General features: G+C 51.0%; 42 protein-coding genes and 1 tRNA gene (2 of these 43 cut by a window edge). 28 read left to right on the top strand and 15 right to left on the bottom strand.

Annotated elements, in window-relative coordinates; genetic code table 11:
- The 6 genes from ACXYMU_RS03725 to ACXYMU_RS03750 all read left to right on the top strand — a co-directional run.
- Window positions 1–34 carry the end of a LacI family DNA-binding transcriptional regulator gene (locus tag ACXYMU_RS03725; protein ID WP_458985008.1) on the top strand. Its footprint begins 998 nt before the window's first position, so the window shows 34 of its 1,032 coding nt (coding positions 999–1,032); its start codon lies off the left edge, out of view; it ends in the stop codon at window positions 32–34.
- A gap of 430 nt (window positions 35–464) precedes the next feature.
- The gene (locus ACXYMU_RS03730; protein ID WP_458985009.1) at window positions 465–3,572 is read left to right on the top strand and encodes a SusC/RagA family TonB-linked outer membrane protein; all 3,108 of its coding nucleotides are present in this window, start codon (window positions 465–467) and stop codon (window positions 3,570–3,572) included.
- 32 nt (window positions 3,573–3,604) lie between these two features.
- Window positions 3,605–5,089, top strand: coding sequence for a RagB/SusD family nutrient uptake outer membrane protein (locus tag ACXYMU_RS03735; RefSeq protein ID WP_458985010.1), 1,485 nt, complete (start codon window positions 3,605–3,607; stop codon window positions 5,087–5,089).
- Between the two features lie 273 nt (window positions 5,090–5,362).
- Complete coding sequence (locus tag ACXYMU_RS03740; RefSeq protein WP_458985011.1) at window positions 5,363–6,526, top strand: glycoside hydrolase family 130 protein; 1,164 nt, start codon at window positions 5,363–5,365, stop codon at window positions 6,524–6,526.
- A 94-nt stretch (window positions 6,527–6,620) separates the two neighbouring features.
- A complete protein-coding gene (locus tag ACXYMU_RS03745) occupies window positions 6,621–7,514 on the top strand; it encodes an ROK family protein (RefSeq protein ID WP_458985012.1) in 894 nt (297 codons plus the stop codon).
- A gap of 81 nt (window positions 7,515–7,595) precedes the next feature.
- Complete coding sequence (locus tag ACXYMU_RS03750; RefSeq protein ID WP_458985013.1) at window positions 7,596–8,957, top strand: sugar porter family MFS transporter; 1,362 nt, start codon at window positions 7,596–7,598, stop codon at window positions 8,955–8,957.
- Between the two features lie 380 nt (window positions 8,958–9,337).
- On the opposite strand, the gene ACXYMU_RS03755 is transcribed toward ACXYMU_RS03750, so the two are convergent.
- The 4 genes from ACXYMU_RS03755 to ACXYMU_RS03770 form a co-directional block, all read right to left on the bottom strand.
- Complete coding sequence (locus tag ACXYMU_RS03755) at window positions 9,338–10,597, bottom strand: hypothetical protein (protein WP_458985014.1); 1,260 nt, start codon at window positions 10,595–10,597, stop codon at window positions 9,338–9,340.
- Window positions 10,598–10,950: 353 nt separating this feature from the next.
- Complete coding sequence (locus ACXYMU_RS03760) at window positions 10,951–11,202, bottom strand: GIY-YIG nuclease family protein (RefSeq protein ID WP_458985015.1); 252 nt, start codon at window positions 11,200–11,202, stop codon at window positions 10,951–10,953.
- A gap of 38 nt (window positions 11,203–11,240) precedes the next feature.
- Window positions 11,241–11,314: transfer RNA gene (locus ACXYMU_RS03765), tRNA-Ala, on the bottom strand.
- Window positions 11,315–11,435: 121 nt separating this feature from the next.
- Window positions 11,436–14,753, bottom strand: coding sequence for a TonB-dependent receptor (locus ACXYMU_RS03770; protein ID WP_458985016.1), 3,318 nt, complete (start codon window positions 14,751–14,753; stop codon window positions 11,436–11,438).
- A gap of 800 nt (window positions 14,754–15,553) precedes the next feature.
- On the opposite strand from ACXYMU_RS03770, the gene ACXYMU_RS03775 reads away from it, so the two are divergent.
- Window positions 15,554–18,121, top strand: a complete 2,568-nt coding sequence (locus ACXYMU_RS03775) for a TonB-dependent receptor (protein WP_458985017.1) — start codon at window positions 15,554–15,556, stop codon at window positions 18,119–18,121.
- 23 nt (window positions 18,122–18,144) lie between these two features.
- Window positions 18,145–19,311, top strand: coding sequence for a hypothetical protein (locus ACXYMU_RS03780; protein ID WP_458985018.1), 1,167 nt, complete (start codon window positions 18,145–18,147; stop codon window positions 19,309–19,311).
- Window positions 19,312–19,382: 71 nt separating this feature from the next.
- Here the strand turns inward: ACXYMU_RS03780 and ACXYMU_RS03785 are convergent, their stop codons facing one another.
- Both ACXYMU_RS03785 and ACXYMU_RS03790 read right to left on the bottom strand, forming a co-directional pair.
- A complete protein-coding gene (locus ACXYMU_RS03785) occupies window positions 19,383–22,505 on the bottom strand; it encodes a TonB-dependent receptor (RefSeq protein ID WP_458985019.1) in 3,123 nt (1,040 codons plus the stop codon).
- A gap of 120 nt (window positions 22,506–22,625) precedes the next feature.
- Window positions 22,626–23,246: a C40 family peptidase gene (locus ACXYMU_RS03790; protein ID WP_458985020.1), complete on the bottom strand. Its 621-nt coding sequence runs from the start codon at window positions 23,244–23,246 to the stop codon at window positions 22,626–22,628.
- A gap of 75 nt (window positions 23,247–23,321) precedes the next feature.
- Here ACXYMU_RS03790 and ACXYMU_RS03795 point away from each other — a divergent pair, with 75 nt between their 5' ends.
- Window positions 23,322–24,725 carry an FAD-binding oxidoreductase gene (locus ACXYMU_RS03795; RefSeq protein WP_458985021.1) on the top strand — a complete coding sequence of 468 codons (1,404 nt, stop codon included), beginning with the start codon at window positions 23,322–23,324 and terminating at the stop codon, window positions 24,723–24,725.
- Between the two features lie 85 nt (window positions 24,726–24,810).
- On the opposite strand, the gene ACXYMU_RS03800 is transcribed toward ACXYMU_RS03795, so the two are convergent.
- Both ACXYMU_RS03800 and ACXYMU_RS03805 read right to left on the bottom strand, forming a co-directional pair.
- Window positions 24,811–25,032, bottom strand: coding sequence for a hypothetical protein (locus tag ACXYMU_RS03800; RefSeq protein ID WP_458985022.1), 222 nt, complete (start codon window positions 25,030–25,032; stop codon window positions 24,811–24,813).
- A 15-nt stretch (window positions 25,033–25,047) separates the two neighbouring features.
- On the bottom strand, window positions 25,048–25,944 hold the full coding sequence (locus ACXYMU_RS03805; RefSeq protein WP_458985023.1) for an alpha/beta fold hydrolase: 897 nt from the start codon (window positions 25,942–25,944) through the stop codon (window positions 25,048–25,050).
- 160 nt (window positions 25,945–26,104) lie between these two features.
- Between ACXYMU_RS03805 and asnB the strand changes: the two genes are divergently transcribed.
- From asnB to ACXYMU_RS03830, 5 genes are all read left to right on the top strand, one after another.
- On the top strand, window positions 26,105–28,009 hold the full coding sequence (asnB, locus tag ACXYMU_RS03810) for an asparagine synthase (glutamine-hydrolyzing) (RefSeq protein ID WP_458985024.1): 1,905 nt from the start codon (window positions 26,105–26,107) through the stop codon (window positions 28,007–28,009).
- A 101-nt stretch (window positions 28,010–28,110) separates the two neighbouring features.
- Window positions 28,111–29,460 carry a UDP-glucose dehydrogenase family protein gene (locus ACXYMU_RS03815; protein ID WP_458985025.1) on the top strand — a complete coding sequence of 450 codons (1,350 nt, stop codon included), beginning with the start codon at window positions 28,111–28,113 and terminating at the stop codon, window positions 29,458–29,460.
- Between the two features lies 1 nt (window position 29,461).
- Window positions 29,462–30,430: a UDP-glucuronic acid decarboxylase family protein gene (locus ACXYMU_RS03820; RefSeq protein WP_458985026.1), complete on the top strand. Its 969-nt coding sequence runs from the start codon at window positions 29,462–29,464 to the stop codon at window positions 30,428–30,430.
- 112 nt (window positions 30,431–30,542) lie between these two features.
- Window positions 30,543–31,427 carry an N-acetylneuraminate synthase family protein gene (locus tag ACXYMU_RS03825; RefSeq protein ID WP_458985027.1) on the top strand — a complete coding sequence of 295 codons (885 nt, stop codon included), beginning with the start codon at window positions 30,543–30,545 and terminating at the stop codon, window positions 31,425–31,427.
- A complete protein-coding gene (locus ACXYMU_RS03830; RefSeq protein WP_458985028.1) occupies window positions 31,424–32,599 on the top strand; it encodes a cytidylyltransferase domain-containing protein in 1,176 nt (391 codons plus the stop codon). Before ACXYMU_RS03825 ends, ACXYMU_RS03830 begins: the two co-directional genes overlap by 4 nt.
- On the opposite strand, the gene ACXYMU_RS03835 is transcribed toward ACXYMU_RS03830, so the two are convergent.
- Window positions 32,585–33,811, bottom strand: a complete 1,227-nt coding sequence (locus ACXYMU_RS03835) for a polysialyltransferase family glycosyltransferase (protein ID WP_458985029.1) — start codon at window positions 33,809–33,811, stop codon at window positions 32,585–32,587. The genes ACXYMU_RS03830 and ACXYMU_RS03835 overlap by 15 nt on opposite strands.
- Window positions 33,812–33,848: 37 nt before the next feature.
- Here ACXYMU_RS03835 and ACXYMU_RS03840 point away from each other — a divergent pair, with 37 nt between their 5' ends.
- From ACXYMU_RS03840 to ACXYMU_RS03850, 3 genes are all read left to right on the top strand, one after another.
- Window positions 33,849–34,937: a glycosyltransferase family 4 protein gene (locus ACXYMU_RS03840; RefSeq protein WP_458985030.1), complete on the top strand. Its 1,089-nt coding sequence runs from the start codon at window positions 33,849–33,851 to the stop codon at window positions 34,935–34,937.
- Window positions 34,938–35,337: 400 nt separating this feature from the next.
- Complete coding sequence (locus ACXYMU_RS03845; protein WP_458985031.1) at window positions 35,338–36,153, top strand: glycosyltransferase family protein; 816 nt, start codon at window positions 35,338–35,340, stop codon at window positions 36,151–36,153.
- Window positions 36,150–37,217, top strand: a complete 1,068-nt coding sequence (locus tag ACXYMU_RS03850; protein WP_458985032.1) for a glycosyltransferase family 4 protein — start codon at window positions 36,150–36,152, stop codon at window positions 37,215–37,217. Before ACXYMU_RS03845 ends, ACXYMU_RS03850 begins: the two co-directional genes overlap by 4 nt.
- Here ACXYMU_RS03850 and ACXYMU_RS03855 read toward each other — a convergent pair.
- Complete coding sequence (locus ACXYMU_RS03855; RefSeq protein WP_458985033.1) at window positions 37,198–38,463, bottom strand: tetratricopeptide repeat protein; 1,266 nt, start codon at window positions 38,461–38,463, stop codon at window positions 37,198–37,200. The genes ACXYMU_RS03850 and ACXYMU_RS03855 overlap by 20 nt on opposite strands.
- A gap of 112 nt (window positions 38,464–38,575) precedes the next feature.
- Between ACXYMU_RS03855 and ACXYMU_RS03860 the strand changes: the two genes are divergently transcribed.
- The 10 genes from ACXYMU_RS03860 to ACXYMU_RS03905 all read left to right on the top strand — a co-directional run bounded on the left by ACXYMU_RS03860 (window position 38,576) and on the right by ACXYMU_RS03905 (window position 49,852).
- Entirely contained in the window at window positions 38,576–39,490 is a 915-nt protein-coding gene (locus ACXYMU_RS03860) for a M20/M25/M40 family metallo-hydrolase (RefSeq protein WP_458985034.1), read from the top strand.
- 252 nt (window positions 39,491–39,742) lie between these two features.
- Window positions 39,743–42,007: a sodium-translocating pyrophosphatase gene (locus ACXYMU_RS03865; RefSeq protein ID WP_458985035.1), complete on the top strand. Its 2,265-nt coding sequence runs from the start codon at window positions 39,743–39,745 to the stop codon at window positions 42,005–42,007.
- A 179-nt stretch (window positions 42,008–42,186) separates the two neighbouring features.
- Complete coding sequence (gene hpt, locus ACXYMU_RS03870) at window positions 42,187–42,729, top strand: hypoxanthine phosphoribosyltransferase (RefSeq protein ID WP_458985036.1); 543 nt, start codon at window positions 42,187–42,189, stop codon at window positions 42,727–42,729.
- A gap of 107 nt (window positions 42,730–42,836) precedes the next feature.
- Window positions 42,837–43,430 carry an adenylate kinase gene (locus ACXYMU_RS03875; RefSeq protein WP_458985037.1) on the top strand — a complete coding sequence of 198 codons (594 nt, stop codon included), beginning with the start codon at window positions 42,837–42,839 and terminating at the stop codon, window positions 43,428–43,430.
- Between the two features lie 21 nt (window positions 43,431–43,451).
- Window positions 43,452–44,444, top strand: coding sequence for a GTPase ObgE (gene obgE, locus ACXYMU_RS03880; protein WP_458985038.1), 993 nt, complete (start codon window positions 43,452–43,454; stop codon window positions 44,442–44,444).
- Window positions 44,445–44,690: 246 nt separating this feature from the next.
- On the top strand, window positions 44,691–45,251 hold the full coding sequence (locus tag ACXYMU_RS03885) for a nucleotide exchange factor GrpE (RefSeq protein ID WP_458985039.1): 561 nt from the start codon (window positions 44,691–44,693) through the stop codon (window positions 45,249–45,251).
- Between the two features lie 3 nt (window positions 45,252–45,254).
- Window positions 45,255–46,409 carry a molecular chaperone DnaJ gene (dnaJ, locus tag ACXYMU_RS03890; RefSeq protein ID WP_458985040.1) on the top strand — a complete coding sequence of 385 codons (1,155 nt, stop codon included), beginning with the start codon at window positions 45,255–45,257 and terminating at the stop codon, window positions 46,407–46,409.
- A gap of 211 nt (window positions 46,410–46,620) precedes the next feature.
- Window positions 46,621–47,532: an ABC transporter ATP-binding protein gene (locus ACXYMU_RS03895; protein ID WP_458985041.1), complete on the top strand. Its 912-nt coding sequence runs from the start codon at window positions 46,621–46,623 to the stop codon at window positions 47,530–47,532.
- Complete coding sequence (locus ACXYMU_RS03900) at window positions 47,525–48,883, top strand: ABC transporter permease (protein WP_458985042.1); 1,359 nt, start codon at window positions 47,525–47,527, stop codon at window positions 48,881–48,883. The genes ACXYMU_RS03895 and ACXYMU_RS03900 overlap by 8 nt, the downstream gene beginning before the upstream one ends.
- Window positions 48,884–48,970: 87 nt before the next feature.
- Complete coding sequence (locus tag ACXYMU_RS03905) at window positions 48,971–49,852, top strand: ChaN family lipoprotein (RefSeq protein ID WP_458985043.1); 882 nt, start codon at window positions 48,971–48,973, stop codon at window positions 49,850–49,852.
- Between the two features lie 91 nt (window positions 49,853–49,943).
- Here the strand turns inward: ACXYMU_RS03905 and ACXYMU_RS03910 are convergent, their stop codons facing one another.
- On the bottom strand, window positions 49,944–50,291 hold the full coding sequence (locus ACXYMU_RS03910; protein ID WP_458985044.1) for a HesB/IscA family protein: 348 nt from the start codon (window positions 50,289–50,291) through the stop codon (window positions 49,944–49,946).
- A 161-nt stretch (window positions 50,292–50,452) separates the two neighbouring features.
- On the opposite strand from ACXYMU_RS03910, the gene ACXYMU_RS03915 reads away from it, so the two are divergent.
- Window positions 50,453–50,986, top strand: a complete 534-nt coding sequence (locus ACXYMU_RS03915) for a DUF7935 family protein (protein ID WP_458985045.1) — start codon at window positions 50,453–50,455, stop codon at window positions 50,984–50,986.
- Window positions 50,987–51,074: 88 nt separating this feature from the next.
- Here the strand turns inward: ACXYMU_RS03915 and ACXYMU_RS03920 are convergent, their stop codons facing one another.
- The 4 genes from ACXYMU_RS03920 to ACXYMU_RS03935 all read right to left on the bottom strand — a co-directional run.
- Window positions 51,075–52,163: an aminotransferase class V-fold PLP-dependent enzyme gene (locus tag ACXYMU_RS03920; protein ID WP_458985046.1), complete on the bottom strand. Its 1,089-nt coding sequence runs from the start codon at window positions 52,161–52,163 to the stop codon at window positions 51,075–51,077.
- Window positions 52,164–52,261: 98 nt separating this feature from the next.
- Entirely contained in the window at window positions 52,262–54,154 is a 1,893-nt protein-coding gene (serA, locus tag ACXYMU_RS03925; protein WP_458985047.1) for a phosphoglycerate dehydrogenase, read from the bottom strand.
- Between the two features lie 132 nt (window positions 54,155–54,286).
- Complete coding sequence (gene bshA, locus ACXYMU_RS03930) at window positions 54,287–55,423, bottom strand: N-acetyl-alpha-D-glucosaminyl L-malate synthase BshA (RefSeq protein ID WP_458985048.1); 1,137 nt, start codon at window positions 55,421–55,423, stop codon at window positions 54,287–54,289.
- 72 nt (window positions 55,424–55,495) lie between these two features.
- A protein-coding gene (locus tag ACXYMU_RS03935; RefSeq protein ID WP_458985049.1) for a glycoside hydrolase family 3 N-terminal domain-containing protein crosses the window boundary here: on the bottom strand, window positions 55,496–57,671 show its 3' portion. The gene runs 749 nt beyond the window's last position; only the last 2,176 of its 2,925 coding nucleotides appear in the window; its start codon lies off the right edge, out of view; its stop codon occupies window positions 55,496–55,498.

The following is a 57,671-nucleotide window of genomic DNA, read 5'->3' on the forward strand; positions in this document are numbered from 1 at the left end:
GATTCGTGCCTCTAGTAAAGAGGTGAAGGCCTGAATCTCAAGGTCTTAAAAATTAAATTTTAAACAGTCATTTTGCTAAACCGGTTTTTTATTTATACATTACAGCATCATTCAGCAGGTTAGGGAAAAAGACAAAGGATATATTTCAGCCTGTTTTTTTATTTATCAATCTGCTAAACCGGTTTTTCATGTAAAGGGAGGGCACGTTTTAGATGGGTTAACAAGGCAGTGAGAGATTCTACGATTGGTGTATAACGCATGATCTATTGCTAAACCGGTTTAGGTTAAATTTTAATCTGTTAATGGAGGAATGAATTATGAATACATGGCTGCTAAGGTATGCTGCTGCCTTTTAAAGAGAGTGATTGCTCACACATACTATTGGAAAGAAGTGCGGCAGCAGGAAACAGTCGGTAGCTCAGGGAAAAGGAAATTAAGCAAAGTACATACTATAATAACGTTATATGAAAAACTCTAAACATTCTTGGCGGCAAAAGGGCTGTCTGCTTGCATTGCTGATGGCCATGAGTGGAAGCGGCTACAGTGAGGCGCTTCCATCGGAGAAAAACGCTTTCATAAAACCTGTTGCCTGGACGGTGTCCGGAAAGGTAGTCTCTAAAAACGGAGAGCCCCTGCCGGGCGTGACGGTGCTGGAGAAAGGAACCTCCAACGGCACGGCTACCGCTGTCGATGGCTCCTTTTCGTTGAGCGTGGCCGAGAAGCCGGGCACGCTGGTGTTCTCGTTTGTCGGGTATGCCAACCAGCAGGTGCCTTATACCGGACCGGGGGCGTATAACGTGACCTTGCTGGAAGACGCCAAGGCGCTGCAGGAACTGGTAGTAGTAGGTTACTCGGCACAGAAAGAAGCCACTATTACAGGCGCCGTGGCCCCTGTGAGCATGAAAGACGTGGAAACACGCCGCGTGCCAACCGTGTCGCAGGCGCTGCAAGGTCAGGTGGCCGGTGTGCAGGTAACCCAGAGCACGGGGGCGCCGGGCGACGAGATAAACATCCGCATCCGGGGTACGGGCACAATCGGAAACAACGACCCCCTTTTTGTGATTGACGGCGTGCCTTCACGCGAACTGTCTTTCCTGAACCCGAACGACATTGCCTCGATGACAGTGCTGAAGGATGCCGCGGCAGCCTCGATGTATGGCTCTCGGGCAGCGGGTGGCGTGGTGGTGATCACGACCAAGAGCGGCACCAAAGGTAAATCCAGCATCGACGTAAACTACTTTAATGGGGTGCAGATGACGACTAACCTGCCCGACATGCTGAACGCCACCCAGTATATGAACAAAGTGGAGGAGGCCTGGAACAACGCCGGCTACCCGGGCACAAACCCATACACGGCTGACAAAGGCCGCGCCGATTTTGCCAACACCGACTGGCTGGACGAGTTGTTTGAGGTAGGCCGCACGCAGAACATACAGCTTTCCGCGAACGGTGGAACCGACAAGATCCAGTATTTCCTGTCGTCTAACTATTACGCTCAGGATGGTATCGTGGTGTATGGCAACGACAAGTTTCAGCGCTACAACGTACGTGCAAACGTGACTGCTGACCTGACCAACCGCCTGAAAGTGGGAACGAACATCCAGCTATCCTATACCTCCCAGGACAAGCTTTCCTCAAAGGGCGATGCGCCGGGTATCATCCGCCACGCCATGCTGCGCCCGCCGATCATGTCGGTGTTCAAGGACCCGAACGACCCAACCTATACCCAGCGGAACCCCTTCACAGACCTTCCGTTCTACAACGGCCCGGACGATCACCAGGCCAACAAGTATGAGTATACCTCTAACCCGATTGCCCTGGCGTTCTTCACCGACGACAAGCGGAAGCAGTTTAAGACCTTCGGCAACATGTTCGGCGAGTATGCCCTGCTGAAAGACAAGGCGCTGAAGTTCCGTACCAACGTGGGCATGGACCTGAATTTCTTCCATAACAAAGCCTTCGGCGAGAACTTCGGGGATGACAACGGCGGCGGATCGGATATTGACAAAGGCCAGGGCCGAAACAACAGACCGAACTCACTGGCCGAGAGCCGTGGCGAGGTGCTGACCCTGACCTGGAACAACACCCTGAACTATACCAAGGAAATCGGCCTGCACTCTATCAACGCGCTGGTTGGTACTGAGTACATCAAGAACCACGGCTCTACGATCAACGCATCCCGCACCCGCTATGATTTCACGAGCGATGCCTTCCGTTACATCGATTACGGTAGCACCGCACAGAACCTTTGGAACGGTGGCTCGGGCTCAGAGTGGGGCTTGTTCTCCCTGTTCGGCTCCGCGACCTACGTGTACAACGACCGCTACATGGTAACCACCAACCTGCGTGCGGATGCCTCTTCCCGCTTCGCGGAGAACAACCAGTGGGGTTACTTCCCGTCTGTTTCCGCCGGCTGGATGGTATCCGAGGAAAGCTTTATGAATGGCGTGGATTGGCTGTCGGACCTGAAGCTGCGCGCCAGCTGGGGCCAGTTGGGTAACCAGGAGATCGACAACTATGCCTACCTGACCCTGCTTCGCAGAGACGCGGACCGCTACCTGGTGTCGCGCTACGGCAACCCGGACCTGAAGTGGGAAACCACAACACAGTCTAACATAGGTATAGACTTGGGCGTGTTCAGCAACAAGCTGTATGTGTCTGCTGACTACTTCAACAAACTGACGTCTGACATCCTGTTGCCGATCTCGTTGCCTGCTTTGGTGGGTGAGGTGGCCCCGACGATCGTGAATGCCGGCGAGGTGAGCAACAAAGGCTTCGAGCTGGGTATAAACTTCCGCGACAGCGACCACGCCTTTAAGTACGGCGTGAACGCGAACATGGCCACCGTGATAAACGAAGTGCAGAAACTGCACCCGAACCTGCCCAACATCGCCGGGTCGGTGACGAAGACGCAGGTGGGCCAGCCCCTGAACGCCTACTACGGCTACGTGATGGACGGCATCTACCAGAACAACGAGGAAATCCTGTCGCATCTGCATGGCACCACCAACCCTTCGGCGCAGCCCGGTGACATTCGCTTCGCTGACCTGGACGGTAACGGTATCATCAACGACAAGGACAGAGGCTTTATCGGCAACCCGAACCCGAAGCTGAGCTACGGCCTGAACCTGCACGGCGAGTACAAAGGATTTGACCTTTCGATGTTCTTCCAGGGCGTTGAGGGCGTGGACCGCTACAACGACAGCAAGAAGATTGTCGATTATGATACGCGCCCGTTTAACTATACCACCCGCGTGCTGGACAGCTGGAACGGAGAGGGCTCGAGCAACACCATTCCGCGTGTGAGCTTCTCCGACAACGGCAGCAGCCGCGTGTCGAGCATCTATGTGGAGGACGCCTCGTACCTGCGTTTCAAGAACCTGGAGCTGGGCTATACCCTCAAGAACAAGTTCAACATCGGTATGGAGAGCCTGCGTTTCTATGTTTCGGCGCAGAACCTGTTCACGATCACGGACTATACCGGCCTGGACCCCGAGTCTGTTGACCTGATCGACTTTGGTACTTACCCTCAGTCACGGTCGTTCCTGATGGGCATCAACGCCAAGTTTTAACTAAGAAAGCATCCTATTTAAACTGTACAAATATGAACCGAATATATAAAATGCTTGCGGTAGCGGCCGTTATCTCGCTCACCGGCTGCGAGGACCACCTCGACCAGGCCCCGATCGGATTATTAACGCCAGAGCAGGTAAACACCGATCCGACGCTCGGAAGCGTGATCTCGTCTGTCAACTCCTCCTACCAGCCCCTCTCCAGCACCCTGAACATTCTGGGGAACTGGGACTGGAACGGCGGTAAGGTGCTGCGCAACGACTTTATCCTGCACGACATCGCCTCTGGCGACATGCAAAAAAAGTGGAACCCCGACGGCGACCAGGCCTGGATGGACCAGGTGGGCAGCTTTAACTTCACGGCCGCCAACGGTGCCTTCAACGGCATCTGGAGCTACGACTACGAGGGAATCTCGCGCACCAACTACGCCATCAGCTACCTCGAGGACGAGGCGGTTATCAAGAAGATCAACATCGACACACAGCTGAAGAACAGGTTGCTGGGCGAGGCGTACTTCCTGCGCGCGTTCTATTACTTCGACCTGGTGGTGAACTTTGGCGATGTGCCTTTGCTGCTGAAGCCTCTGCAAAGCTTTGGCGAGGCCTATAACGTGGCCACCCGCGTGGAGAAAGAGAAGGTATGGGAGCAAATCAGAGCGGACCTGGATAAGGCGAAAAACCTGTTCCCGGACAGCCGGTATGCCAGCGCATCGGAGCCCTGGAGAGCATCGAAGGGTGCGGCCATGGCCATGCAGGCCAAAGTGGCGCTATATAACCAGAACTGGCAGAAAGTGGAGGAAACCGTAACTGAAATGGAAAGCCTGGGCTACTACAGCCTCAACCAGAACTATTTCGACAGTTTCAGCACGGCCAAGGAGTTTAACGAGACGGAGGTGATCTTCGCCTTTAACCATGAAGAAGGACAGACCCCGCGCAAAGGCAACGGACTGGCGGCCCTGATGGGCTGGGGTTTTGTGGCCCCAAGCCAGAATTTTGTGAATGCGTTTGAGCCAAACGACCCGCGCCTGGGCCTGACGGTGAACGTGGCGGACCAGGCAGTGTATAAACTGCTCGGCGCAACAAACACCAGCAACAAAGGCAATGACGACTCGCCAGGCAACAAGGTGTTTATCCGTTGGGCCGATGTGCTGCTCTGGAAAGCCGAAGCCCTGAACGAACTGGGCCAGCAGCCTGCTGCCGTAGCGATTATCAACAAAGTGCGGGAAAGAGCAAGAACCAGCGCCACCGCCGATGGCAGCGTGGTACCGGCCGGCACCCTGCCTGACCGCGCCGCAACAGCTAGCAAGGAGCAGGTGAAGCAGTGGATCATGCACGAAAGAAGGGTGGAACTTGGCTTCGAGTCGCAGCGCTTCAACGACCTGAGAAGATGGAAAGTAGCCGAGCAGGTGCTGACCGGTATGGGCAAGAACTTCCAGGCGGTTAACTACCTGTACCCGATCCCGCAGGGCGAAATTGACAAGTCAGGTGGCCAGATTGGGCAAAACCCGGGTTATTAAAGAGCTAAAAGCTAGTGTGCTGCTGCCTTTCACTAGTAGTGAAGCGGCGGCACACTTTAGCTAAACTTCTTTAACTTAGAAGGAAAACTGTTGCGCTCGCGCGTGTGCGGTATAATTGGGCCTCTGGCCCAGCCGAGTTACAAACGCGACATCATTTTAAGACATCCCGAAAGCATTCGGGGCGCCAGTAAAATAGCGAATGAAAAGTACTCCTACCTCCTTCAAAGGGGGACAAAAAATAACTAGCAGAACTATTAACATATCGAACCTCAGATGATAAACAGCAAACGAATTATACTAGGCCTCGCGCTACTGGGCTTAACCGGAACGGCATCGGCGCAGCAGGCAACGCAGCAGGAAGCGCCATCTAAATACAAGGAGTGGATGCTGGGCCCTTTTGAAAGACCGAATGAGATCAACCCGATTATCACACCGAAAGAGAAGACCACTTTCAAGGACCCGATGAGCGGCAAGAAAGTGAATTGGGAAGCAATGGCGACCTTTAACCCCGCCTCGGTGGTGCGCGACGGCAAGATACACGTGCTTTACCGCGCCGAGGATAAACTGGGCGACATGATGATTGGCGGCCATACCTCCCGCCTGGGCATGGCAACCTCTGAGGACGGCAAAGCCTACAAGCGCGGCGACAAGCCCGTGTTGTTCCCGGATAACGACAGCCAGAAGCAGTATGAATGGCCTGGTGGTGTGGAAGACCCGCGTATTGTGGAGAAAGAGGATGGCACGTACGTGCTGACCTATACCCAATGGAACAAGGATATTCCGCGCCTGGCCGTGGCTACCTCTAAAGACCTGAAGACCTGGGAAAAGCACGGGCCGGCCTTCGCGAAAGCGCACGATGGCAAGTTCCGTGACCTCGATTCGAAGTCTGGCGCGATCCTGACACGCAAGGAAGGCGACAAACTCATCCCGACCAAGATTAACGGCAAATACTGGATGTATTTTGGCGTGCCCCATATCTGGATGGCCACGTCGGATGACCTGGTGAACTGGGATCCGGTATTGGATGACCGTAGTGAAATTGTGAAAGTGCTTAGCCCGCGGGTGGGTTATTTCGATGCGTGGTTAGTAGAAGCAGGACCTCCTGCGCTGGTCACAGACAAAGGCATTGTGGTGCTTTACAACGCCGGAAACAGCAAAGCCCTGGGCGATACCACGCTGGCCGACCGGATTTATACCGGCGGACAGGCACTGTATGACCTCAACAACCCGATGAAGCTTTTGTCGCGCTCGGATGAGCCGTTTATCAAGCCGGAGATGCCTTACGAGAAAACAGGCCAGTACGTGGACGGCACCACTTTTATGGAGGGCCTGACCTACTTTAAGGGCAAGTGGTACCTGTATTATGGCACCGCCGACTCCAGAGTGGCCGTAACCGTTTGGGACCCCACCAAAGCTGCCGCCAACACCAAAAAGTAGCCTCAGCCAACTCTTGATATTGTTTGCTCGCCTGTCCTTCTGCTTTGGAAGGACAGGTAGGGGTGAACTATGAAAACTTACGGAAATTATCAGCATGAAAGAAAAAGCGATGGACCCAGCTGTGATTGGAATTGATATAGGAGGCTCGCATATTACGGCTGCGTTGGTGGCGGATAATAGGGTAGATGCCGGTGCCATGGCCAGAAAGCACATCAACTCTGCCGGGTCGGCAGAAGAGATTCTGGATGGCTGGGTGGAGGTGATTGCCACCGTGCGCGACAGTGCCCCCGGCAAGCCCGTGAAGCTGGGTATCGCCATGCCCGGCCCGTTCGACTACGAAAACGGCATCTCGCGCATCCGGAACATGAACAAGTATGAATCCATTTATGGGCTGAATATCCGGGAGGCGCTGGCGGAGAAACTGAACATCAGCGGCACTGCCATCCGCTTCCGGAACGATGCGGAATCCTACCTGGCTGGCGAGGTCCTAAGCGGTGCCGGCAAGGGGTATAAAAAAGTGCTGGGGATAACCCTGGGCACAGGCCTGGGCTCGGCGGTATGCGACGAAGGAATTACGCGCGACGTAAACCTGGGCTCCTCCACGTTTAAGGATGGCATTGCCGAAGACTACCTTTCCACGCGGTGGTTCCTGAAAGCCTATGCCGAGCGATCCGGAGCGCAGGTGAAGAACGTGAAGGAGTTGACCAAACTGATCGACACAGACCCGAACGCCAGCGTAGTGATGCAGGAGTTTGAGCAGAACCTGTCGGATTTTCTACTGAATTTTATCACCAAGGAATCACCGGATGTAGTGGTGATTGGCGGGAACATTAGCAAAGCCCACAAACTGTTTCTGCCTGGTGTAAAAGACATCCTGCAGCAAAATAACGTCAGTACGGCGTTGGTGATCGCCACCCTCGGAGAAGCGGCAGCGCTGATTGGGGCCACGGCCTGCTGGCAAACGCAACAGGCACCTCTCCCAAAATAAAACAACAGCATTTAAGCACAGTGGCGCGCGGTTTATACCTGCTACTGTTGTGCCTTTACACTCCTCTAACTCACAAACAGCATGAATGGTAAATTAATAACGGCCGTGGTGGTGTCTGCCCTGGGCGGCCTGCTTTTCGGATTCGACACGGCGGTAATCTCCGGCGCAGAGCAGTCCATCAAAGCCATGTTCGGGCTCGACGGCTTTTGGCACGGGTTCACGAACGCCATTGCCCTGATCGGAACAATTTTCGGGGCCCTGGTAGCCGGTAACGCCGGCGACAGGTATGGCCGCCGGAATATCCTCATCCTGGTGGCGATCTTCTTTGCGGTTTCAGCGCTTGGCTGCGCCTTTACCGATTCCTGGTATGGCTTCCTGTTTTACCGCTTCCTCGGTGGCCTGGGCATCGGTGCCTCGTCTGTTATCGGCCCCTCTTATATCTCTGAGATCGCGCCGGCCAACCTGCGTGGGCGCCTGGTGGCCATCTTCCAGTTTAACATCGTGTTTGGTATCCTGCTTTCGTTCCTGTCCAACTACCTAATCAACCAGCTCATCGCGGTAGACGCGTGGCGCTGGATGCTGGGCGTGGAGGCAGTGCCAGCCGTGGCCTTTTTCGGCCTGCTCTTTCTGATACCGGAAAGCCCGCGTTGGCTGATCAAGATGAAGCGCGAGGCGGAGGGATTACAAGTATTACGCACCATGGGCAGCAAAAACCCGGAGCAGGAAAGTAGCGAGATCATTGCCTCGCTGGCGCAGGAGGGAGGCGGAGCAAACGAGCCGCTGTTCTCCCGTAAGTTCTCGTTCCCTATTTTCCTGGCGATCATGCTGGCTACTTTCAACCAGTTCTCAGGTATTAACGCCATTATGTACTATGCCCCGCGCATTTTCGAGATGACCGGCCTGGGCACCGACACCGCCCTGCTGCAGTCTGTCGCGATTGGCGTGACCAACATGCTCTTCACGGTACTGGCTATGACGTTAATTGATAAGTTCGGAAGAAAGACCCTGCTGCTGATCGGTTCGGTGGGTATGATCGTGTCGCTGGGGCTGACGGCCATGGCCTTCTATCAGCAGGACTTTAACGGCTACTCCGTCCTGATCTACCTGATTGGTTTTATCGCCAGCTTTGCCTTCTCGCAGGGCGCTGTTATCTGGGTTTTCCTGGCAGAAATATTCCCGAACTCGGTACGCGGCAAAGGGCAGTCGCTGGGCAGCCTCACGCACTGGGTATGGGCCGCCATCATGACCTGGACCTTCCCGGTGGTAGCAGAACTGAGTTACGGCGGTGTGCTGGCCTTCTCCTTCTTCGGCGGAGCCATGGTGCTGCACCTCATCTTCGTCTGGAAATACCTGCCCGAAACAAAAGGCAAGACACTGGAAGAACTGGAAGTCGTTATGGCCAGAGGGTATAAGCAGCAGCCTCTGGAGAAAGTTGTGAGCTAGATGCAGAGAACAGAGTAAAAGTAGCGGGCTTGTTGTGACCAAGGATGGTTGTGGCAAGCCCGCTTGATTTATGTGTAATTACCACTACTCGCCCTGACATCACTGCTTCTCTTCGTGGCAGAAGGCTTACAGGTTCATTTTTCTTTCGCAACCCTTCCATGGTCTAGTGAGAAGGGATTACGAAAGAAAAATGTCGAGATTGGAATGTCAGCTATTGTTCAAGGCTAGAGAATGTAAGCTTACATCTTGACTATTACATATATACTGTATTAGCTGTACTCTACCTTATTAAGCTAGAGAGATTAATAAGTTTTATGCTACCATAATAGTAAGATATACTTCCCTTGATTAGATGGCAAGCGAATAAGATAGGAGGATTTCTAAAGTTTAACATTTTTTATGAACAGGGTTGAGTCGTGCTTTCTAAAGTCAACTTCAAAGTTCCTATTTATATTTTCTGTAGTTAGTGTTACTGTTTTTCCATCATACAACTTAACCCTAATGCTTTGTATTGCTACTGTGTTTCTTGGTAGCTGTATCACTAAAGGTTCGTTGAAAACGAAAGGTTTTTCTTGTACTTCTTCGGAGTTAGTTATTGGGGTGATCTGCAGTTCAGTAAATTTTACAAGACTATGGACTTTACCACCTCCACCAAATGGTTCATTCTCACTTCGTGCATGTTGTATAACTGTAATACCCGCTGGTGTCGCACTCTGAACTGATGCTCCATAACCGTACCTGTTTTCCAAAGTTTCTAATCTTACAGATCTGACATCAATTATATTTGTAGCTATTGATGGACCTACTAAAAACGTTTGTCTAGATGTTCTTCTGCTACCAGTTCCACTTGTTCCTCCTGTTCTTGTTTCAGGAAATGTATGAGAACGGCTTATTCTTAGTGTATCATTTGTCGTTGTACTTACTTGTAAATCAACTGCACCGAACTCTAAGGGTACTACTTTAGTAAAGTAATTATATTTTGCAGTTTTTTGAAAAAGCTTCTTGAACAAACCTCCATATCTGAATTCTAAATTAAAATTTGCACGTTTACCCTCTAAGGCTTTTTCTAGTTGTTCTGCTTCAAGATGATATATAAGTCTATTTGTGCTTATCTCGGATGCCTTGATTTCTTCACCATTCACCGTAAATTTAGACTTTTGGTCAAGGAGGCTACCAGTAAATTGTATTTCGTATTCATTAAAATTGCTGCTTTTAATGAGGATAGGGAAATAGCTTTTTGAAATATACGGTTTTTTGGATGTGCCAGGAATTGTAATCATAACACTATGCAGATTAGCTACTGTATTATCTAATTCAGCAACAAAGTCTGTTGCACCACTTGAAATCTTATCTGTAGCTTTTTTTATATTGAGAAATATGTTATAAGCTTGTTGGTCTAGAACAGTATCCGAACTCTTTAGTACGTCCTTGTAAGTTTCTCGGAAGTTGTAGATAGTGGTATTTACCTGTAACGCCCCATTATTGATGACACTGTTTCCTGAATTCTCTGCATCTTCAATTACACCGCTCATGGTACTTTCCATCTTATCTAATGCAACTGCCGCAGCTACGCCTGTAATTTGGCAAAAAGAAGTTTGGGCCACTAAAATTAGAAATCCAATTAGTAGTGATTTTTTCATATCTATAATTTATTAAGTTATAGTCAAATAACGCTTGTTAAACCATGTTCTGCAATACCTACTTGTGAGTATTTATCTGTAATTGTCTCATTTTTAATTAATTATTTTACGTTTTTCTTTAGAGTCAGAATTTAAGAAGTTCAATGATCGTAGGAATTTTCACAAAAGAAAGAATAGGGTAGTAGCCAAACACGTGTCAAGGCATTATATTAGCAGAGATAGAGAGGAATTATGTACATATCTACATGCCCCCCCAAAAATTGTCCTTACGATATTAGTGTTAAGGGATGAATTATAAATGTGGAGAATATTGGAGTTGAAGCGATGATCCTCCCGAAACCATTCAGGGCAATCTAACTGGCTGAGTGAATCAGCCATTCGATGTACTTTCTGCTCTTCTTTTTCTTTATCTCCGATTCGCGGGTCTGGGCGGCAGAGCGGGTGTCAAAAGTCTCGGTCAGTTTGATTGCCCAGGGAGAGCCGCTTTTTGTGGATTTGTTCCTACCGGTATTGTGCTGCTCCAACCGCACCGTCATATCCTGACAACTTCCGATATAATAGCGGTTGAGTTTTTCCGAGAAGAGGATATAGGTATAGAATGGCATAAAAACAAAAAAGGCAAAGCTAAATGCTTTGCCTTTCGTGGAGAATATCGGAGTCGAACCGATGACCTCTTGCATGCCATGCAAGCGCTCTAGCCAGCTGAGCTAATCCCCCGTTTTAGTGTCACAAAATTAGAACAATTTTTGAATATGCAAAAACTGAAACGCTAGATTTTTAAAATAAAAAAGGCGGGACATTTGCCCCGCCTTTTTGTGTAGTTAAATAGACTAGTCTACTAGAAGCTATAGCGAAGGCCAAGCTGAAGTCTCCAGGTGCTGCTTGTAGTAATCACATCCTCGAAAGGCTCTGTTACAAGCTCACCGCTACGGTTTTGGAAGTTGTAAACCGGCTCGTTGTCAGCGTTGAATTTCTTAAATGTCAATGGGTTTGCAGTTACGAAACGCTTTTCGATACCCCAGTCCTTGTTAATCATGTTTGGCACGTTCAGGACGTCAGCACTGAACTGAAGTGTGTGCTTCGTGTTGTTCTTGCCAGTAGTGATGTAGAAGTCCTGAAGGAAACGAGCGTCCATTCTGTTGTACCAAGGAAGCAGTGCACCGCTTCTCTCTGCATACGCACCTCTGTTCTCGCTCAGGTAAGGAGAGTTGTTGATGAATTGCTCGAAGGCATCCTTCTGCTCATCTTCAGAGAAAGTTTTGTTCTGGCCGTCAATCTTAATAGTGTATGCTTCGAAGTTCATTTCGGCACGATCTCTTGGGATGTACATCAGGTCAGAAGAGCTGTTACCGTCAGCGTTCAGGTCACCGTTGATGATGAAGCTGTAGTTGCTCTGGTTTGCACCTTCGTAGAAGACAGAAAGAGTAGAGGCGAAGTGGTTCAGGTAAGATTTTCTGTATGAAAAGTTAGCAACCACACGGTGAGGGATTGCAAACGACTGGAAGCCCAGTTCCTGATCATTGGCAGTTCCTACGTTCGGGTTTTGTGACCATACAGAACCAGCCTGTGAACCTGGGTTTGCAGTGATGCCTTTCGCCTGAGTATAGTTGTAAGCCACAGAGCCATAGAAGCCGCTAGCAAATGACTTGCTTAACTGAGCAGTGAGGGAGGCAGAATAACCTTTGTTAGTGTTCTCCAGCACAATGGCTGTGTTTACACCTGGGTTAAGTCTTCTGTCATCATTGTTCAGTTTCTTGTCATTGTTTCTGTCAACAAAACGATCTCTGATGTTACCGCCTTCCGTGAAGGTGCCATTTGGCTCAAACAGGTTGGCATTGCGCATTTTGATACCGTTGAGTTCTTTGGTATACATACCTTCAAGCGTCAACGTGAAACCGCTGCCCAGGTCTTTGTCAGCAGCAAGGTTCGTTCTGAATACCTGTGGGAACTGGAAGTCTTCGTTCATGAACACCAAGTTTGGTGGAACTGAGGTGCCAGCTGTCCTTGGGAATAAGGAAGAATAAGTGCTTGGGTCAGCATTTAGCCTGATGTTAGCCAGTACGGTAGGATCTGTAACGCCGGCACCAAACTGGTACATACCTGAGTTTGTAGGCATGTTAGTCAACCAAACGAATGGGAAACGGCCAGTGAACAGACCCGTACCACCGCGAACGATAAGAGAGTTGTCGTTGCTCACATCCCAACGGAAACCTACTCTTGGCGACAACAGAATTTTGCTTTTTGCCCAAGAACCAGTAGTGTAAGTAGTTGTGTTGCCATCTTCATCGAAGAACTGCAATTCTTCTACTGCAGGGTTCGTGATTGGGTCTTCGTGGTAGATAGACTTGTCAGCGCGTATACCCGCAGTAATCGTCAGGCCTTTGTTCACTTGCATTTCGTCCTGAACATACACGCCAAGCTGACCAACTTTCAGTTCTGCAGAGTATACGGCGTCCTGACCCGGTACCAGTGAGTAGGTATAGGCATAGTAAGCAGGAGCTTTGTCATTCAGGAAGTCATCAAGGGAGTTGTATGCATAGTAGCCGTTAGAAGCTGCCATAAACATGTTACCTACCTTCTGATACTCATAGTTTACACCAGCTGTGAAAGTATGCTTGCCAGCGTAGTAAGAGAAGTTGTTGGTAATGCTGTACACATCGTTGATCACATCGTTGTTGTATGTGAACGGGTCCATACCAGCGTGGATGTAGTTGTTGCCTTTGCCATCGAAGATATCGATGGTTGGGAACAAGCCGCCAGGGTAGTCACGTGTCGTCTGGATCTTACTTACTGTTGCCAGGAACTGGTTAGACATTCTGCCGCCAAAGTTACTGTTAAGTTCAGCAGTACCTGTCTTCACAACGTCTTTGAAGATATACTTCGAGTTTTCGAAACCCATTGCGTTATTGCTGAAACGGCCAAATGGCAGGCGGCTCAATGTGCCTGAGCGACCAGTTACTGAGAAACCACCACCATTCGGGATACTGGTTGAGTTAATGATCTGGTCGTTTGTGTTTGTGAAGTCAGTGTATTTTACAGTCAGTTTGTGTATCTGGCTGATGTTCCAGTCGATCTTAGCCAGGAACTTGCGGTTGTCGTTCGCGAAGTTAGGGAAGTTGTCGTAACCGCCTGTGCTGTAACCGAACTTGTTTTGCAGGTAATCCGAAACAGATTGAAGGTCAGCTACTGGCGTAGTAGATACGGTTCCAAGGCCTGAACCACCCGTTGGAGAGAATGCGATACCTGGTCTGGATTCTTTCTCAATCTCGCCGTTTACAAAGAAGAACAGTTTGTTCTTGATGATCGGGCCACCAAGGCTAAAGCCATACGTGTTGCTTTTAGACTCCTGAATCGTTTCGCTGATGTCGTTATCACCTACTTTAGAACCGATAAAATTCTGATCTCTGAAGAAGGTATAGGCAGTTCCTTTAAATGTGTTAGTACCGCTCTTTGTAACCGCGTTGATACCGGCACCAGTAAAACCTGACTGTCTTACATCGTAAGGAGCAATGTTTACAGAGATTTCGTCATAAGCGTCAAGGGAGATCGGCTGTGCGCCACCGCCGGGCATTGGGCTTGAGTTAAGGCCAAAGTTGTTGTTCAGGTTGGCACCGTCTACCTGGATGCTGTTGAAGCGGGCATCACGGCCACCGAAGCTGTTACCGTTAGCTTGAGGCGTGGTACGGGTAAAGTCCTGAATACTTCTTGAAATAGTAGGAAGCGTTTCAATCTGGCGAGTGCTGATGTTTGTGGCAGCACCAGTTTTGCTGGAATTGAAAACAGAAGTTCTGTCTGCCGTCACGTTTACTTCCTGCAGAGACGTGCCAGATTCAGCAAGCTTAGCATTCAATACATAAGCCTGACCCAGTTTCAGGTCTATGCCATTATAGGTTTTTGGTGAAAAGCCTACGTAGCTAATCTCGATCTGGTAAGGGCCTCCAATACGTGCGTTTGGGATACTGAAGCGACCTTCGGTGTTAGTAGTGGTGCCGTAATTGGTGCCTGAGGGCTGGTGCGTTGCCCTAACAGTGGCTCCAATCAACGCCTCACCGTTCACACTCTGTATGGAACCGTTGATGCTGCTCGTAGTTACCTGTGCCTGCAATCCTGCGACACCCAGCAACATGAGAAGTGCTGACAATAAAAACTTTCTCATAAATAATGTTTGGGTTGGTTTTTTGCCCGCAAAAGTAGTTGGTGTTTTGGTTATTACAACCTTTTTGCGATGATTTATTTCACAGTAAAATTCTGATATTCGTGTAGGCGGGTATTTGGTGTTGAAACAGGCTTATTTACCTGACTAACAGGTATGAAACGATAGTACTAAAATATTGGCTTTAAGCAATAAGTAATCTGTTGGTAGGGATAAATTATGGCTGATTTCGTACCTCACTTGCCTTTCAATAATGCGACTGCAAACGGGTATTTATTTCGATGTTTTTAATAGACATGCTGTAAATGTGCCACAGCTTTATTCTTTCGTTCAATTCTATTTTCAATATGCAAAAGCCGGAGGAGTAGAATTGGAAGCGAATGATGTATTAATACTATTATTGAATATAATAATGAGTAAGTATTGTTTTTCTGATTAAATCTTAGCCTTGGTTATATAGTAAATTGGCTGTATTGTTTATGTTCAATTTTGTAAAATCCGGTGAGTGAGTAATAACCTGAACTTTTCAAATGAGCTAGGATAAAATTAAACTATATGCCTTCTATTGTTTAGAGAGGCTTCTGAATTTTTAAAAGGCCTTTTTTGGGCTTGAAATCGGTGTTTTAAGCAAGTAGGCGTCTATTTTGCCTGCTTTTATTAGGGCGTCTGGCACCAGGTTGTGTTAAGAAAAGATTATCTTCTTTCGTCTTTGGAAATGTTCCCATATCTTTGCGTCGAAATGGAAAATCAATAATTGCAATCATATTAATTATCCAATCAAACAACCAACCAAAACTAGTTACATGAAAAAGTGTTTACTTTTTGTTATTGCATTGGTAATTTCCGTTGCCAATGTGGGGAGTGCTTTTGCTCAGAGCACGGTAACGGGTAAAATTGTGGATGCCACAACCAAAGAACCCTTGCCTGGAGCAACAGTCATCCTGAAAGGAACCGAGCGCGCTGTGCCGGCTTCGTTAGATGGTTCTTTCCTGATGAAACTGGACAATGACGCTGCCACGACGCTCCTGGTGAACTATGTGGGCTACATCCAACGTGAGGTGAATGTAGCTGCTGGGCAGGGCACCCGCAAGCTGGGGACTGTGCTGCTGGAGCCGAATGTAACGTCCATCAACGAGGTGGTGATTACAGCCAACTCTTATGCCATCGACAGAGAGACGCCGGTGGCCATGTCCACCATCTCCAGCGAGATCATCTCGGAGAAAGCCTCTAACCAGGAATTCCCGGAGCTGCTGAAGTCTACACCTGGTGTTTATGCAACCAAGCAGGGCGGTGGTTTCGGTGACTCCCGCATCAACCTGCGCGGCTTCCAGAGCGAGAACGTGGCCGTGATGATCAACGGGGTGCCAGTAAACGACATGGAGAACGGACGCGTGTACTGGTCTAACTGGGCTGGCCTGACGGACGTAACCAAGTCGATGCAGGTGCAGCGTGGACTGGGCGCCTCTAAAGTGGCAGTGCCTTCCATCGGCGGTACGATCAACATCATCACCAAAACAACGGATGCCACGAAAGGCGGCTCACTTTACTATGGTATCGGTAACAACGGCTACAACAAAGTTGGCTTTTCTTTCGCCACTGGCCTGAACGAGAAAGGATGGGCATTTGCAACCTCTGCTTCTAAAACAGAAGGGAACGGTTGGGCTGAGGGCCTGCAGTTTGAGGGGTATAACTACTTCTTCAACGTTTCTAAGCTGATCAATGACAAGCATACGATTTCATTGACTGGATTCGGTGCCCCACAGTACCACGGGCAGCGCCAGTCGCGCCAGAGCATCCAGGAGTTCAGAAACGCGCCACAGGGCCTGCGCTGGAACCCGGACTGGGGCGTGAAGAACGGCGAGGTGGTGAACGTGGAGGATAACTTCTACCACAAGCCGCAGATCTCCCTGAACCATTACTGGAACATCAACAAGTCTTCCTTCCTTTCCACGGCTATCTATGTATCGAAAGGTACAGGCGGCGGCGGCGGTATCACGACAGACCGCAGCCTGAACGTGGACACCATCAGAACTGGCGATATGTACTCACCTTACGACCTGGACCAGATAGTGGACATCAACCAGAATTCTGTAGACGGCCACGCACGCGCTTACCGGTATGCTTCACGCAACGACCATACCTGGTTCGGGGCACTGTCTACGTACCAGAAGAGCCTGAACGAGAACTTCAACATACTGGGTGGTATTGACCTGCGTCATTACAAAGGCGAGCACTTCCGGGAAGTATATGACCTGCTGGGTGCTGACTACATGCTGGACAACTCCAACATAAACAACCCGAACAACAGAGCCCGTGTAGGCGACAAGATCAGCTACAACAACGACGGCGTGGTGCTTTGGGAAGGTGGCTTCCTGCAGGGTGAGTATACCGATGGCGTGCTTTCTGCCTTCGTATCCCTGGCGGCCTCCAACACCTCTTACAAGCGCATCGACTACTTCCAGTACACCGAGGGTAACCAGGAGACTGATTTCCAGAATTTCTTCGGATACCAGGTGAAAGGCGGTGCCAACTACAACCTGACGGAGAACCACAACGTGTTCGCTAACCTGGGTTACTTTGAGAAGGCGCCGTTCTTCAACGCGGTTTTCCTGAACAACGCGAATGTGATTAACAAAGACGCTGTAAACGAGAAGATCCTGAGCTACGAGCTGGGTTACGGTTACAGAAGCGCGAAACTGAACGGTAACATCAACCTGTACCGCACCGCCTGGAACGACCGCTCGTTCACGAGAGCCATCACGGGCCAGAGCGGCGAGCTGTTCTTTGCCAACCTGCTGGGCGTGGATGCCCTACACCAAGGTGTTGAACTGGACTTCGCGTACCAGCCTTCTTCTAAGCTAAACGTGCGAGGTATGGCCTCTGTGGGTGACTGGACATGGCAGAACAACATCGACGAGGTGACGGTGTTCAACGAAGACAGAACGGAGTCAGAAACCTTCGGCCCGATGTACATGAAAGGCATCAAAGTAGGTGACGCGGCACAGACAACGGCTGCCATCGGCGCAAGCTATAGAGTGGTGGACGAGCTGAAGATCGGCGTGGACTATAACTACTACACAGACTTCTTCGCGCAGTTTGACCCTACTACCCTGAGAGACCCGAACCTGAAGGTATGGGAAGTGCCGTCTTACTCGCTGCTGGATGTAAACGCCGTGTTCAGCTTTAAAGTAGCTGGCCTGAAGGCGTCGCTTTACGCCAACGTGAATAACCTGCTGGACACAGAGTACATCTCTGATGCGCAGAACGGCGATAGCAGGCTGGATGAAGACAAGAATGGTGATGCCCTTGGCTCAACTGTCTTCTACGGTATCGGCAGAACCTGGACAACTGGCCTGAAAATCAATTTCTAATCTAGTAGCAAAGCATTAACAACATGAAAAAGTATATATATGTAGTTGCTTCTGTGGCGGCCCTGTCCTTTACGGCTTGCGACCCGATGGAGGATGTGTACGAAGAACTGGATGCCCAGATATCTAACGAGTATGAGGCCGATATCAAAACCGAGCTGGCTGCAAAAGACTACGAGTTTTACAAAGGCAAGTCTTCAGCACCGGCTTATGTGGCCAAAAACCATTACTTCGGGAGCGAGGCAGAGGCAGGGGCACTTATCCCGGCTATCCTGGACAAGAACTTCCCGCAGGTAGGCAACGGCACCAAGGCGGCGATCGGCTACAATAAGCTGCTCTTCAAGTTTGGTGGCAACAAGATCAATGCGGTAGAGGAATATTCAGTAACCGAGCGTTCTGACTACCAGTTGGGCGGTGCCCGCTACTCTAACTTCGACAGAGAGTCGCAGGTGCTTACCTTCCTGGGCGAGAAGTTCCCGGAGGCGGTAGATGGCACCCTGGCGGTTCTGGATTATACCTGGTACAATGGCAGCGCCGAGCCACGAAACACCGACGTGACCGACTCTTACTACTTCACCAACGGTGCCTGGGTAGACGCTTACCATGTATCTGAGGCAGACTATGTGGCTGTTGGCCGTAACCGTTTCAACAACTTCACCTCCGCGGATGATGCCGTACTGGCGGACTACTTCAACAGGTTCCTGAACGCAAGCGTGGTAGGCAATAAGCCTGGTGATGTGAAGTATGTGAGCTATGCTTATTATAACGGCAAGTCTACGAAGCAGGAGGTAATGGCCATGAACTTCAATGGTACCCGCTGGGTCGAGTTGGAGGAAGACCTGACGGAAAATGCTGTTATCAAGTTCAAGAAGAAGAACGCAGCGTGGGTAGCTGACTTGAGCATTGCCTACAGCCTGGTGGCAGCAGACTATACCTGGATTTCAGAGCAGTCGAACATCAGCACCGAGGCAAACAGATCCAACCTGGCGAGGTACGGCAACTTCAACACCTTCTCTTGGAGCAACGACGATATCATCTTTGCAATGGCTGAGTTGCTGAAGAGCAAGTTCCCGGGCGCAGATGCAGGGCAGAAGTACACGGTTACGTATGATACCTACCCTACAGGTTTGATCCAGTCAACCTTAATTAAGCGTGACAACGGTAACTTCGAATTACTGGGCGAAGGCGAATAGTCCTACGTTAACTCTATAGAAAAGGCCTTCAGGATTTCCTGAAGGCCTTTTTGCTTTCCGTGGGGTATAGTTTACTCAAAGATATACCGTAGCCCTACCTGCCCCTGCCACCTGGAGTCGAACTGGTCGATGTTGTAGGCGGTGTTTCTGGGGTTGAAGTTATAAGTTGGTGCACCGCTGGCGTTTCGGCCCGCAAAACGCACTATTTCATTTGCTGAGTTACCTACAAAGTACTGCCGCCCCCAATCCTTGTTCAGGAGGTTGCCCACGTTAAAGACATCAAACGTAAGCTGCAAGGTGTGTTTCCTGTCGCCGGCGTTGATGTAAAAGTCCTGTAGCAGGCGGATGTCGAACCGGTGCGTCCAGGGCATGCGGGCTCCGTTTCGTTCAGCGTACTGGCCGCGGCGGCTGCTTAAATAGTCATCACTCGCGATAAACTCTTCCAAAGCGGCCCATTGCTCATCAGAGGTAAACGTGATGCCGCCCGATGTAAAGGGCACCAGGTTGATTTCGCCCTGGTTGCGCGGAACATATAAGAGGTCGTTGCTGCGGTTACCGTCGTTGTTCAGGTCCTGGGCATACAAGTAGGTAAATGGCAGCCCGGATTGCCCCTGGTAAAACAGTGACACGCTGGTAGAGAAATGATCCGCGTATGCGAAGGTATAGCCGCTGGAGGCAATAATGCGGTGGCGCACATCATACCGGGAAAATTCCAGCGGAGGATTATTCGGGTCGTTGACCACCTGGTTAAACTCCCAGTTAGAAAGCGCTGTGGAACTGGTGCCCGAGTTCACATCCTTTGCCTTGCCATAGGTATAGGCTACAGTGGTTTGCAGCCCGTTGATAAAGTCTTTGCGCAACTGGCCCGTCAGGCTATACCTATAGCCCTTGTCAGTGTTGTCCAGCAAAATAACGTTGGTGTAGTTCGGGTTGATGCGCCGGGCATTGGTGCTGGCTGGGTATACCTCGCGGTTGTCGGGGCCGGGCAGGGTGCCCACCGGGTCAGCCAGGTTCAGGTTGCGGTACACCACATCGTTCAGCGTCTTGGAGTAAATCCCCTCCACCGTGGCGGTCACATTCCAGGGCAGGGTATAATCAAAAGCCAGGTTGCTGCGCCATACCTGCGGCAGCTTAAAGTCCTCGTCTACCACGTTCACCTCAAACGTTGTGTTGCTGGCACCCGCGTTGCGCTGCTGGCCTATGTCTGTGATGAACTCGTCAGGGTTGTTCTGGAACACGGTTCCGAAAATAGTACCGGTATTGGTAAACTGGTTGGAGAGCCACACAAAAGGCACGCGGCCCGTAAACACGCCCGTTCCGCCCCGTATCTGGAAGGAGCGGTCGTCGGTAGGGGTATAGTTAAACCCGAAGCGCGGCGCCCACAGCACGTTACCGCCCGGTGTGCGGTCGGTCCGCAGGCCAGGGTATAGGCTGCCGAAGTCCTGCTCGAAGGCCATGTTGCGGGCAGGCTTATCCGGAAACACCGGAACATCGATGCGCAGCCCGAGGGTTAGGCGCAGCTGCTCGCCGGCAGTGTATTCATCCTGCGCGTAGAAACCAAGCTGCATGGCATTGAACTCGGCCGCTGGCCGCGGGTCCTCGCTGAGGGAGTAGGTGGCCTGCACCCGCGAAGGGTCGCCGGCATAAAAATCATCCAGGCTGTTAAAGTCCCAGCGGCCGTTGAAGTTGTTGATGAACAGGTTCCGGAACTTAAAGAACTCGTTGTGGGTGCCCAGCGTGAAGTTGTGGTTGCCCAGGATATAGGTGAAGTTGTTCGTGATCTCGAAGATGTCCTGGTCCAGCTCGTTGGCCGTGGACGAGCGCTGCGCCCCAAACTCAAACGTCCCGATCGGGTCGGAGATGGTTACCTGCGGGAAAAGCGCTCCCGCCGTGGCGCGTCTGTCCCGGATGCGGGAGTAACCCAGGATTAGCTTATTGGAAATCTCGTTGCCGAAGCGGCTGTTGAGCTCCAGCACTGAGCTGTTGGTGGAACTGGTGAACTGGTAGGCGTTGTTGCCGAAGCGCACATAGCTGCGGCTCCTGTTAAACTCATCCTGAAAGGCATCCACAAAGTTGTGGCGCACGGTAAGCTGGTGGCTGTCGTTGATGTTGAAGTCCAGGCGCCCAAAGAACTTGTCGCTGTTGGTCTCGCGGTCAAAGGCGCCGATGGTGCCCACATCATACCCATAGGTTTGCTGCACAAAGCTGGCCAGCTGCTGGGCCACGTTCAGCGGTATCTGCGACTCTGCCGAGCCCGGCGCAAAACGCACGGGCTCCGTGATGCGGGTGGCATCGTAGTTCACGAAAAAGAACAGCTTGTCGCGGATGATGGGACCGCCCAGGCGCACGCCATACTGGTAATTGCTGAACTCGTCGGCCCGCTCGCGCGGCCCCTCCACAGCCTTGCCAATCGTTTCCTCACTGCGGCCAAACACGTAGGCGGAGCCAGTAAAGCTGTTAGAGCCGGATCGGGTGACCGCATTGATACCCCCACCGGTAAAATTGCCCAGTTTCACATCGTAGGGGGCCACCACCACCTGAATCTGCTCGATGGCGTCGAGCGAGATGGGCTGCGTGCCCGCCTGCCCCCCCGGGGTGCCGCTGCCGGCAAGCCCAAACACGTCGTTGTTCACGGCACCATCAATGGTGATGTTGTTGTAGCGGTTGTTGGAGCCGGCAATGGAGTTGCCCGAGGCCTGCGGCGTGAGGCGCGTGAAGTCCTGCAAGCTTCTGCTCAAGGTGGGGAGGTTGGCCAGCTGCTCCCGCGAGATGTTGGTGGCGGCCCCGGTGCGGTCCTGGTTGAAAACATCGTTTTTCTCACCGATCACCTGTACCTCACTGAGTTGGCGGGTGTCCTCCGACAGGGTGATGTCAATCCGGGCGGTCTGGCCCAGGCTCAGCATCACGCCGCTCACCGCCCGCTCCTGATACCCGATATAGGACGACCGGATGGAGTAGGGGCCACCCACGCGCATGTTCTGGATATTGTACCGACCCTCGACGTCGGTGGTGGATACATATTGTGTATTGGTGGGGGTATGCACCGCGATGACGGTGGCACCGGGCAGCGGCGCCCCGCTTTGGTCAGCCACTTTGCCGATCAGGGAGGCTGTGGTAGCCCCCTGCGCCCACGCAGATTGCACTGTAAGACACAGCACAATACAAAGAAGGAATGGTTTGTAAAGTAATTTCATAGCACTTAATAACTAATTGAACAGCAGTTGTTTAAATAGTTCTTAAGTACGAGGTATAATCAGCTAGCGGTCAAAAATTACACTAATTTTATAGGACGAAAGCGTCCTGTGTTCTAGCTGTTAGAACACAGGTGGCCGCACGGCCTTGATGAAGATTTTCTGGTAGTGGTCGGCATAGAGGTTCGCCTCGATCACGCCGAGCGAGGAGGAGGCATGTATAAAACGCACCTCTTCCTTGCCGTTCACCTCGGTGACCATACCCACGTGGGTAATTTCGTTGCTGAACCTGTTCGCCCCGAAAAACACGAGGTCCCCCTCCTTGATGTTCTTTGGCTTCACTTTCTTGCCATAGCGGCTTTGTTCGTTGGAGGTGCGCGGCAGGGCCACGTCAATGCTTTGGAAGGAGGTGCAGAGCAAGCCCGAGCAGTCCATGCCTACGCGGGTGGTGCCGCCCCACTTGTAAGGCACACCGGTATAAGAGCGGGCCGCCTCGATCACGGTAGACACTTCACGGTCCAGGTTGCGTATGCGGGTTCGGCTGGTACGGTCTTTGGAGGTGCTGCTTGCCATGCTGCCGTCGCGGTTGCCGGAGCGCCGGGCCTGCCGTTTCTCTTCGGCTATCTCGCGGGCGGACTTGTACTGCTCACCGCGCTTGCTGAAAACGGGCTGCGAGCTTTGGCAGGAGGCCATCAGCAGCAGTAAAAAGACTATGAGGGCGGAAGTAGCAAAATGTGTTTTCAAAGCGTACCTTGGGATCAGAATTTAACAACAGTAATAATAAAAGGCTAAAATACAGATTTGCCTCCCCTTTTGAAAATGAAATTCAACGCAATCACACCTCAAACCCTCGATGCGCTGGTGGCCATGGTTGGCCCGGAGCATGCGCTCTTGCCAGCCGTTGCCGAAGAGATGGCCCCTTATACCCACGACGAAACCGAGGACCTGCGCTTTGAGCCGGAGGTGGTGCTTAAACCTGCTAACGCTGGCGAGGTGAGCCGTATTATGCGGTTCTGCCACGAAAACTTAATACCGGTAACACCCCGGGGCGCTGGCACTGGCCTGAGCGGCGGGGCATTGGCCGTGCACAGGGGCGTTGTCCTGTCGATGGAGCGCTTCAATCAGATCATTTCGATTGATGAGCGCAACCTGCAGGCCACCGTAGAGCCTGGCGTGATCACGCAGGTGTTTCAGGAGGCCGTGATCGCGAAGGGCCTGTTTTACCCACCGGACCCCTCTAGTCGGGGGAGCTGTTTTCTGGGCGGCAACCTGAGCCAGTCGAGCGGTGGGCCGCGCGCAGTGAAGTATGGCGTTACCAAGGACTATGTGCTGAACATGGAGGTGGTGCTGCCCACCGGCGAGATTACCTGGACAGGGGCCAATGTGCTCAAAAACGCCACGGGTTATAACCTGACGCAGCTGATGGTGGGGAGTGAGGGCACCCTGGGCATCATCACCAAAATCGTGTTCAGGCTCATCCCATACCCTCCCCAGAACCTGGTCATGTTGGTGCCTTTCCGGAAAGAGGAGGAAGCCTGCGAAGCCGTTTCCAAGATATTTATGGCCGGCATCGTGCCCTCTGCCCTGGAATTTATGGAGCGCGAGGCGATAGAGTGGGCCGACCGCTACCTGGGCTTCCATACCTCCCGGCCTGCCGACGAGCTGGCGCATCTGCTGATAGAGCTTGACGGCAACGAGATGGAGTTGCTGTATAAGGAGGCGGAGCACCTGTACAGCGTGTTAGAGCAATTTGACGTAGGTGAGATTCTGGTAGCTGACAACGAGAAGCAGAAGAATGAACTCTGGCAGTTACGGCGCAACGTGGCGCACGCTGTCAAAAGCAACTCTATCTATAAAGAAGAAGACACGGTGGTGCCACGGGCCGAATTGCCGAAGCTGCTGCGGGGGGTGAAGGAAATCGGGGAGAGGTATAACTTCAAATCGGTGTGCTACGGCCACGCCGGCGACGGAAACCTGCACGTGAACATTCTGAAGGCCGATATGAGCGATGAGGACTGGAACAGCAAACTGCCCGAGGGCATTCAGGAGATATTCAGGCTTTGCGTGAGCTTAGGCGGTACTATTTCCGGGGAGCACGGGATCGGGCTGGTGCAGCGGCAGTATGTGCACATTGCCCTCAACGAAATACAGCTCCGGTTGATGCGCGGGATCAAAGCGCTTTTCGACCCGCACGGCATCCTGAACCCCGGCAAGATATTTTAAGCAAAAAAGGCGTAGAACCAAGATTCTACGCCTTTTTTATGCGTTTGGGCTAGCCTGTCTTTTGTTTGAAAGGCTGTTTTACGGTTTATGCCTGAGGCCGCTCGGCTAAATCGTGGTACTTATCTTCGGCTAACTGGCAGTCCATTCCCCGCAGGTTCATCCAGGACTGCATCAGGTTATTGTGCGTTTCGATAAGTGGTGCATGGTGGGCGTTGTTCGTATAGTCGTGCAGTTCGGTGCCTTTTATATGTGGCACCACCTCTTGCCGTGAGTTATCTCTATCGTTAAGTGAATTTCTCGTTTTCATAAGTAGCGCTTTAGTTTAATGTTGATGAATAAGTTCTCTTTTCTTGTTTTCCTCTTTAATAAAGTTGTTGACGTAATTGGCGATTTCCTCCCCGCTCTCCTCCTGCAGGAAATGGCCACAGCTCTCAAACGGAATCACATAGGACTCATGGAAAAATTTCTTCCAACTCTGTAGGGCCTCTATATGGATCAGTTTGTCGCGCTCCCCCCAAAGAATCAAGGTGGGAATGTCCTGGATCTTACGGCGCTCTTTCCAGAGCTCGTCGTACCAGCGGGTTATACCCACCAGTTCGCGCGCGCAGCTAAGGCTCCGCACACTGTCCTCGGGGTTGCCCAGGGCCTTGATGTAGTGCTGCCGTATGGGTTCAGGCATTTTCTCCTGCCCCTCAAACAGGTCGTCTATCAGCGTGTGGGCCGACACGTTTAATTTAGAGTGCAGAAACTTGCCCAAGGGGCCGATCAGATACTTGCTGGTGCCCGTGAAGGTCTGGTGTTTAGACAAAGACCAGGTCCAGGAATTAAGCATCACGATGTTCTTTATTTTATCGGGGTGGTTAATGGCGTAGGATAACCCAATGGGAGTTCCAAAATCATGCACCAGCAGCGTAATATCCTCCAGTTGCAGGTGATCCATCAGCTTTTCGAAATTGGCAGCGTGGGCGCGTGGCTTGTAACTCCAGTCCTTGGGTTTGTCCGAGAGCCCAAAGCCTAGCATGTCCATGGCAATGCAGCGGTACTTCTTGCGCAGGATTTTGATGAGGTGGCGATACAGAAAAGACCAGGCAGGCGTGCCATGCACCATCACAATTGGTTGGCCCTTCCCCTCGTCCACGTAATGCATCCTTCCCGCCTCTAATTGCAAGTATTTGGACTTAAAAGGGTATTCCTTCCTGTCCAGCCAATCTGGTTTCATAATATCCTTGGGTGATCTGTCTAGTTTTTTATACTTGTAATGAGGATGCAAGTTGTAGAGAGACTCAAAAAAAGAAGCTTGCCTGGAAGAAAACTTACGTACTGGCCCTGATTAGACAGGTAAAGGGTTAATTTTACATTTCAGCTTTCAACTAGCAGGGATGTGTGGAATAACCGGAGTTTTTGCATTTACAGCCACAGGCCGGGCCGCCTTTGAGCGCCTCCCTGCCGCCGTTGCATCCTTGCAGCACCGTGGTCCTGATGCAGAGGGGCTGTTTTTCCGTGGCCCTGCAGGGCTCGGCCACCGCCGCCTGTCCCTGATAGCGCCCACTGTTGCCGCCAACCAGCCGTTTACCAGTGCCTGTGGCCGCTATACCATTGTTTTTAATGGGGAGATATTCAATTACCGCAAGCTCCGGCAGGACCTGGTAGGCAGGGGCATCGCTTTTCTTACTGATTCTGATACAGAAGTGCTTTTGCAGCTTTATAAACGTGAAAAGCAGGAGTGCCTGAAGAAGCTGACCGGCTTTTTCGCCTTGGCAATTTACGATGCGGAAGAGGAAAGCCTCTTTCTGGCCCGCGACCGGTATGGTGAAAAACCACTGCTATATTACAAAGGTGCTGACAGCTTTCTTTTTGGCTCTGAGATGGCCGCTCTCTTCAGGTTAGGCGTGCCGCGGGAGCTGGACTATACTTCCTTGTATCAGTACCTGCAACTGACGTATGTGCCTGCCCCTGCTTCTATGCTTAAAGGGGTACGGAAACTAATGGCAGGGCAAGCGCTATACATTAAAGGTGGCCGTGTGCAGGAACAGGTTTGGTACCGCTTGCCATTTGACGGAGAGAAGGCTGAGCAGAACCACATGCCTTATGCACAACAGCAAGCTAAGTTGAAAAAGCTATTACAACAGGCTGTGTCTGATCGGTTGGTTGCAGATGTTCCGGTGGGCGCTTTCCTAAGTGGCGGCATTGACTCATCGGTGGTGGTGTCCTTGGCTGCGCAGCAGGTTCCCAAGCTTCAAACGTTTTCGGTCGGTTTTCCGGAGCAGCCGCTTTATGATGAATCACGCTATGCGCGGCTGGTTGCAAGTAAGTACGACACTGCGCACACTGAATTGCAGCTGAATAACCACGAACTCTTCAAAAACATATCGAGCATGCTGCATACCCTCAGCGAGCCTTTTGCGGATTCTTCAGCCTTGGCCGTATACGCACTAAGCAAGCATGCGGGGCAGCAGGTCAAAGCCGTTTTGAGTGGTGACGGAGCAGATGAACTATTTGCAGGGTATAATAAGCACAAAGCCGAAAATAACTTGCTGCACGGTGGGATAGCGGCAGCGGCAGCCAGGCATTTAAAGTTTTTCTGGGATGTATTGCCAGATTCCAGAAACTCTTATGCGTTAAACAAAGTAAGGCAATTGCAACGGTATGCAGCAGGTGCCACTCTGCCCCCTGCCGAGCGCTACTGGCTTTGGGCCACGTGGCAAAAAGAAGAAGCTGCCTTATCCCTTATCGCGCCTGACAACCGGGGCACTGTACAGAGCAGACTATATCAAGCCAGAAAAAAAAGATTATTGGATTGTATTCATAAAAACCTTTACAATATTAACAACGTACTATGTGCCGACTGGTGTATGGTGCTAGCCAATGACATGCTTCCCAAAATAGACTTGATGGGGATGGCAAATAATTTAGAAATTCGCAGCCCCTACCTCGATCACCGGTTGGTCAAGTTTGCCTTTTCATTGCCTGCATCCTCAAAAATAGAGGGAAATGTGCAAAAGAAAATTCTAAGGGACACTTTTAAGGAGTTGTTGCCCGCAGAGTTATACAAACGGCCAAAGCAAGGTTTTGAAATCCCGTTGCAATCGTTCTTACAATCAGAAGGAAAATTTTTAGTGAATGAATTGCTAGGAGACGCCTTTATTTCCTCACAAGGCATTTTTGAATTGCAACAGGTTCAAAAAATGCGGGAGCAAGTTTTATCAGGAAAAGGTAAATCTGCGCAGCATGTCGTTTGGATGCTACTTGTGTTCCAAAGCTGGTGGAAAATGAATATGATCTGATTTATATTAAATTTATAATTATTTACAGTTATATTGCTTATTGCTTCGATAAAGAACCCTTATCATACTATACCTATTGTTAATTTAACCCTGACATTATTATGAGAATCGCAGTAGTTGGAACTGGATACGTTGGCCTGGTGACGGGCACGTGCTTTTCGGAGGTGGGCATCGACGTGACCTGCATCGACATCGACCAGAAGAAGATCGAGAACCTCAGGAAGGGCGTGCTGCCCATCTACGAGCCGGGCCTGGAGGAAATGGTGGAGCGCAACTTCCAGAAGGAGCGCCTTAGCTTCTCCACCGACCTTGCCGCCTCCATCCAGGGCTGCGACGCGGCCTTCATCGCCGTGGGCACGCCTCCCGGCGAGGACGGCTCGGCTGACCTCAAGTACGTGCTGGCCGTGGCCCGCGCCATCGGCCAGCACATGACGGACTACCTGGTGGTGGTGACCAAGAGCACCGTGCCGGTGGGCACGGCCCGGAAGGTGCGCCAGGCCATCGAGGAGGAGCTCGCCGCGCGGGGCGCCGACATCGCCTTCGACGTGGCCTCCAACCCCGAGTTTTTGAAGGAGGGCGCCGCCATCGACGACTTCCTCAAACCCGACCGCATCGTGGTGGGCGTTTCCTCGGAGCGCGCCCAGGAGGTGATGCGCAGGCTCTACAAGCCCTTTCTGATGAACGGCCACCCGCTCATCTTCATGGACATACCCTCGGCGGAGATGACCAAGTACGCGGCAAACGCGATGCTGGCGACCAAGATCTCGTTCATGAACGACATCGCCAACCTCTGCGAGATCATGGGCGCCGACGTGAACATGGTCCGCAAGGGCATCGGCTCGGACGCCCGCATCGGCAACAAGTTCATCTACCCGGGCATCGGCTACGGGGGCTCGTGCTTCCCCAAGGACGTGAAGGCGCTGATCCGCACGGCCTCGGAGAACAACTACCAGATGCGCGTGCTGCAGAGCGTGGAGGAGGTGAACGAGCACCAGAAGTCGGTGCTCTACAACAAGATCAGCAACCATTTCAGCGGGGAGCTGGCCGGCAAGACCTTCGCCATCTGGGGCCTCTCGTTCAAGCCCAAGACCGACGACATGCGCGAGGCGCCCTCGCTGGTGATCATCGAGAAGCTGCTGGCCCAGGGGGCGAAGGTGCGCGCCTACGACCCAGTGGCCATGGAGGAGGCCTCCCACACGCTCGGCGACACGATCGAGTACGGCAAGGACGAGTACGAGACGCTCATCGACGCCGACGCGCTGCTGCTGGTGACCGAGTGGCCCGAGTTCCGCTCGCCCAACTTCAACGTCGTGAGCAAGCTGATGAAGGAGAAGGTCATCTTCGACGGCCGCAACATCTACGACGGGGCCGAGATGGCCGAGCGCGGCTTCACCTACTACGGCATCGGCATCAAGCAGCAGGTTTCAAAGCACTTAGACGCAACTATTTAGCATGAACGGAAAAAGAGTACTGATCACGGGGGGAGCCGGTTTTCTCGGCTCCCACCTCTGCGACAGGTTTATCAAGGAGGGCTACAACGTGGTGGCCATGGACAACCTGATCACCGGGAGTCTGGACAACATCGAGCACCTTTTTAAGTTGCCTAACTTTGAGTTTTACCACCACGACGTGTCCAAGTTCGTGCACGTGTCGGGCGAGCTGGACTACATCCTGCACTTCGCCTCGCCGGCCAGCCCGATCGACTACCTCAAGATCCCGATCCAGACCCTGAAGGTGGGCTCGCTGGGCACCCACAACCTGCTGGGCCTGGCCAAGGCCAAGGGGGCGCGAATGCTGATCGCCTCCACCTCGGAGGTGTACGGCGACCCGCTGGTGCACCCGCAGCAAGAGGACTACTGGGGCAACGTGAACCCGGTGGGGCCTCGGGGCTGCTACGACGAGGCCAAGCGCTTCCAGGAGGCCATGACCATGGCCTACCACATGCACCACGGGCTGGAGACGCGCATCGTGCGGATCTTCAACACCTACGGCCCGCGCATGCGCCTCAACGACGGGCGCGTGCTGCCCGCTTTCCTGAGCCAGGCGCTCAGGGGCGAGCCGCTGAGCATCTTCGGCGACGGGAGCCAGACGCGCTCGTTCTGCTACGTGGACGACCTGGTGGAGGGCATCTACCGCCTGCTGCTCAGCGGCTACCACCTGCCGGTCAACATCGGCAACCCCTCAGAGATCACCATCCGGGAGTTTGCCGAGGAGATCTGCCGCTTCACGGGGGTGGAGTTGAAGCTGGAGTACCAGCCGCTGCCCAAGGACGACCCGCAGAAGCGCCAGCCCGACATCTCCAAGGCCAGGGAGGTGCTGGGCTGGGAGCCCCAAGTGGACCGCGCCGAGGGCCTGAGGAGAACACTGGAGTACTTCAAGGAGCACGTAGACACTGCACCGGCAGAGGCGAGGGTGTTCTAATATTGAATTCTTTATTTAATAGTAGAGGTGTAAAAAGACCCGACTTATTATTAATTTTGAAGAAGGGCTTAATGTAACCATTATACATTAAACCCTTCTTTTATTTTTTAATTTGCTTGAATATATAATGGGGTATGATAAACCAATTGTTGTAGCTGAGATTGGGTGTAATCATCAAGGAGACTTTAATACAGCCTTAGAGTTAATTAACCTTGCAAAAGATTGTGGAGCTAGCTATGCTAAATTCCAGAAAAGGCATATTACGGAACTACTGTCTCAAAAACAGTATAATATGCCTCACCCTAATTCATACAATGCTTTTGGAGTTACTTATGGAAAGCACAGAGAATATTTAGAGTTCAGTTTGGAGCAGCACGCAAAATTGAAGCAGCATTGTGAAAATCTAGAAATTGGCTACAGCGTTTCAGTTTGGGGTGAGACTTCAGCAAAAGAAATCATTCAGCTAAATCCCGACTATATTAAAGTTCCTTCTGCCTGCAATAATAATTTGAATCTTCTGAAAATCCTGCGGGATGAATATGAAGGAGAAATTCATATTTCTTTGGGAATGACTTTTGAAAATGAATTAGTTGATATCTTACAGCTTTTTGAAGAAGCAAGCACATTGCAACGGCTGGTTCTTTATGCTTGCACCTCAGGCTATCCAATACCATTTGAAGAAGTACATCTCCTAGAAATTTTAAAATTGAAAGGTCAGTTAATGAAGACTATCAATGCAATTGGCTTTTCAGGACACCATTTAGGAATTGCTATAGATGTGGCGGCTTATACTTTAGGAGCTACTTGGATTGAACGTCATTTTACCAAAGATAGGACTTGGAAGGGTACGGATCATGCTGCCTCATTAGAGCCGGAAGGTCTTCGTAAACTTGTCAGGGATCTTGATGCAACATACAGAGCCTTAACTTATAAACCTGCTGAAATGAGCAGCTTAGAACAAGAACAGCGCGAAAAGCTTAAATACAAAGCTAGATGACAATAAAGACAGTTGCTTTAGTGCCCGCTAGAGGCGGTAGCAAGTCGATTCCGCTGAAAAACATAAAAGAAATATGTGGACAGCCGTTGCTGTATTGGGGGCTTCTCGCGCTAGAGAAATCACAATACATAGACATTGTCTATGTAGCAACTGATTCCCGAGAGATAAAAGAGGTTGTACTTACATTCAATTTTAAGAAAGTAGTTATATATGATCGGTTGCCTGCCAATGCTCAAGACCATTCTTCTACAGAAGACCTTATGCTCGAGTTTTTGGAGTGGCTTGACTTACCTGATTATGATCAATTGATATTGTTGCAGGCTACAACACCTTACACGACACATAAGGATTTAGACAAAGCTCTTGAGCAATTTTGGCAAGAAGACTTTGATTCGCTTTTATCCTGCGGGAGAACTAAAAGATTTATTTGGAATGAAGAAGGGACTCCTCAAAATTATGATTATAAATGTAGACCTAGAAGGCAAGACTTTGATGGTACCCTAATTGAGAACGGTGCTTTTTACATAAGTACAGTGGGTGGTGTAAAAAAAACCAAGTGTAGACTTAATGGCCGTATTGGGATATACGAGATGGCAGAGTACACACTAACTGAATTAGACGAGCCAGAAGACTGGTACCTAGCAGAAATGTTGCTACAACGTAATAAGGCAATAGCAATACAGCAGAATCCTAACATGAAAAAGATAAAGCTCTTCTTGTCAGATATAGATGGTGTGCTAACTGATGCCGGAATGTATTATACTGAATTTGGAGATGAGTTGAAGAAGTTTTCGACGTATGATGGGAAAGCTTTCGAACTGCTTAGGGATAAAAATGTTATAACTGGTTTAATAACTTCAGAGAAAGTCCAGCTTAACGAACGTAGAGCGAAAAAAATAAAAATTGACCGTCTGTTCCAAGGTGTATGCGATAAGGTACAAGTAGCGCGGCAACTATGTTTTGAATATGGAGTCAGCTTTGAAGAAATTGCTTATATCGGTGATGATGTGGGAGACATTGAGTTGCTTAGCAAGGTAGGAGTTGCAGCCTGCCCTGCAAATGCTATGGCAGAGGTTAAGGGGTTATTGCAGATAATGGAGTTAAAGAGTAAAGGGGGAGAGGGAGCCGTAAGAGAATTTGTGAATTTTCTGATAGCTTCAAAGAGACTGTAATAATAATTTATTCAAGCGGATGCCTGCATTGCCATCTAATCTATAAAGCCACTTGGTAATAAAAGTGCTTTTATGTTTTACTTGCTCTTGATTAATTTGAGCGAGCTTAGGTACTAAGTTTTCAAACTCATGGACGTTTTCCAAGCTCTTGGCTACGCCAGCATTCGTTAGAAAGCTTGAGAGAGCGAAATTTCCAGCTGGATGATTTTCAAAAGTTAAAACTGTTGTAAAAGGCAAAGCCGCTAATCCTAAAAGTAGGGTCGAATAGAAGCCAGCTATAATGGTAGAGGTGCTAACGGCCACTTCAAAATCTTCATTACTAACTAGGCTGACATTATTACCTTCAAATGCTTCCCAAACCTTAGAATTTTCAAGTGGATGAGTTTTAATAACTAGTTTTATATTGTGGATTTTACAAGCCCTTACTAACTCCTCTACAAAAAGGACCTTGAGTTCTATTGTCCATCCTAGCAATTGCTGACTTACCAAAGCTTGGTCTATAAATAACAACTGAGTAACACCAGTATTTCTAAAATTGATATTTGTAAAATGATCAAAATATGGAATACCGAAGTAGTATACTTTTTGAGTGTCAGGTAAAGCGTCTAATTTTTGATGAGCAGCAAAAACACCAGCACTGAAAGACAAATAAACATCTGGCTTCCTCAGATTGTGCTGTAGTAACTGAGATGTTTGTAGGTAGTTATTGTGTTTTCGTATTTTGTAAAATTGCTTTAAAAATTGTTTATTCTCAGGAAGTAATTTTTGTGCGCTGTTATAAAAGAATATTCTATTCCTCACTCTGGCTAACAGAGGAAGACTTGAATTCAATTTGAAAAAATAATTCTTTGGTTGAACACTAGTTGCTGCATACGTGAAGTTGATATGTGTACTTCTAACTCCATGATCTAGCAAGCAAGTGGTGATACCTTTTTCTTTACACGCAATATTGAGCGCGACATGATTATAAGCCTCAATAAACAGGAAAATTACTTTATAAGGTTTTACTTTCTCTAACAAGTCAAAAGCATTATAATAATCCCCCCAAAAAATAGCCTCACCAAATTCTTTATAGTGCTTACTCGTGATTTCCCTTGGGGAGGCGAATTCTAAAAAAAAGAAATTAAAGTGCCCTTTGCTTTTCGAAAACATATCTAAATAGTCTTTGCGGTTATAGTTGCCGACAAATAGTATGTTAGGTTTAACTGGCATTATTGATAATTTTGGGAAACGATTCTTAGCAATGTAAGTGAAATTACGGATTCTTCATATCACAGAATCGCTCAATAGAGGTGGGGCGGAGGTACTGCTGTTGGGTACTCTAAATGCCCTACCCGATGAATTCGAGAATATAGTTGTTTATTTAGAAGAGCCTTCCACGCTGGCAACTGATTTCCATAAAGTAGCGTCTGTTGAGTATCTTAATTATAAGGGTAAAATCGATGTTGTAGCGGCTGCATATCGCCTTTCTAAAATCATACACAAGTACAAGGTTGATTTAGTGCATTCCCATCTATACTGGCCTACTATTATAGCCAGGATTGCTTTATGGGTAAAACCTATACCCCTAATATTTAGTGTACACAGCACCATGACAGACGATGCTTTTGGGCCGAATGTGCTGAGTAAATACCTGGAGAAACTGACTTATACAGCCAAGCAGACAGCAGTTTTTGTTTCTGAAACTGCTTTACAAGATTATGCGCAACATATCAGCCTCACAGGAAATCGAATAGTGTTGCATAACTTTGTAAGAGACGAGTTTTATGCCGAGCCAGCACAACGCAGGCAAAAGAAGCAAGGGAGCGGTATAAAACTGGTATCTGTCGGCAATTTAAGGCCTCAGAAAGGGCATCTGTTCTTGATGGAATGTGTCCATGCACTAGCGCAAGAAGGCGTGTCGTTGGATATATATGGCGAAGGGCATTTTAAAGCTACTTTGCAGGCTTTCATTTCTCAGAATAGGGTGACAAATGTAAGGCTTATGGGCAGCCATTCGCATCTGGAACATGCCCTAAAACAGTATGACGCTTTTGTTTATGCCTCTCGCTATGAGGGTTTCTGCCTTGCTATGGCAGAAGCGATGACAGTAGGGCTGCCTTGCATTGTTCCGGATTTAAAGGCCCTGGAAGAGGTTTCTGGTGGAGGGCAGTTATACTATCCCGCAGGCAATAAAGAAGCTTTTTCAGAGATTATCCTGAAATTACTATCTGGGCAAGAAGATTTAGAAACATACGCTAGGGCAGCGAGAGAAAAAGCGTTGGCTTATACTAGTCAGGAGTATATAGGTAAACTGGTGAGGTTGTATCATCATAAACTAAAGCCTGATGATGCTTGAAAAGACCGTTCTATTATTAAGCTACTGGGGTATAAATGATGTGCTCACGGTATCAACAGTGATAGTGCATGCACGAATTATCGCGCAACTGAGCAAGAGCCTTAGAATAATTCTGGTTACAGTAGAAAGAAGTCCTGTCAACTCAAGCGCGACGGCACAGTTTATAGAGGAACCAGGATTTATACACAGACCCGTTTACAGTAAAAACTATGCTGTCAACCTGGTAAATAAAATTTCTGACTTTTTAATATTTCCTGAGCAAATCCAGCAAATTGCTGTTGAGGAACACGCTTCGTCAATAATTTCGGTTGGTACACCAGCAGGCGCTCTGGCCTTGCAGGTTCACAAAAAATACAATATTCCATTTTATGTGGCCTTTTACGAGCCGCATGCTGCTTATATGCGCGATACAGGTGTATGGAAGCGATATGATCCGCGGTATGTCTTCCAACGGAAATGGGAGAAGGAACAGGCACATGCAGCGGCCGGTCTGATTGTCGTGTCTGACTTATATCTGGAGACGTTGGCCCTGCAGTTACAATTGCCGCTGCATAAAATAAAGCTGGCGCGGAATACTGTCACGGCTAAGGGCTTTCGGTTTTCAGCACCGGAAAGGGTAAAAAAAAGAACCCTTTTAGGGTTTTCAGAGGGCAGCGTCGTCGGTATTTACGTTGGCAAGTACGGTGACCTATACTACAAGGAAGAAGCATTCGTGATCTACAAATACTGTTTTGAAACTATTCCGGACTTCAGGCTGATCATCCTGTCCCCGCAGCCCAAGCAGGAAATAGAAGGATTTCTGCAGCAAGAGGATATTGACCTTCGCAAAGTGTTTGTTGCCACTGTGCCACATGCGGAGGTGCCGCAGTACCTCTCTGCTGCTGACTTTGCGTTTGCCACGATTAAATCATACCCGTCAGCGAGATTTTGCTCCCCTGTCAAAGTAGGCGAGTACTGGGCCAATGGCCTACCGGTGCTTTTAACGGAAGGCGTAGGCGATGACAGTGACATTATTCAAAAGGAAGGCGGCGGTGCCACGTTTAACCTGCAGCAGGAGGGAAGCCTGGAGCAGGCACTAAGCAAAATCCAGCAAATGCTAGAGGACCCCAGCCACCGCCAGAACATACCAAAATTAGCCGAAAAACACCGCTCGCCGGATCGGGTGCGGGAGGCGTATGCGTACTTTCTGGGGCAGGAGAAGGAGGCAGACGCGTGAGGGTGCTTTTTGTCGTGCCGTACCCACTAAACCAGGCAGCCTCGCAGCGGTATAGGGTGGAACAGTGGCTGCCTTTGTTGGATGCAAAAGGCATCCGGTACAAAGTCGCATATTTTTGGAGCGAGAATGCCTGGCAAGCATTATACAAACCGGGGCACTTGCCAAAGAAAGCCTATGGGCTTCTAATCGGGTTTGCAAAGCGTTTAGCGTTGCTGCCACAGCTTCGCCAATACGATTACGTAGTCATCCATCGCGAAGCCACACCGGTTGGGCCTCCCTGGTTTGAGTGGCTCGCCGCAAAGGTTCTCCGCCGAAAAATAATCTACGACTTTGACGATGCCATTTGGCTGACTAACCTATCCGCGGCCAATGAATGGGCAAACGCAATGAAGTGGCCATCCAAAACAGCTCAAATCTGCCGTTGGAGCCATAAAGTAAGTTGCGGCAACGGTTACCTGCAGCAATTTGCTCTACAGTATAACGCCTCTGCCGTACTGTTGCCTAGCGTGCTGGATACAGACCACTGCTACAGTGCACAAAAAGAACAGCACACGCAGGAAGTGGTAATAGGCTGGATTGGCTCGCACTCCACGTTGCCATACCTGCAGTTGATAGAACCTGTGCTGCAGCGACTGGAACAAAAATACAGCTTCCGGTTTGTGGTGATTGCCGACCAGCCTCCTATGTTACAGCTCAAGTCTTTGGTTTTCAAAAAATGGAAACGCGAAACGGAAGTGCAGGAGCTGCTACAGTTGCATATTGGCCTGATGCCTTTACCCGACACTGAATGGGCAAAAGGGAAATGTGGGTTTAAGGCGCTGCAATACATGGCTTTGGGAATCCCTGCGGTGGTCTCGGCGGTGGGAGCCAACGTAACTGTGGTGGCCGATGGCCATACAGGGTATACCTGCTCCACGGTGGAGGAGTGGCAGGAGCGATTAGAGCATTTGCTGCTTCACGCTGACAGCCGTGCCAGCATAGGGGCCGCAGGCAGGAAATGGGTGCGGGAGCGCTATTCGCTGCAAGCGCAACAGGATACCTTTCTTAGCCTTTTTGCTTCCTGATTTTCTTCTTGAGGACTTTCAGATAATCTTTCGCCTCTTTGTACGGCTCTGATTTCTTTTCGCTGATCTGCAGAACTAACTCGTGGTAATGCTTGGCGGCCACTAAATCTCCTTCTTGGTCAGCAATGCGGCCCAGGTTGAGGTATGAGTTGATGAAGTAACCGGAATCCCGCTCGTTCGTCATCTCGGCATACATAATCGAGTTCTTGTAATATTGGCTGGCCTTGTCCAGGTCGCGGTATTTGTGTTGGTTGATGTAGGCCAGGATATAGGATGCATAGCGTCCGCTCACGGCTTCATAGCCCGGCTGGTTCTGCTCAAGTTTGGCCAGAATGTCTTTCGATACGTGCTCAGCTTTCGTGAAATAGCCCTGTACAAACAGCAGGCGGGCATAAAAGCGCTCAAAGTAGGCGTTGTCCGGGTATTTCTTGGCCAATTGCTCCGAGATGGCCAGGGCCTCCTCCATTTTGTTCTCCTCGTTGGCATAAATCTTCATCAAGAAAAACTTAGACTCCGTGCCGGTATAGAAACCCGTATTGGCCACATAAGCCAGTTGCTTTAAGCCCAGGCGTTTGTCGCCATCCGGGAAGAAAAGCAAAACAGGGCGCAGCATCGGGTACGTTTCATGTATCCAGATGGAGTAATAGTTGAAAAGCGCTTCGCCAAACAAAAACTCCGGGCTCAGGCCATTTCCGGCTTTCGCCTTTTCCATAAAGTCGAGGGCGCGCTTGCTGGCCACCGTGGCTTTGCGCCAGTTGCTCCGCTCAGAGTGCAGCCGGGCCGAAAAACCGTAGGCGGCAGCCAGGAAGAAGGAGGCTTCGAAATTTTTCTCGCTTTTATCGTACATTACCTCTGCCTTCTGGATCGTTGTATCCATGTAAGCAAAGAAAAGGTCGTCGTATTGGAGTGTCTGGATGTTAGTCGGCACGATTTTCCACCACTGGCTCAGGCCCATCAGGAAGTAGGGAAGGGGATGCTCGGGGTAACGGCGGCGGAAAGACTTGAACTGCTTTTCGGCGCGTTCATACTTGAAGTTATACATGTTGTCCACAGCGCCCTCCAGTTCATACTGAATATCCTTATCGAGCAGCAGCATGCCCTTCACTTTGCCAGCCTCCGGTATCACCTCAATCTGATCGAAGGTGACGTGGCGCATGGCAGTCGTGTCGGTAGGGTTTGCGGTGCCCTGTGCAAAGGCAAAAGTCGGTAGCACAAAACTGAAGAGAACAAACAGTAACTTCTTCATGGAAAAATCAGAATATTCAGGGTTCAACAAGGCCGCAGGCAAATACAGGCACAGTGGATTCTAAAAGTACAACATATCTGCTACATTTGAATTCCATAAAATGAAAATTAATATGAAACTACTGGAACAGCTCTGTAAAATTCATGCCCCTTCGGGGAATGAGCAAAACATGTCTGCATTTCTTTTAAACTATATAAATGAGCACAAAGGCAGCTGGAAGGCCATGCCTCAGGTACTTCATGGCGATGCCTTCCAGGACTGCATCCTGCTGGTGTTTGGCCAGCCGCGCAGTGCAATTTTTGCACACATGGACTCCATTGGGTTCACGGTGCGCTACGGCAGGCAGCTCGTGAAGATCGGTGGCCCGGATGTCGAAAACGGCTATCAGTTAGTGGGCGAGGACAGTAAGGGTAAAATAGCGTGCACGCTACAGTATAACGAATCAGAGCATGAGCTGCAGTATGTCTATGACCGGGAAATTGAGCGGGGAACCGAACTGGTGTTCAAATGCGATTTCCGGGAAACAGCGGATACCGTGCAAAGCTGCTACCTCGACAACCGCCTGGGGGTATGGAGTGCCCTGCAGGTAGCCGAAACGCTAGAGAATGGCATCATTGCCTTCAGCAGTTGGGAAGAGCACGGCGGCGGTTCTGTGTCCTACCTCTCGCGCTATATCCATGAGCAGTTCGGCGTGAAGCAAGCGCTGGTTTCAGACATCACCTGGGTAACGGAGGGAGTTCACGCCGGGCAGGGGGTGGCCATTTCGATGCGCGACAGCCTCATTCCGCGCCGGGCCTATGTGCAGCGGATCATCCAAATTGCAAAGGAGTCGGGTATACCTTTCCAGCTAGAGGTAGAGGGCGCAGGCGGGAGCGATGCCAAAGAGTTACAGCGCAGTGACTACCCCTGGGATTGGTGCTTTATCGGGGCGCCCGAGGATAATGTGCATACGCCCAATGAAATCGTGCACAAAAAGGACATTGAAAGCATGGTGGCCCTTTACCGCGTGCTGATGGCAAAATTGTAATATAGTGCAGGAAAAACAAGGTCAGAAGCCGGCTCTCTCAGCGGTTCGGCTTTTGCTGTTACAGGCCCCTGGGGCATGTGCGACGAGTGAGTACACGGTGGGATTCAGTATGATGTTATAACAAGTTGTGAGATAGCCGTATAGGAGGCAGAAAGAGGGGCAGGAATAGCGTGTAAATATTTGGAAATGTGTTTGAAAAAGTATTCCTTTAATAATACTATATAAATATTTTTTAACCCTTAAATACGCTGCATGGAAAATATTCTATACGCTATTCCTGCCTTAGGTGTGGCGGCGCTTGTGTATACCTGGTTCAGATCTGCCTGGGTAACCAAACAGCCATCCGGAAACGACCGCATGAGTACGATTGCCCGACACATTGCCGAGGGCGCGATGGCCTTCCTGAAGGCAGAGTACAAAGTGCTGGGCTATTTCGCTGTGATTGCCTCTGTGTTTCTATTTTACCTGGGCTTTACCGGCGAAAAGTCTCACCCCCTGATTGTAGCAGCTTTTCTGATAGGTGCTTTTTTCTCGGCCCTGGCCGGTTTTATAGGGATGCGCATTGCCACCAAAGCCAACGTCCGGACCGCTGAGGCCGCCCGAACCAGCCTTTCCCGCGCCCTGAGTGTTTCGTTTGCCGGGGGCTCTGTCATGGGTATGGGCGTTGCCGGGTTGGCCGTGCTCGGCTTAGGGTCGCTCTTCATCATCTTCTATTACATGTTTGTGTATAGCACCGGCGCTGATGTAAATGGCATCGAGATGGAGCGCGCGCTGGAAGTATTAACCGGTTTCTCGCTTGGTGCCGAAAGCATTGCCCTTTTTGCACGCGTGGGTGGCGGTATCTATACCAAGGCCGCCGACGTGGGGGCTGACTTAGTGGGTAAAGTAGAGGCTGGCATCCCGGAAGACGATCCGCGCAACCCCGCCACCATCGCTGATAACGTGGGCGACAACGTTGGGGACGTGGCCGGTATGGGCGCCGACCTTTTCGGTTCTTACGTGGCCACCATTCTGGCAACCATGGTGTTGGGCCGGGAGGTAGCCGTGGAAGATAATTTCAGCGGGCTTTCTCCGGTAATTCTACCGATGCTGATTGCAGGACTGGGCATTGTATTCTCGCTGATCGGGATGCTGTTTGTACGCGTGAAAGAAGGGGGCGATGTGCAGGCAGCCCTTAACCGGGGCAACTGGATCTCAGTTATCCTGACAGCGGGTGTTTCTTACTTCGTTATCCATTGGCTGCTTCCCGAAAACCTGAGCCTGCGCAACTTCGACTTTACTAATAACGGCGTGTATATGGCCGTGTTGGTTGGGTTGGTGGTCGGCACCTTAATGAGCATCATCACAGAGTATTATACCGCGATGGGCAAAAAGCCCGTCAATTCTATTGTCCAGCAATCCTCCACGGGGCATGCAACCAACATCATCGCAGGCCTGGCTGTGGGCATGCACTCCACTGTGCTGCCTATTATCGTGTTGGCGGCGGGTATTGTGCTTTCTTATGCTGCTGCGGGCTTGTACGGAGTGGCCATCGCGGCGGCCGGTATGATGGCCACCACCGCCATGCAGCTTGCCATTGACGCCTTTGGCCCGATTGCCGACAATGCAGGGGGTATAGCCGAGATGAGCGAACTGCCTAAGGAAGTGCGTGAGCGCACCGATATCCTGGATGCCGTGGGCAATACGACCGCTGCCACCGGAAAGGGCTTTGCCATCGCCTCAGCAGCACTGACCTCCCTGGCTTTGTTTGCTGCCTTTGTGGGTATAGCAGGCATACCAAGCATCGACCTTTACAAAGCCCCTGTACTGGCAGGCTTGTTTATTGGTGCGATGATTCCGTTTGTGTTCTCGGCCCTGGCTATTGCGGCGGTGGGCCGTGCTGCCATGGCGATGGTGCATGAGGTGCGGCGGCAGTTCCGCGAGATACCGGGCATTATGGAGGGAACCGGGCAGCCAGAGTATGAGAAGTGCGTAGCTATTTCCACCAAAGCCGCGATCCGGGAGATGATGCTGCCAGGCGCGATTGCCCTGACGGTGCCGGTAATCGTAGGTTTCGGGTTTCAGGGGGTGTTCCCGGATACCTCTTCCGCCGAGGTGCTGGGCGGTTTGCTGGCCGGCGTGACCGTTTCGGGTGTGCTGATGGCGATGTTCCAGTCGAATGCCGGTGGTGCCTGGGACAATGCCAAGAAATCGTTTGAGAAGGGCGTGGAGATAAATGGCGTGATGGAGTACAAAGGCTCGGAGCCGCACAAAGCCTCCGTAACCGGCGACACCGTGGGAGATCCTTTCAAAGACACCTCTGGCCCGTCCATGAACATCCTCATCAAGCTGATGTCTATCGTTTCGTTGGTGATTGCCCCACACATTGCCCTGGACCAGGAGCCCGCCATACCGGAAGCGCCAATCGACCTGGAGCCGATTAATCTGAATGCAAAAGAGATGGCACCTGAAACAGCCAGCACGATCCCTACTCCCGAAAATACTACTACGGTATACTTCTCCGGGCCAGGCTGCTGACTAAAAACTCATCTCTTGATAGCCTTACGCTGCAGGGGAAACAGGTTAAGCAGGTAATATTTGGGGTGTCTAGCGTGTCTGCGCCCACTATTCTGCTACTTAGTTTACATTAGCCCAGCCTTTGGTTGGGCTAATTTTTTATTTATCCTTACCTTTGTACAAGCTTAAAAATACAATCCATGGATCCGCGTACCATTCAACTGCACGACTGCGAGTTTAGCACTTACATTTACGAAGAGGAAATTATTGCCCGTACCGTGATGTTGGCGGAGCAGATTGACAAGGACTATGCAGACAAGAAACCTTTGTTTCTGGCGGTTCTGAATGGCTCTTTTATGTTCGTGGCTGATTTGCTGAAGCGGATTTCCATACCGTGCGAAATCTCTTTTATCCGGCTTTCAAGCTACCAGAACACGCAAAGCACTGGCAAGGTAAAAGAGATCCTGGGGCTGACAGAAGACCTGCGCAACCGCCATGTGGTAGTGCTGGAGGATATTGTGGACACCGGCCATACCGTGCACGGACTGTTACAGCAGTTAGGAGAGCATCAGCCAGCCTCGGTAGAAGTGGCGACACTGCTGCTGAAGCCAGACTGCCTGCAGCACCCCCTGGATATCAAATATGTGGCAAAGCCTATCCCGAACGACTTTGTGGTAGGGTATGGCCTCGATTACAATGGCTTGGGCCGCAACCTGCGCGACATATATAAGATCGTTTCGTAACCTTGTTGGCAGGTCGTTGCGTTTAGCAGGCTCTAAGTCGCTGCCAGTGGCGCATTAGAAAGTACATAGATAAATCCATACATTTGCTTTTATTAGATAGCTAAGATATGCTCAACCTCGTTTTGTTTGGACCTCCAGGTGCTGGTAAAGGTACCCAAAGCCAAAAACTGATTGAAAAATATAACCTGATTCACCTTTCCACAGGTGATTTGCTTCGCTCCGAGATTGCCGCAGGCACAGAGCTGGGACTGGAAGCGAAAAAACAGATGGACGCCGGCCTGCTGGTTCCGGATGAGGTGGTGATCGGCATGATCGGTAACAAAGTGAAGGAGCGCCGTCATGCTGCAGGCTTTATCTTCGACGGCTTCCCGCGCACCGTGCCGCAGGCCCAGAGCCTCGACAAGCTGATGCAGGAGAACGGCACCGAGATATCGAGTATGATTGCATTGCGCGTGGATGACGAGGAGCTAACGCAGCGCTTGCTGCTGCGCGGACGAACCTCCGGGCGCCCAGACGACCAAAACGAAGAACTGATCCGCAAACGCGTGCTGGAGTATAACACCAAAACAGCACCCGTGGCAGACTATTACGCAGGACAAGGGAAATACCGGGCCGTAGATGGCATCGGGGAGATCGATGAGATCTTTAATGCCCTTTGCCAGCAGATAGATGCGATTAATGACAGTGAAGAAAAGAAATAAATATACCTAGGCCTACCTGATTTGGCATCAAGCAACTTTATAGATTACGTTAAGATTTGTTCGCGCTCCGGCCACGGAGGCGGCGGGTCTGCCCACTTACACCGCGATAAGCTGACTGCCAAAGGCGGGCCCGACGGAGGGGACGGAGGCCGCGGAGGCCATATTATCCTGCGGGGCAATGCCCAGCTATGGACGCTGCTGCACCTGCAGTACCGCAAACATGTCATTGCCGAGAACGGGCACAACGGCGGGCCTAATCACTCGTTTGGCGCCCAGGGCAAAGACGATGTGCTGGAGGTGCCTTTGGGTACCATCGCACGGGATTCGGAGACTGGCGAAATTAAGTGTGAGATCACTGAAGACGGCCAGGAGATCATCCTGACGCGTGGTGGACGCGGCGGCCTCGGCAACGCGCACTTCAAATCGCCTACCAACCAGACGCCACGCCATGCCCAGCCCGGCGAGCCCGGCATTGAGGAGTGGGTGATACTGGAGTTGAAACTACTGGCCGACGTGGGCTTGGTGGGCTTCCCGAATGCCGGCAAGTCTACACTCTTGTCGGTGGTGTCGGCTGCCAAGCCAAAGATCGCCAATTATCCCTTTACCACCCTGGCTCCCAATTTGGGCGTAGTGGCTTACCGCGACTACAAGTCCTTCGTGATTGCTGATATTCCGGGTATTATCGAAGGCGCATCGGAAGGCAAAGGCCTGGGGCTTCGCTTCTTACGGCACATCGAACGGAACTCCATGCTGCTTTTTATGGTTTCTTGCGAGAGTGCCGACATTGCAGAGGAGTACGAGGTGCTGCTGAATGAGCTGCGGAAGTTTAACCCGGAGCTACTCGACAAGCAGCGCATCCTGGCTGTCACGAAGTCTGATATGCTGGACGAGGAACTGGAAGCGGAGATGCGTGCGACGCTGCCAAAGGATTTGCCGACCGTGTTTATCTCCAGCATCTCCGGGAAAAACATTATGCAACTGAAAGACATGATCTGGAATGCGCTGAACAGCTAAGCCCAGGTTATCCATCATACAAACAGATCGGTAGCAGGTGTAAAAGCCGTCTACCGATTTTTTTATGAAGCCTGATGGACACTGGTAGTATAAACCACTGTGCAGGTAGCTGCCTTTGTGTTGCGTAAAAGCCACCATCAAGGCAGGAGTATACTCTTTGAATGTGCCAATCTGACACGACAGCATGTTTGGCAAGTTAATTGACAAAATGTAGAGGACCTATCAACCTAATTTTTTAAAGGCATTATGTCAGAGAAAGATATTAAGCAAGAGCAGGAGAACGAAGAAGTACAAGATAATACTGCCAATGCGGAAGCAGAAGCGGAGGACGAGCAGGCTACGCCAGAAGAGGCAGAGGCCGAAATTGGCCCGGCTGCAGAACTGGCAGAAATGAAAGACAAATATGTGCGCCTGATGGCTGAGTTTGAGAACTTCAGACGCAGAACAGCCAAAGAGCGCATTGAGCTTTCTAAAACCGCCACGCAGGACCTGATGGGCGATTTGCTGCCGGTACTGGATGACATGGAGCGCGCGCGTCAATCAATCGAAACGACGAAAGACGTGGATGCTATGCTGCAGGGCCTGGAGCTGGTGTTCCACAAGCTGAAGCACGTTACGCAGCTAAAAGGTTTGAAGCCAATGGATATCAAGGCGGGCGCTGACTTCGATAGCGACATGCACGAAGCCGTGACCCAGATACCTGCCCCATCAGAGGAACTGAAGGGTAAGATTGTAGATGTGATTGAGAAAGGGTATACCTTAAACGACAAGGTGATCCGTTTCGCAAAAGTGATAATAGGAGCGTAAGCTATGGCTAAGAGAGATTATTATGAGGTTTTGGGGGTAAGCAAAGGTGCTGCACAGGATGAGATCAAGAAAGCCTACCGCAAAATCGCCATTAAATTCCACCCGGACAAAAACCCGGATGACCCGACCGCTGAAGACAAGTTTAAAGAGGCTGCCGAGGCATACGAGGTACTAAGCGACCAGCAGAAGCGCCAGCGCTATGACCAGTTCGGTCATCAGGGTATGAACGGCGGCTTCGGCGGCGGCGGTGGCATGAACATGGAGGATATTTTCTCGCAGTTCGGCGATATTTTTGGCGGCGGAGGCGGAAGCCCATTCGAGAGCTTCTTCGGCGGCAGCGGCCGCTCAGGCGGTGGCCGGCGGACCCGCAAAGGCAGCAACCTGCGCATCAAGCTCAAGTTAAACCTGGAGGAGATTGCCAACGGGGTTGAAAAGAAGATAAAGGTAAAACGCTACGTAGCCTGTGCTACCTGTGGCGGAAATGGGGCCAAGAACGGCACCGATATGCAAACCTGTAATTCTTGCCAGGGCTCTGGCCAAGTGCGCAAAGTCGTGAACACCATGCTGGGCCAGATGGTATCCACAGCCACTTGCCCGACCTGTAACGGCGAGGGCCGTATTGTAACCCACAACTGCGAAGCCTGTAAAGGAAGCGGCCGTGAGTTGCAGGAAGAGGTCATTACGATCAATGTGCCAGCCGGTGTTATGGATGGCATGCAGCTGTCGATGGGGGGCAAGGGCAATGTGCCGGAGCGTGGCGGCGTGCCAGGCGACCTGTTGATCCAGATTGAGGAAGAGGCGCACCCAACGTTGAAACGCGATGGCAACAACGTGATTTATGACCAGTACATCAGCTTCGTAGACGCTGCATTAGGTGCTGAGATTGAAGTGCCGACCATCACCGGCAAGGTGAAAATCAGCATTAAACCAGGTACGCAGAGCGGTGAGATCTTCAGGCTGCGCGGCAAAGGCGTGCAGGATATAAACGGGTATGGCAAAGGCGATCAGCTCATCCATATCAACGTGTGGACGCCGAAATCAGTGACTACTGAGGAGCGTGCCGTACTGGAAGGGCTCCGTGCATCCAGTAACTTTGTACCGCACCCGGGCAAAAACGAGAAAGGCTTCTTCGAGAAAGTAAAGGACTATTTCCAATAGCGTTCACTCCCCGGGAAACCATCAGGCAGGCCCTGCTTTTCGAATAGAAAAGCAGGGCCTGCTGCTTTTTCAGAGCCTTAGCGGCTAGCTATGAAACTGCTCTTGGTCTTACAGATTACCCGGTTGGTCGATAAATATTGATAAAGCCTATACATAGTTGTTGTATATCCTGAATAAAGGTATTTTTGGTTAAATCAAATCAAGACTGACTTTGAGCATTCTGAAAATTGACAGCGTAACCAAGACCTACGCCAACTACACTGCCCTCGACCGCGTGAGCTTCGAGATTCCGGCAGGCTGCATATTCGGGTTATTGGGGCCAAACGGTGCGGGCAAGACCTCCCTCATCCGGATTATCACTCAAATTACTGGTGCCGACAGCGGTGAGATCTATTTTAAAGGGGAACGCCTAAAGCCCGCGCATATCCAGGACATTGGTTACTTGCCCGAGGAAAGGGGCTTGTATAAGAAGATGAAGGTAGGGGAGCAGTTGCTCTACCTTACCCAGCTAAAAGGGCTGAGCAAGGCCGAGGCCACTGCCCGCATCAAAACCTGGGTAGACCGCTTTGAGATTCGTGATTGGCTGGGCAAAAACATAGAGGACCTGTCTAAGGGGATGCAGCAGAAGGTACAGTTTATCGCTACGGTGCTGCACGAGCCTTCCCTGATTATACTGGATGAGCCGTTTTCAGGCTTTGACCCCATCAACGCCAACCTGATCAAGGACGAAATCCTGCGCTTGCGGGACAATGGGGCTACCATCATCTTCTCGACACACCGCATGGAGTCGGTAGAGGAACTGTGTGATTATATTGCGCTCATTAACCGGGCACAGAAAGTACTGGATGGGCCGGTGAAGGAGGTGAAGGACGCCTATAAAACAGATACGTTCCAGGTGATCGGAAACGGGCAGCTGCTGGTTACTTCGCCAGACTTCCAGGTAATCGAGCAGCACGACCACCATGGCATCTTCAGGGCCCACATCAAGCTCCTGAACGACACCACACCTAACGATCTGCTGCGTTACCTCATCCAGCGCGTAGAGGTGCACTCGTTCGTAGAACTGGTGCCAAGCATCAACGACATCTTCATCCAAAAAGTAAAGGAAACCCACCATGTCTAAAATCTGGTTGATTATACAGCGCGAGTACCTGACACGCGTGCGCAAGAAGAGCTTTATCATCATGACGCTGCTGACTCCCTTGCTGCTGGCCACGTTCATGATCCTGCCGGGTTTGCTGATCTCCATGTCCGGTGACACTGAGACGGTGATGGTGCTGGATGAAAGCGGCCTGTTTGAGGGAAAGCTCAAAAACCAGGAGGACCTGCAGTTTATCCCGCTGGCGGGGTCGCTGGAGCAGGCCAAGGCGGTATACCAGGAAACAGACTATACTGCGCTGTTATACATCCCGGCTATCTCTATAGACGCTCCTGACGACATCGTGCTGTACGGGCAGAAAAACACTAGCCTCCAAACGCAGATACGGCTGGAGAATGTGTTGGAGAAGGAGATAGAGAACCAGCGTTTCCTGGCTTCGGGCATCGACCGTGCGACCCTCGACAGAATCAAAGCCAAAATAGATCTGAGAACGATCAACCTCAGCGAGGAGGGTGAAAAGGGCAACAACGCCATCGTGACTTCGGCAGCGGGCGTCGTGAGCGCTGTGATCATCTACTTCTTTATCTTCCTGTATGGCGTACAGATTATGCGTGGCGTGATCGAGGAGAAGACCAGCCGCATTGTGGAGGTGATGATCTCGTCAGTGAAGCCTTTTCAGCTGATGATGGGCAAGATAGTGGGGATTGCCGCTGTGGGCCTTACACAGTTTCTGCTCTGGATTGTGCTTTCCTTTATAGCGGTTACAGGCGTGTCAGCTGTTTTTGGCGTGGATGCGGCACCGTCGCCAGCAGCCCAGTACGCTGCCGGGCAGATGGCTGCGCAAGGCCAGGAGCTGGAAGAAGAGGAAGCCGGTGAAGTGAAGAACCCGGAAGGGGAGAATGAGATCGCCAATACCATACTGGATATCAAGCAGAGCTTCTCTAACCTGAACATCGCCTTGATTTTCGGCTGCTTCCTGTTTTACTTCTTAGGCGGCTACCTGCTTTACGGCTCCTTGTTCGGGGCCATTGGTGCAGCTGTGGATAACGAAACGGATACCCAGCAGTTTATGATGCCGATTACTATTCCGTTGGTCATCTCGTTTATCATGTCTTACTCGGTGGTGCTCAAGAACCCGGATGGGCCTGTTGCGTTCTGGATGTCTGTTATACCCTTCACCTCGCCGATTGTGATGATGGTGCGGGTGCCTTTTGGGGTGCCTGCCTGGGAATTGCTCCTGTCGATGGGGCTGTTGGTGCTGGGCTTCATCTTTACCACTTGGATCGCCAGCCGCATTTACCGGGTCGGCATCCTGATGTATGGCAAAAAAATCAACTACAAAGAACTCTCGAAGTGGCTTTTTTATAGGGTATAACCATCAGCGGGGCTTTTATCATGTATAAGTAGCTAGCCTGAAAGGGCTGGCTGTTTGTTTGTATATTGAATTGTAAACTACTTGTAGATGAAAAAGGTGCTGTTACTTTCTATCCTGTTCCTGTTTGGGCTGCTACAACTAAGCTGGGCGCAGGGCAAGCCCGCCTACAGGTTGTTTACCAAAAAAGGGAAGCCGGTAGCATACAGCAAAATGCTGAAGGCGCTGCAGGAGGCTGATGTGGTACTGTTTGGCGAGCAGCACAACGACCCCATAGCCCATTGGCTGCAATTGGAAGTGGCAAAGGACTTGCACCAACAGCATCAAGGTACCATGGCCATTGGGGCAGAGATGTTTGAAGCGGACGTGCAGCTGGTGCTGAATGAATTTCTGGCTGACCAGTTGCCTGAAAGTACGCTGAAGGAAGAAGCACGGCCGTGGCCCAACTTTAAGACCGATTACCTGCCTGTGCTGCAGTTCGCGAAGCAAAACGGTATTCCCTTTATCGCAACCAATGTGCCGCGCCGCTATGCCCGCATGGTCTCGCGCGGAAGCCTCTCGGCCCTTGACTCGCTCTCTCAGGAGGCAAAAGACTATATGGCACCACTGCCTATTGAGGTGAACATGGAGTTGCCGGGGTATAAGCACATGCTCACGATGTTCGGCGGCAACACCCACGGTACAGCTACTAGTACCTATATAGTCGAGGCGCAAGCTCTAAAGGACGCAACGATGGCGCACTTTATATCAAAGCAGGCAGCACAGGGTAAGCGGGTACTGCACCTGAATGGCGCATACCATTCAGATAATTTCGAGGGAATAGGGTGGTACCTGAAGCAGGAACAGCCAAACATGGAAGTACTTACGATTACCACGGTGCTGCAGGATGACCTGATGCGACTAAAGAATGGCAACTGCGGAAAAGCAGATTATATCCTGGTCGTGCCGAAATCCATGACCAAAACCTATTAGGAGGTATAACTGATAAGCGAAGGGGTATAAAACAGGAGCGCCCGACTATTTGCTAGCCGGGCGCTCCTGTTCAAAGAGAATTTATACGTCTTTATGCAGAGAAAGAGCTGCCGCATCCGCAGGTACTCTTCGCCTGTGGGTTGCTAAAGGTAAAGCCACGCGCGTTCAGGCCATCCTGGAAGTCTACTTCCATACCCATTACGTACATGCCGTGCTTCTTGTCCATGATCAGTGTCAAACCGTCGATGTTAAACGTCTCGTCAGAATCCTTCGGTTTATCAAAGCCCAGGAGGTAAGACATACCAGAGCAGCCACCGCCTTGCACGCCTACGCGCAAACCGTATTCAGCTGGTACGTTTTTTTCTTGCATTATATTTCTAGCCTCGGCTAAGGCTCTTTCAGTCAGAGTGATAGGTGCAGTTTTAGTTTCTGTTGCCATATTGAGTCCGCTTTTATTTGTAGCCACAAACTTACACAATTCTAACGAATTATGCGAAAGCAGCTGTTGGTTGTACTTTTTAAACAGCCAAAGGGCTGAAATGATTCAGGTATCTTACGTTAAAATTTTACGATATTTAAGCCTTAAACAGTCAGCATCGCATGGATAATTTTCTTGTTTTTATCATAGACCTCTTAAAAATTGCCTTACCGGCCTTAATCGTCGCTTTGGCTATGTACTACCTGGTAAAGCAGCATTTTGAGCGTGATTATAAGATGCGCTTGCTGGAATTGCGGCAGAAGAGCGCCGAGGTGGTGTTGCCCATCAGGTTGCAGGCTTACGAGCGCATTGTACTGCTGCTGGAGCGGATTACCCCAAGCAATTTGCTGTTGCGTGTGGGAGGTTCCGGGCAAACGGCCACAGAGTACCACCGGGTATTGCTTAACGAGATCAGGAATGAGTTTAACCATAACCTGTCGCAGCAGGTGTATATGACGGAGCAGGCCTGGCAGCAGGTAAAGCATGCCCGCGAAGAGGTAGTGAACCTGGTGAACAAATCCTACAAAGAGCTGCCGGAAAACGCCCGCGGCCCGGAACTAGCCAAACGTATCCTCGAAACCGTTATCAGCAACGAGCACGACCCGACAAGCCCTGCCCTACACTATGTAAAGCAGGAGATAGGCCAGGTGCTGTAGAGAATACAATCAGTATACACAACGCCAAAGAGGCTCCCATGTCAATCTTCAGATGACACAGGAGCCTCTTTGCTTTAATAGCTGTGCGTTACCCGAACAGTTCCTGCAGCTTTACAATCAGGGTTTTCACGTGCGCGATGCTGTGTGCCGGGAAGTTCGCAATCCGGATCTGGCTTTCTTTGTACTTGCCATACCCACTACCCACAGCCATATTAAACGGGGCCAGGCGCTGGTTTACTTCGGAGGCAGCAACTGCGCTATTCGCCACAATGGTAGTAGGGGAGCGGTGTGCGGCGGTGGCTACGGCAGGCGTAAAGGTGCTGCTTTGCTCAAGGTAGGTATAAATAAGTTGGGCTTTTGCCGCAGTTTCCTCCCGGATTACTTCCACGCTCTTGGCATTCATGTCCTCCAGCACCTTCCCGAGCAGGTAGATGCCAAGCACGTTAGGCGTTTCAACCGTCTGGTTTGCCTTGGCCTTGCTGAGCATAGAGGGCAGGCTGTGATAGGACCCAATAACCTTCCCGCTGGCAGCCAGTGCTTCGGCCTTGGCAATACAACGGTCGTTTACCAGCCACACCCCTAAACCAGCAGGCAACCCAAAACACTTCTGTACCGAGAAGTATACCGAATCCACCTGGGCAAAGTCAAACGCGGGGTTTGGCAACGAAGACACGGCGTCCACATAAATCAGTGCGTCTGCAGCGGCCTTTTGGCGGAACTTGTTAATATTCGCCACAGGAATGCAGGCCCCGGAGCTGGTCTCGTTCTGGATAAGCGCAATCAGCTCGGCAGTGGCAGGCACCTCAATGGCATCGACATCAAACCCCTCGCTGAAAGGCACCTCGTGCTGCTGCGCATTGCAGCCCAGTTCCTGCGCTGTTTCAAAGAATCTGGCAGAGAAAGAGCCATTCACTAAGTGAAAGCTTTCCTGCTGCGCCGTGTTCTGAAGCGCGCGTTCCCATACCTCCGTTGCCGATGCCAGAAACAGCACCTGGTAGTTGTCCGGCAGCTGCAAAAGCGTGCGGAGCCCGGTTACGGCATGGTCAAAAATCTCTTGAAACTGCTTGCTGCGGTGTGAGATGCTCCCGATCTTCTCCTCCAATGCCGTTTGCATGTGCTGGGGCACGGTAGGGTATAACTCTGAAGGGCCGGGCGTGAAATAAATTTTGTTGTTCATGGTATGATCTGCTCGTTTGCAGGTGTTCCTGGTGAAAGGTGTTGAAGCCGATGGTAGCTGTACTGTTTAAGACGCAACAGCAACCATCGGCACTGCAATTAATACAGCATTCTAAACTTAATGGTGTTTGGCACGTGGCGCATGTCGTTCACCAACTGCTTGTCATACTTCTTGTCCACGTCTGTGATCACATAACCCACGTGCTCATTTGTTTTGAGGTACTGGCCCAAAATGTTCACCTGGTTTTTGGCAAGCACATTGTTGATGTTCGCTAATACGCCCGGCACGTTCTCGTGGATATGGATAAGGCGGTGCGCGTTCTTAAGCTCCGGCAACTGGATGTTGGGGAAGTTAACGCTTTGGTACGTGTTACCCGAGTTGATATAGTCCATGATGCGGTTCGGAACGAAATTAGCGATGTTCACCTGCGCCTCTGATGTGCTGCCGCCGATGTGCGGGGTCAGGATAACGTTTGGCAGGCCGCGCAACGCACTTTCGAACGGCTCGCTGTTGGTAGCGGGCTCGTGCGGGAACACATCCACCGCAGCTCCGTTCAACTTTCCGGATTTAAGGGCATCCACCAGTGCTTCGATATCCACCACATGCCCGCGACTTAGGTTCAGGAAAATAGCGCCCGGTTTCATGGCGGCAAATTCTTCAGCTCCAAATATATTCTTGTTATCTGGTCGTCCGTCCACGTGCAGCGTCACGAAATCGCATTTCTCCAGGAGTTCTTTCAGGGTATCGCACTTGCGGGCATTGCCCAACTGCAGCTTCTCCACTACATCGTAGTAGTACACTACCATGCCCATCGCCTCTGCCAGCACCGATAGTTGCGCCCCAATGTTGCCGTAGCCCACAATGCCCAGCTTTTTGTCGCGCACCTCAAAGCTGCCCGCCGCCGACTTGTCCCAGTTGCCCTCGTGCATTTTGTTGCTCTTACCCACAATGCCGCGGCTTAGCATGATAATCTCGCCGATGGCCATCTCCACCACGCTTCGGGTGTTGCTGTAGGGCGCGTTGAATACGGTAACCCCAGACTCAAGGCAGGCATCCAGGTCTATCTGGTTGGTGCCGATGCAGAAAGCGCCCACGCTCATAAGGCGGTTGGCGTGTGCCAGTACCTTTTTAGTAACATGGGTTTTGCTGCGGATGCCCAGAATCGAAACGTTCTGGATCTTTTCGCAGAGCTCCTCTTCGCTCAGTGCACCCGGTATAGTTTCTACCTGATAGCCCTCGTGGCGGAACATTTCCACGGCTCGTGGATGAATGTTCTCGAGCAGCAGCACGCTGATCCTGTTCTTGGGATAGGAGATGGCCATCGGTAGTTTGTTCTGGTATAAAAACTCATCGAGGCTAGGCGCGATATGCTCGGCTTTGGCTACCACGCTGTCGCGCACCACGTTCTCGGTGAAAGCGTAGAACTTGTTTGCCAGCCCGGCCTCTTTTATTTCATAATCGGTATAGCCGTCGCCAATCACATACACATCTCCGGTGAGGGCTAGTTGCTCCAGCAGCTTGATCTTGCCTTTGTCGAGGCTCAATACGTTCTCCTCGTCAAAACCGATGATGTTACCGTTCTCGTCCAACTTGAATGTGTTGGCATAGATGTTTTCTTCCTTTATGCCGTATTCCGTTACAATCGGGGTGATGAACTCCTTGAATCCGCTCGATACAATAAAGATCTGGTCAGAGTATTCCTTCAAAAACTCCTTGTTCCGGCGAACTGACTCGGAAACCTTGTCCTGGAGCCGGGAGATAAGTTGCGGGAGGTGCTTCTGGTGTGCCTGTAGCAGCGCCAGTCTCTTGGTCAGGCCTTTGGTAAAGGAGCTCTTTCCAGCCATGGCACTGTCGGTTAGTTCCTGCACTTGCTGCAGCACGCGCTCCTTTTCAGGGTCGCCGTCCAAAGAAATCTCGCCGAGTTCGTCAAGGGCTTCTACTTTGGTAAAGGTACTGTCAAAATCGATGATGAAGTATTTGTCTTTGCTCATAATCTGGTTACTGAAGAAGCGCATACATTTCTATGGCTTCGGGATTTAAGGCACCAAAATAAACAAAAAAGAACCGGTAACATACTGTCGGCCGGTTCTTTTTATGTAAATGCTTTTATTTAATTGCTGAGGCTATAGCAATGCAAGTTGTTCGTCAATCGTTTTTTGATAAAATTTCTCATAAAGTGGTACGATTTTGTCAACGTCGAATTGATGTGCGCGGCGTAGTGCATTGGCCTTAAACGTAGGCAGGTTCCTGTCGTCCAGAATGTGCAGCGCATGCTTCACCATCTCGTCAATAGCGCCCACAGGACTCGTAAAACCGGTATCCCCGTCGATGTTCAGCTCCGGAATACCGCCCGCATTGGTCGATACCACCGGCACCTCGCAGGCCATTGCCTCCAGCGCCGCCAGTCCGAAGCTCTCCTTCTCCGAAGGCATCAGGAACAGGTCGGCAATAGAGAGTACTTCTTCCACGGCATCCAGCTTGCCCAGGAAACGCACATCGTTGCAAATGCCTAGTTCGCGGCAAATTTTCTCTATGCGTGGCCGGTCCGGGCCGTCCCCTACCAACAGCAGCTTGCTGGAGATCTTCTCATGTACCTTGGCGAATATCCGGATCACGTCCTCCACGCGCTTCACCGCCCGGAAGTTGGAGGTATGGACCAGCAGCTTCTCCTCATTCGGGCTGATGGCCATCCGGAAATGCTCTTTTTTCTGCCGCTTAAACTTCTCGAGGTTGATAAAGTTAGGGATAACTTCGATGTCCTTCTCAATCTGGAAGTAGTCGTAGGTTTCGGAGCGCAGGCTGTCAGACACGGCTGTTACCCCATCCGACTGGTTGATGCTAAATGTCACAACCGGCTCAAAAGAGGCGTCTTTGCCGACCAGCGTGATGTCGGTGCCGTGCAGGGTGGTGATGATCGGGATGTTGATCCCCTTGGTGCGCAGGATCTGCTTGGCCATGAAGGCGGCAGAGGCATGCGGGATGGCATAGTGCACGTGCAGCAAATCCAATTTCTCGAACTTAACGATGTCTACCATCTTGCTGGCCAGCGCCAGCTCATAGGGCGGGTACTGAAAGAGCGGGTAAGTGGGTATAAAGACTTCGTGATAAAAGAGGTTCTCGTTAAAAAGGTCGAGGCGGGCGGGCTGGCTGTAGGTGATAAAGTGCACCTTGTGCCCCTTCAGTGCCAGTGCCTTACCGAGTTCTGTAGCTACCACGCCGCTGCCCCCGAAAGTAGGATAACAAACTATGCCGATTTTCATTATGCTATATCTATAAAAAAGAGAGGTGCAGCCAACTTTTGTTGCTGCACCTGCTAAACTACCAATAATCGTTTATGTTTTAGGAATGATGGCTTTGTATATAACATCATGTATTCTGGTCCGGATGTTATAGGTGACCAGTTTATTGTTCCCGGCATCCGGATATACCCTGTTCGACAGGAAGATATAAATCAGCTTGTTCTCGGGGTCTACCCAGGCCCCTGTTCCCGTAAATCCGGTATGACCGAAGGTGCTCATCGGAGCCAGGTCAGACGTTGGGCCGTGGCCTTCCGGTTCGGGCTTGTCCCAGCCAATGCCGCGGCGGCTGCTCTTGGACTGGCGCTTTGAGAACTCGGCTACCACGTTGGTGTTAAAGTAGTTTTGCCCGCCATAGTCACCGTTCTGCAGGTTCATTTGCAGCAGGATGGCCAGGTCGTTGGCGTTTGAGAACAGACCGGCATGGCCAGCCACGCCGCCCAGCATCGCGGCACCCTGGTCGTGCACACTGCCCCAAATAAGGTTATGCCGGAAATAGCGATCCTCCTCTGTCGGGGCGATTACTTCGCGGGTATGCTTCAGCAAGGGCTTATACGTCATGGTGGTCATACCCAATGGGGTATAGAAGTTCTGGTCCAGGAACTCATCAAGCGGCTGGTTTAGCATCCTCTCGGCTACGCGCTTCAGCACATAAAAATCCAAGTCACTGTACTTGTAAGGGTATCCCTTGCCGTCTTTGGCAGCAGGCAGCATCCTGGACTTCACGGTCCAGGTCCAGAGCGAGTCTTCCATGGTCTTGATAGAGTAGAAGCCCGGCGTTACCTCGTTCGGGTATCGGTCTGTTTTGATGCTGGCGTAGAACATCTGCTTCGTTTCCATGGTCGCCAGTGTCTTCTGCCAGTGCGGCAGCACCGGAAGCAGGCCCGCTTGGTGCGTCAGCACGTCGCGCAGTACCATGTGCTCTTTGTTGGTGCCCTTCAGCTCAGGGAGGTAGCTCGATACCTTGGCATCCAGCTGTATCTTGCCCTGGTCTTTCAGGAACATGATGGCCTGCAGGGTAGCAGCCACCTTGGTAATAGAGGCCACATCGTACACGGTGTTGCGCGTAACAGGCTTCGTCTTTTCGTAGGTATAATACCCATAGGCTTTGTCGTAAATCACGGTGCCATCTTTCACGACCAGCACCTGAGCCCCTGGGGTTGCGGCATAGGCGATCGCCTCCAGGGCAATGTTGTCGATCTGCTGCAGTACCTTCGAATCCATCCCCACACTTTCCGGAGAGCCATACTTCAGGCGGTTGACCGGTTGTATTGGCACGCCGGTGCCGGCCAGCAAGGTGCGGGAAGCCGTAACAGGCAGTTTGCCTTTGGCGGCACGGGCCCCAAACAGCGCCTGTGGCACCAACGCGCGTGCCATGGCATTGTCTTCGTAGCCGCACACCAGCCATTTGCTGTCTTCAAAAAACTTGAGGCTGTATGGGTTGCCCATCACCACCACAACTACTTTCTTATTGGTGCGCTCCTGCAGGTACTGTATAAAAGCCCGTGTACCCACCCCAACGCCGAAGTCTTTGGTAGGCGTGAAGTTCATGTTGTGAATGCTCACCACCACTAAGTCATTGTCCTTTAGCTTGGGTATGATGCGGGTGAAGGCGGAATCAGGGGCATAGCGGTCTGGTATGGCCAAACGGTTAACGGTGGCATAGTTTGCCAGCATGTCCTGGAAGGCGTTGCCCGCCGGAGCCCCGATGGCTACAGAGGCAATGCTCAGGGTATCGAGGTTGCGGAAGGGGATGAGGTTACTTTTGTTGCGGGCTACCGTAACAGAGTGCTCGTAGAGTTGTTCCTGCACGACTGCGCTAAGTGGTCTGTCAATCTCCTCTTGCAGGTTTTTCAGTTCCACAGGCTTGTACTTGACGGTGCCAGACCAATATTTGGCGTGCAAGATGCGCCGCACGTGCAGGTCAATTTCTTCCTGCTTCAACTGCCCTGAGGCAAGCGCCTCTTTAATTTTTCTAACCGCTGTAGGCACGTCCTCCGGAAACAGCAGCACATCGTTTCCGGCCAGCAATGCCTTCAAGTCCACTTCGCCAGGCTTGTGGTAGCTGCTTACCCCCTTCATGTTCAGGGCATCCGTAAAAATGAGGCCCTTGAATTTCATCTTCTCGCGCAGCAAACCACTTACCAGTGCCGGCGACAGCGTGGTTGCCAGGTTTTTGGTAGAGTCGATGCTCGGGATATAGAGGTGCGCC

The sequence above is a fragment of the Pontibacter sp. CAU 1760 genome (assembly GCF_054482735.1).

Coding starts and splice junctions, on each gene's coding strand:
- ACXYMU_RS03845 (WP_458985031.1), top strand. CDS start 35,338: ATGCGCGATACAGGTGTATGGAAGCGATATGATCCGCGGTATGTCTTC.
- ACXYMU_RS03780 (WP_458985018.1), top strand. CDS start 18,145: ATGAAAAAGTATATATATGTAGTTGCTTCTGTGGCGGCCCTGTCCTTT.
- bshA (WP_458985048.1), bottom strand. CDS start 55,423: ATGAAAATCGGCATAGTTTGTTATCCTACTTTCGGGGGCAGCGGCGTG.
- ACXYMU_RS03855 (WP_458985033.1), bottom strand. CDS start 38,463: ATGAAGAAGTTACTGTTTGTTCTCTTCAGTTTTGTGCTACCGACTTTT.
- dnaJ (WP_458985040.1), top strand. CDS start 45,255: ATGGCTAAGAGAGATTATTATGAGGTTTTGGGGGTAAGCAAAGGTGCT.
- ACXYMU_RS03835 (WP_458985029.1), bottom strand. CDS start 33,811: ATGCCAGTTAAACCTAACATACTATTTGTCGGCAACTATAACCGCAAA.
- ACXYMU_RS03750 (WP_458985013.1), top strand. CDS start 7,596: ATGAATGGTAAATTAATAACGGCCGTGGTGGTGTCTGCCCTGGGCGGC.
- ACXYMU_RS03735 (WP_458985010.1), top strand. CDS start 3,605: ATGAACCGAATATATAAAATGCTTGCGGTAGCGGCCGTTATCTCGCTC.
- ACXYMU_RS03860 (WP_458985034.1), top strand. CDS start 38,576: ATGAAACTACTGGAACAGCTCTGTAAAATTCATGCCCCTTCGGGGAAT.
- ACXYMU_RS03820 (WP_458985026.1), top strand. CDS start 29,462: ATGAACGGAAAAAGAGTACTGATCACGGGGGGAGCCGGTTTTCTCGGC.
- asnB (WP_458985024.1), top strand. CDS start 26,105: ATGTGTGGAATAACCGGAGTTTTTGCATTTACAGCCACAGGCCGGGCC.
- ACXYMU_RS03785 (WP_458985019.1), bottom strand. CDS start 22,505: ATGAAATTACTTTACAAACCATTCCTTCTTTGTATTGTGCTGTGTCTT.
- ACXYMU_RS03830 (WP_458985028.1), top strand. CDS start 31,424: ATGACAATAAAGACAGTTGCTTTAGTGCCCGCTAGAGGCGGTAGCAAG.
- serA (WP_458985047.1), bottom strand. CDS start 54,154: ATGAGCAAAGACAAATACTTCATCATCGATTTTGACAGTACCTTTACC.
- ACXYMU_RS03800 (WP_458985022.1), bottom strand. CDS start 25,032: ATGAAAACGAGAAATTCACTTAACGATAGAGATAACTCACGGCAAGAG.
- ACXYMU_RS03915 (WP_458985045.1), top strand. CDS start 50,453: ATGGATAATTTTCTTGTTTTTATCATAGACCTCTTAAAAATTGCCTTA.
- ACXYMU_RS03745 (WP_458985012.1), top strand. CDS start 6,621: ATGAAAGAAAAAGCGATGGACCCAGCTGTGATTGGAATTGATATAGGA.
- ACXYMU_RS03730 (WP_458985009.1), top strand. CDS start 465: ATGAAAAACTCTAAACATTCTTGGCGGCAAAAGGGCTGTCTGCTTGCA.
- ACXYMU_RS03740 (WP_458985011.1), top strand. CDS start 5,363: ATGATAAACAGCAAACGAATTATACTAGGCCTCGCGCTACTGGGCTTA.
- ACXYMU_RS03910 (WP_458985044.1), bottom strand. CDS start 50,291: ATGGCAACAGAAACTAAAACTGCACCTATCACTCTGACTGAAAGAGCC.
- ACXYMU_RS03905 (WP_458985043.1), top strand. CDS start 48,971: ATGAAAAAGGTGCTGTTACTTTCTATCCTGTTCCTGTTTGGGCTGCTA.
- ACXYMU_RS03815 (WP_458985025.1), top strand. CDS start 28,111: ATGAGAATCGCAGTAGTTGGAACTGGATACGTTGGCCTGGTGACGGGC.
- ACXYMU_RS03755 (WP_458985014.1), bottom strand. CDS start 10,597: ATGAAAAAATCACTACTAATTGGATTTCTAATTTTAGTGGCCCAAACT.
- ACXYMU_RS03865 (WP_458985035.1), top strand. CDS start 39,743: ATGGAAAATATTCTATACGCTATTCCTGCCTTAGGTGTGGCGGCGCTT.
- ACXYMU_RS03770 (WP_458985016.1), bottom strand. CDS start 14,753: ATGAGAAAGTTTTTATTGTCAGCACTTCTCATGTTGCTGGGTGTCGCA.
- ACXYMU_RS03805 (WP_458985023.1), bottom strand. CDS start 25,944: ATGAAACCAGATTGGCTGGACAGGAAGGAATACCCTTTTAAGTCCAAA.
- ACXYMU_RS03775 (WP_458985017.1), top strand. CDS start 15,554: ATGAAAAAGTGTTTACTTTTTGTTATTGCATTGGTAATTTCCGTTGCC.
- ACXYMU_RS03885 (WP_458985039.1), top strand. CDS start 44,691: ATGTCAGAGAAAGATATTAAGCAAGAGCAGGAGAACGAAGAAGTACAA.
- ACXYMU_RS03900 (WP_458985042.1), top strand. CDS start 47,525: ATGTCTAAAATCTGGTTGATTATACAGCGCGAGTACCTGACACGCGTG.
- hpt (WP_458985036.1), top strand. CDS start 42,187: ATGGATCCGCGTACCATTCAACTGCACGACTGCGAGTTTAGCACTTAC.
- ACXYMU_RS03795 (WP_458985021.1), top strand. CDS start 23,322: ATGAAATTCAACGCAATCACACCTCAAACCCTCGATGCGCTGGTGGCC.
- ACXYMU_RS03875 (WP_458985037.1), top strand. CDS start 42,837: ATGCTCAACCTCGTTTTGTTTGGACCTCCAGGTGCTGGTAAAGGTACC.
- ACXYMU_RS03920 (WP_458985046.1), bottom strand. CDS start 52,163: ATGAACAACAAAATTTATTTCACGCCCGGCCCTTCAGAGTTATACCCT.
- ACXYMU_RS03760 (WP_458985015.1), bottom strand. CDS start 11,202: ATGCCATTCTATACCTATATCCTCTTCTCGGAAAAACTCAACCGCTAT.